Source organism: Zunongwangia pacifica (assembly GCF_023499215.1).
In the GTDB taxonomy this organism is placed as follows: Bacteria; Bacteroidota; Bacteroidia; order Flavobacteriales; family Flavobacteriaceae; genus Zunongwangia; species Zunongwangia pacifica.
Genome location: NZ_JAKHSK010000036.1, coordinates 1 through 50642, shown reverse-complemented (window position 1 = coordinate 50642; position 50642 = coordinate 1). Strand labels below are relative to the sequence as shown.

General features: G+C 34.3%; 40 protein-coding genes and 1 tRNA gene. 23 read left to right on the top strand and 18 right to left on the bottom strand.

Annotation, left to right across the window (positions count from 1 at the left end; translation table 11 throughout):
• Positions 1-280: 280 nt before the first annotated feature.
• From L1967_RS18515 to L1967_RS18480, 8 genes are all read left to right on the top strand, one after another.
• Positions 281-1117: an RHS repeat-associated core domain-containing protein gene (locus L1967_RS18515; RefSeq protein WP_249602992.1), complete on the top strand. Its 837-nt coding sequence runs from the start codon at positions 281-283 to the stop codon at positions 1115-1117.
• Entirely contained in the window at positions 1110-1502 is a 393-nt protein-coding gene (locus tag L1967_RS18510) for a hypothetical protein (RefSeq protein ID WP_249602991.1), read from the top strand. Before L1967_RS18515 ends, L1967_RS18510 begins: the two co-directional genes overlap by 8 nt.
• A 262-nt stretch (positions 1503-1764) precedes the next feature.
• Entirely contained in the window at positions 1765-2634 is an 870-nt protein-coding gene (locus L1967_RS18505) for an RHS repeat protein (RefSeq protein ID WP_249602990.1), read from the top strand.
• Positions 2635-2638: 4 nt separating this feature from the next.
• Positions 2639-3190 carry a hypothetical protein gene (locus L1967_RS18500; RefSeq protein WP_249602989.1) on the top strand — a complete coding sequence of 184 codons (552 nt, stop codon included), beginning with the start codon at positions 2639-2641 and terminating at the stop codon, positions 3188-3190.
• Positions 3191-3766: 576 nt separating this feature from the next.
• On the top strand, positions 3767-4198 hold the full coding sequence (locus L1967_RS18495; RefSeq protein WP_249602988.1) for a hypothetical protein: 432 nt from the start codon (positions 3767-3769) through the stop codon (positions 4196-4198).
• A 1297-nt stretch (positions 4199-5495) separates the two neighbouring features.
• On the top strand, positions 5496-5633 hold the full coding sequence (locus tag L1967_RS18490) for a hypothetical protein (protein ID WP_249602987.1): 138 nt from the start codon (positions 5496-5498) through the stop codon (positions 5631-5633).
• A gap of 68 nt (positions 5634-5701) precedes the next feature.
• On the top strand, positions 5702-6424 hold the full coding sequence (locus L1967_RS18485; protein WP_249602986.1) for a phytanoyl-CoA dioxygenase family protein: 723 nt from the start codon (positions 5702-5704) through the stop codon (positions 6422-6424).
• Between the two features lie 147 nt (positions 6425-6571).
• On the top strand, positions 6572-7120 hold the full coding sequence (locus L1967_RS18480; RefSeq protein ID WP_249602985.1) for a hypothetical protein: 549 nt from the start codon (positions 6572-6574) through the stop codon (positions 7118-7120).
• 189 nt (positions 7121-7309) lie between these two features.
• Here the strand turns inward: L1967_RS18480 and L1967_RS18475 are convergent, their stop codons facing one another.
• Positions 7310-8110, bottom strand: a complete 801-nt coding sequence (locus tag L1967_RS18475; protein ID WP_420856426.1) for a type 1 glutamine amidotransferase domain-containing protein — start codon at positions 8108-8110, stop codon at positions 7310-7312.
• Positions 8111-8184: 74 nt separating this feature from the next.
• The gene (locus L1967_RS18470) at positions 8185-8697 is read right to left on the bottom strand and encodes a Crp/Fnr family transcriptional regulator (RefSeq protein WP_476756505.1); all 513 of its coding nucleotides are present in this window, start codon (positions 8695-8697) and stop codon (positions 8185-8187) included.
• 2054 nt (positions 8698-10751) lie between these two features.
• Here L1967_RS18470 and L1967_RS18465 point away from each other — a divergent pair.
• Positions 10752-13829, top strand: a complete 3078-nt coding sequence (locus L1967_RS18465; RefSeq protein ID WP_249602982.1) for a hypothetical protein — start codon at positions 10752-10754, stop codon at positions 13827-13829.
• Positions 13830-13930: 101 nt separating this feature from the next.
• Positions 13931-18451 carry a DUF6443 domain-containing protein gene (locus L1967_RS18460; protein WP_249602981.1) on the top strand — a complete coding sequence of 1507 codons (4521 nt, stop codon included), beginning with the start codon at positions 13931-13933 and terminating at the stop codon, positions 18449-18451.
• A 213-nt stretch (positions 18452-18664) separates the two neighbouring features.
• Here the strand turns inward: L1967_RS18460 and L1967_RS18455 are convergent, their stop codons facing one another.
• Positions 18665-19036 carry a helix-turn-helix domain-containing protein gene (locus L1967_RS18455; RefSeq protein ID WP_249602980.1) on the bottom strand — a complete coding sequence of 124 codons (372 nt, stop codon included), beginning with the start codon at positions 19034-19036 and terminating at the stop codon, positions 18665-18667.
• 493 nt (positions 19037-19529) lie between these two features.
• Here L1967_RS18455 and L1967_RS18450 point away from each other — a divergent pair, with 493 nt between their 5' ends.
• The 3 genes from L1967_RS18450 (at position 19530) to L1967_RS18440 (ending at position 24593) form a co-directional block, all read left to right on the top strand.
• Positions 19530-19826 (top strand): hypothetical protein, encoded by a 297-nt coding sequence (locus tag L1967_RS18450; RefSeq protein WP_249602979.1) that lies wholly within the window; start codon positions 19530-19532, stop codon positions 19824-19826.
• Between the two features lie 486 nt (positions 19827-20312).
• Complete coding sequence (gene sbnA, locus L1967_RS18445) at positions 20313-23123, top strand: 2,3-diaminopropionate biosynthesis protein SbnA (RefSeq protein ID WP_249602978.1); 2811 nt, start codon at positions 20313-20315, stop codon at positions 23121-23123.
• Between the two features lie 6 nt (positions 23124-23129).
• Positions 23130-24593, top strand: a complete 1464-nt coding sequence (locus L1967_RS18440; protein ID WP_249602977.1) for a type III PLP-dependent enzyme domain-containing protein — start codon at positions 23130-23132, stop codon at positions 24591-24593.
• A 168-nt stretch (positions 24594-24761) separates the two neighbouring features.
• On the opposite strand, the gene L1967_RS18435 is transcribed toward L1967_RS18440, so the two are convergent.
• The 12 genes from L1967_RS18435 to L1967_RS18380 all read right to left on the bottom strand — a co-directional run bounded on the left by L1967_RS18435 (position 24762) and on the right by L1967_RS18380 (position 37548).
• Positions 24762-25715 (bottom strand): hypothetical protein, encoded by a 954-nt coding sequence (locus L1967_RS18435; RefSeq protein WP_249602976.1) that lies wholly within the window; start codon positions 25713-25715, stop codon positions 24762-24764.
• Positions 25716-25802: 87 nt separating this feature from the next.
• Complete coding sequence (locus L1967_RS18430) at positions 25803-26846, bottom strand: serine hydrolase domain-containing protein (RefSeq protein WP_249602975.1); 1044 nt, start codon at positions 26844-26846, stop codon at positions 25803-25805.
• A 244-nt stretch (positions 26847-27090) separates the two neighbouring features.
• The gene (locus tag L1967_RS18425; protein ID WP_249602974.1) at positions 27091-27996 is read right to left on the bottom strand and encodes an NAD(P)/FAD-dependent oxidoreductase; all 906 of its coding nucleotides are present in this window, start codon (positions 27994-27996) and stop codon (positions 27091-27093) included.
• Positions 27997-28045: 49 nt separating this feature from the next.
• On the bottom strand, positions 28046-28603 hold the full coding sequence (locus tag L1967_RS18420) for a TetR/AcrR family transcriptional regulator (RefSeq protein WP_249602973.1): 558 nt from the start codon (positions 28601-28603) through the stop codon (positions 28046-28048).
• 390 nt (positions 28604-28993) lie between these two features.
• A complete protein-coding gene (locus L1967_RS18415) occupies positions 28994-29377 on the bottom strand; it encodes a DUF805 domain-containing protein (RefSeq protein ID WP_249602972.1) in 384 nt (127 codons plus the stop codon).
• A 20-nt stretch (positions 29378-29397) separates the two neighbouring features.
• The gene (locus tag L1967_RS18410) at positions 29398-29820 is read right to left on the bottom strand and encodes a hypothetical protein (protein WP_249602971.1); all 423 of its coding nucleotides are present in this window, start codon (positions 29818-29820) and stop codon (positions 29398-29400) included.
• 97 nt (positions 29821-29917) lie between these two features.
• Positions 29918-30562, bottom strand: coding sequence for a response regulator transcription factor (locus L1967_RS18405; RefSeq protein ID WP_249602970.1), 645 nt, complete (start codon positions 30560-30562; stop codon positions 29918-29920).
• Positions 30546-32480, bottom strand: coding sequence for a tetratricopeptide repeat-containing sensor histidine kinase (locus L1967_RS18400; protein ID WP_249602969.1), 1935 nt, complete (start codon positions 32478-32480; stop codon positions 30546-30548). The genes L1967_RS18405 and L1967_RS18400 overlap by 17 nt, the downstream gene beginning before the upstream one ends.
• Positions 32481-32955: 475 nt before the next feature.
• Positions 32956-33396, bottom strand: coding sequence for a hypothetical protein (locus L1967_RS18395; protein WP_249602968.1), 441 nt, complete (start codon positions 33394-33396; stop codon positions 32956-32958).
• A 121-nt stretch (positions 33397-33517) separates the two neighbouring features.
• The gene (locus tag L1967_RS18390) at positions 33518-34795 is read right to left on the bottom strand and encodes a Glu/Leu/Phe/Val family dehydrogenase (protein WP_249602967.1); all 1278 of its coding nucleotides are present in this window, start codon (positions 34793-34795) and stop codon (positions 33518-33520) included.
• Positions 34796-35131: 336 nt separating this feature from the next.
• Positions 35132-36448, bottom strand: a complete 1317-nt coding sequence (locus tag L1967_RS18385; protein WP_249602966.1) for a sigma-54-dependent transcriptional regulator — start codon at positions 36446-36448, stop codon at positions 35132-35134.
• 8 nt (positions 36449-36456) lie between these two features.
• Positions 36457-37548 carry a sensor histidine kinase gene (locus L1967_RS18380; RefSeq protein ID WP_249602965.1) on the bottom strand — a complete coding sequence of 364 codons (1092 nt, stop codon included), beginning with the start codon at positions 37546-37548 and terminating at the stop codon, positions 36457-36459.
• Positions 37549-37851: 303 nt separating this feature from the next.
• On the opposite strand from L1967_RS18380, the gene L1967_RS18375 reads away from it, so the two are divergent.
• Entirely contained in the window at positions 37852-38238 is a 387-nt protein-coding gene (locus tag L1967_RS18375; RefSeq protein ID WP_249602964.1) for a hypothetical protein, read from the top strand.
• Between the two features lie 141 nt (positions 38239-38379).
• Here L1967_RS18375 and L1967_RS18370 read toward each other — a convergent pair whose 3' ends face one another.
• Positions 38380-38709, bottom strand: coding sequence for a DMT family transporter (locus L1967_RS18370; protein ID WP_249602963.1), 330 nt, complete (start codon positions 38707-38709; stop codon positions 38380-38382).
• A 146-nt stretch (positions 38710-38855) separates the two neighbouring features.
• On the opposite strand from L1967_RS18370, the gene L1967_RS18365 reads away from it, so the two are divergent.
• The 3 genes from L1967_RS18365 to L1967_RS18355 all read left to right on the top strand — a co-directional run bounded on the left by L1967_RS18365 (position 38856) and on the right by L1967_RS18355 (position 42265).
• Positions 38856-40571 carry a histidine kinase gene (locus L1967_RS18365; RefSeq protein ID WP_249602962.1) on the top strand — a complete coding sequence of 572 codons (1716 nt, stop codon included), beginning with the start codon at positions 38856-38858 and terminating at the stop codon, positions 40569-40571.
• 11 nt (positions 40572-40582) lie between these two features.
• Positions 40583-41350 carry a LytR/AlgR family response regulator transcription factor gene (locus L1967_RS18360; protein ID WP_249602961.1) on the top strand — a complete coding sequence of 256 codons (768 nt, stop codon included), beginning with the start codon at positions 40583-40585 and terminating at the stop codon, positions 41348-41350.
• 114 nt (positions 41351-41464) lie between these two features.
• Positions 41465-42265: a hypothetical protein gene (locus tag L1967_RS18355; RefSeq protein ID WP_249602960.1), complete on the top strand. Its 801-nt coding sequence runs from the start codon at positions 41465-41467 to the stop codon at positions 42263-42265.
• A 379-nt stretch (positions 42266-42644) separates the two neighbouring features.
• On the opposite strand, the gene L1967_RS18350 is transcribed toward L1967_RS18355, so the two are convergent.
• A complete protein-coding gene (locus L1967_RS18350) occupies positions 42645-42839 on the bottom strand; it encodes a hypothetical protein (protein WP_249602959.1) in 195 nt (64 codons plus the stop codon).
• A 78-nt stretch (positions 42840-42917) separates the two neighbouring features.
• Here L1967_RS18350 and L1967_RS18345 point away from each other — a divergent pair, with 78 nt between their 5' ends.
• From L1967_RS18345 to L1967_RS18330, 4 genes are all read left to right on the top strand, one after another.
• Positions 42918-43478: an AraC family transcriptional regulator gene (locus L1967_RS18345; protein WP_249602958.1), complete on the top strand. Its 561-nt coding sequence runs from the start codon at positions 42918-42920 to the stop codon at positions 43476-43478.
• Positions 43479-43556: 78 nt separating this feature from the next.
• On the top strand, positions 43557-43976 hold the full coding sequence (locus L1967_RS18340; RefSeq protein ID WP_249602957.1) for a hypothetical protein: 420 nt from the start codon (positions 43557-43559) through the stop codon (positions 43974-43976).
• Positions 43977-44268: 292 nt separating this feature from the next.
• A complete protein-coding gene (locus L1967_RS18335) occupies positions 44269-45213 on the top strand; it encodes an alpha/beta fold hydrolase (RefSeq protein WP_338063558.1) in 945 nt (314 codons plus the stop codon).
• Positions 45214-45437: 224 nt separating this feature from the next.
• Entirely contained in the window at positions 45438-48278 is a 2841-nt protein-coding gene (locus L1967_RS18330) for a glycoside hydrolase family 2 TIM barrel-domain containing protein (RefSeq protein WP_249602955.1), read from the top strand.
• Positions 48279-48397: 119 nt separating this feature from the next.
• Here the strand turns inward: L1967_RS18330 and L1967_RS18325 are convergent, their stop codons facing one another.
• Complete coding sequence (locus L1967_RS18325; protein ID WP_249602993.1) at positions 48398-49372, bottom strand: type I phosphomannose isomerase catalytic subunit; 975 nt, start codon at positions 49370-49372, stop codon at positions 48398-48400.
• A 218-nt stretch (positions 49373-49590) separates the two neighbouring features.
• On the opposite strand from L1967_RS18325, the gene L1967_RS18320 reads away from it, so the two are divergent.
• Positions 49591-49664 (top strand) — tRNA-Arg (locus L1967_RS18320).
• Between the two features lie 147 nt (positions 49665-49811).
• Entirely contained in the window at positions 49812-50243 is a 432-nt protein-coding gene (tnpA, locus tag L1967_RS18315) for an IS200/IS605 family transposase (protein WP_249602954.1), read from the top strand.
• Positions 50244-50642: the final 399 nt, after the last annotated feature.

Below are 50642 nucleotides of genomic sequence, written 5' to 3'. Positions count from 1 at the left end.
AATTCTATTGTATCTTTGTCAAGTACAGAGTACATAAAGGGTTGGTTTTGATAATTGTATGTTTCGCAACACAAATATCTGCAACCCTTTTTTATTTTTAAAAAAAGTTTAAATCATTTCAGCTTTAAAAAGAGAGCTTTTATAGATTTTTTAGAAGAAAATAATATTAAAGATGATTTATTTTGGTAAACTAGTTTTCTGCTAACGATCGGACTTTATCGAGTGCTGTAATAGCTACGGTAATCAGAAGCTATGTTATAAAAGTTTATCTTTTTTAGAAGTGGAAAGTATAAGCTTAATAATAAATACAGTACTTCAGTACAATGATGGGAACCAATCTGAATACCGGTATAAATATCAGGGGCAGGAAAAGGATGCTGAAACAGGGATGGAAGCCTTTGAACTTCGATTATGGGATGCAAGGATTGGGCGTTGGTTAACTACAGATCCAGCTGGTCAATATAGTTCTCCATATCTTGGTATGGGTAATAATCCTGTAAAGTTAGTAGATCTTGATGGTGGAAAGGCAGACGATTACTTTGACAAAAAAACTGGAGAGTACTTAGGTCGTGGGGGAACAGACGATATACGTTACATATCTAAAGAAGATTGGGACGCCGGTAACTTGGATAATTTTACAACAAATGTGTCTCCTGAAATAGAAGTGAAAGTATTAGAACATTATGCAGGTGTTTTCAATATTAAAGACCAACTTATTAAAGATGTTGACATTGAATTCAAGCCTTCAGGTGGCTGGAGTACAGGTCGGCCAGTAGAAAGAAATGAAAGGCAAGTATTGGTTGCAAAATTTGACAAAGGAGATATTGGAAATCTTGTAAAGAACAGATGGGATGTTTATGCAATTATGCGCCACGAATTGGTTGGCCATGGAAACGATTGGTTATCTGGAATACCGTATGATTACCATGACTCTAAAACTTTTTGGGCTTGGGAAAAAAGAGCAACTCATAAAGAAATTCATTCAAAATTTTGGCCAAAAACTTCCTCAGGATTTAAGCAATGGCTATATGACGAATACGGTAGAGTTCCTTTTGTTTTACCTATTAATCAAAGAATGCAATATTTTGGAAAATATGATGGTGTTAAAATTGACTAGATCAACTTATATTTTATTAATTGCAACTATAGTACTTTTTATTAGTTGTGCAAAGGAAATAAATCACTATAAATTAGAAAAAGTCAAGGTTTTAATGAATAGGGAACTTCCCACACCTGACCAGTTAATTTATTATGTTAATCCTTATATCGGTAAGAGAGATGAAGTAGAATATATCGAAGTAATTGATAATGAGGGTAATGTTCTTGAAAAAAGACGTTCTTTTAAGCCTTATTATGAAGATACTACTGCAATTAAGTTTTCTACAACAAAATTTATAGATAGTTACAATAATTCACTCGTGCTTGAAAATTTATTAAATAAAGGAAAACTAAAGGTTGTTTATAAAGATGGGAATGTCCGTGTATATGAGAATGACGAATAATAGGCATATTTTATAGAATGGAAAAGCTTAAGAATCTTAATAGGCTTCTTTTTTAGAATACTTATCATGCACCTTTGAATCTCGAATAAGTACAATTAGGATGTTTAAGAAAGATATTAGCTAATGTTTAATTGTGGGGATAGATTATAATTTTCACCGTATCGAGGGTAAGTATCATATTGAAAGAAACTAGCCCATTAGACAAGTTTTCAGACATAAATAATAGGCTTAAGTTCATAAAGCTCGTATTTATCAAACTCGGATGCCAATACCGGGTAGAGACAATGATGCTAACCAATCTGAATACCGATATAAGTATCAGGCTCAGGAAAAGGATGCTGAAACAGGGATGGAAGCCTTTGAGCTAAGACTTTGGGATAGTAGGATTGGTAGATGGTTAAGTCCAGATCCAGCTGGTCAATATAGTTCTCCATATCTAGGAATGGGGAATAATCCTATAATCAGAGTTGACCCAGATGGTGGGGAGGACATTCAGTGGGTTGATTCTGATACTGGTGAAATTATATATGATGATGGTATTAGTAACGGTACGGTTTATCTTGTAAATTCAGGTTACAAATTCAATGGTAATTTGGATGAATTAACAGCTAATTCCCAGTTAATTACAAATAATTCTAAAGTTGTTGGGAGTGAAGCATCCGTAGAGAAATATGTTGTTTCACAATTTGGTCATGGTAACTATCTTGATAAGTCTAAATTTCCTGGAGGAATTAAAACATTTAGTAGTAAATCTGGTAGATCATTTATTGGTATTGGTAACGGTTATAAATTAATTAGAACCATGGAAGAAAAATTTGTGCAAAAATTTGACAACAGTAAAATTTCTTTTATTATAAGGTATAATTTTGGTGAGGAAAATGTACTATTGGACAATGTATTTAACTTGAGAAATAACTTAGTCCATGAATATGATCATTATATACTTTATTCTTTACATTTAAGATATGCTGATAGAGTTTGGAGTTCTAAAAACGCGATGCAATTGTATTATGAAGAGAGTGCAATTGAAACTCAGAAAGCACATCATACTTATAAAAATACAACCTCAGGGCACAAAGAAAATGTAGAGTGGTATTGGGGTTATGTTCACAGGAGATATGGCAAAAACTAGTTATATGAAGAAAAGTTTATTTGTTTTAGTCTTATTATTTATTTCATGTCAAAAAAAAAATCATCAAAAAAATAGTTGTGATTTCAGAGTTGAAATTTTATTATCCGAAGAATTTAAGGATGATTATAAAATTGCATTAACATTTAAGGGTGAGATGAATCTTGTATTTGACTCTTCAAACTTTAATTTTGAAGATAAGCTTGATAAAAGAGTTGTTTTTTCAAGTCTTAAAGAGTTGACAGAGGGTTTAAAAGAAGATGCAATTATAATTGAAAATGAAGCTATGGAATTTAGAAAATTTTCTCAAATGCCTATAGGTGTTGATTTTTTCTCAAGCTATCTGTTTCAAGATAATGATAGTATATATAACATAAGAATAGAGGAAAATGGAGAGAAGAAAATTTTGCTCAACAAGATATTTTCAAAGGAACATTTTTACATGAGTAAAAATGCATTGCCAAAAAAATTAAGGTTGCACTATATTTATTTTGTAAATAATAAAGAAAAACATTTAGCATCAAATTGGTTTCAACTACCCAAGAACTCAGATTTCTAGTCCATAGAGAAATATCGTTGGTTTTTCAGAATCGAATATCAATCTTGTTTCAATAATTTTGGTATCAGCATGGTATTCAAACAAAGTTAGAAATGATGAGTCATAATTAACTCTCAAAATGGTTATGTATCAATTGGAACTATAAAGCAAGATTTAAGACCTAATGTTAATTGAATTACCCATGTAAATTAGTTGAGGTAGATATCAAAAATTGGTAAGATTATGTTTTTTAATACAATTAAGCTTTAGATAGTTTAGAAACTGTGGAAACTTTATTATTAGGATAAATTGAAGAATTAAGTTTATATCTAATTAAGCAGAATAAGGATACCCAATGACTTAATAAAAGAATACAAGTATTGGAGGTGCAGTAGAAGCTGGTAAAACTTTTTTTGTAGCTTATAATTTAAAAACACCCCTAACTACGATCCCTTACTCTTCGGAGGAGGTCACTCCCAAACTCCCAATTTTAATTTTTCACTAATAATATAAATGAAAGTCAGGTTTATAATTTTTACACTAGTTCTATTACTTATAATAATAGCTTATTTTTTTATAAAGTTTATTGCTCCAAAAATGACAGAGCAAGACCGAATGGAATCTGAATTATATTTTAATAGTTGTAATTATAACTTTAAAGCCAGAATTTTAGATCATCACCTACTTAATGCCTATACAGCGGGTGTTTTAAAATTAAAATTAATCAAAGGCGAGATTAATACTCATAATGAGTATATTAAAAATATTACAACTGGGACCTTCAATACTAGGGATAGTATTATGTATGCTTTTGCCACTTTTTATCCAGAAATAGTAAGAAAAATGGATGAAGGAATTCATCCTGTTATGGTTGAAATGAACTGTAAATCAAGAGTAGCTAAAATATTTATTAATCAAGAAGATTTTTTTAAAACCACAATTTACTACTATGGAGATGACAGCTTTAAAAAAAGAGCTTTTATAGATTTTTTAGAAGAAAACAATGTGAAAAATGATTTATTTTGGTAAACTAGCTCTCTTCTAGCGATCTACTTTGTCGAGTGCCATAATAGCTATGGTAATCAGAAGCTATGCTATAAAAGTTTGGCTTTTTGTTTTTAGTAGTAGAAAGTATAAGTTTAATAATAAATTTGGGTACTTCAGCACAATGATGCGAACCAATCTAAATACCGATATAAATATCAGGGTAAGGAAAAGGATGCTTAAACAGGGATGGAAGCATCCAAACGATTTGCTGCAAATTTTCATATCTATGGAGAGGATTTTATTTATTCTCAAATGGAAAAGCTAAATCCTGATATGGAGATTACGAAAGGACAGTTAATTTTTTCACTGAAAACTTTGAATCCTTCGATTTTGCTTTACATCTATTTAGGTGTAGAGAACAGATTTTAAGACATGATATTGGTGGGTTGCCAATAATGATTTTGAACATCAAGCTGCGACTTTTCTTTCGGGTCAGAGATATGGTACCTGGCTAGGGATCAACATAGCTAATTTGAATGAAGTTCAAAATTTAAGAATGGATACGGCAAATGGCAACCTCTGGAATGCTTTTCTCGGAAGAGGTGGAACAGCATTTGAATGGAAAGATATATGGAATAATCAATTAGGGCAAGCTCTTAGCCTTCATTATACTTGGTATAAATGGACCAATTAAAATACATACTTCCTTTCGTTATAATTTTTATAACAATAAGCTGTGACCCCTTCTGTTAAGCAGACGAAATTAAAGAAAAAGACAAACAAGCAGTAGCTCAAATTAATCAAGGATATAGTGATTATACTATAGAAATTGATAGGTGTCTGCCAGCAGGATACTTTAATGTAACAGCCCTTAATAGTACCGAATTAGATACTTTGGTAGTAAACAATATTTTTAAGGCTGTTTTGTCTGAAGAAATCACTGCCAAGAAAATGAAATTTTTTGATTCAAATGTGAATTTTCTATTCGTTCAATATCAGGTTTATGATTCAATAAGTAAGAGAAATATAGTTTTTAGGATGAATCCAGAGGATTTATAAAGCAATCTAAATAGAAATTGATTTCAAAATAATTAAGCTAAGGCTGTCCTGTAGCGTTTTATCCTGTGCATCTTTAAGCATTACGTTCAGCATATATAAATCCTATCTTTATAGGCAGGATTTATTTTTTGTAGTAATTCACTGCGGTAGAGTTTTTTTTATCCTTTATTAAAACAGTAGTATCACCAAGCAAATAATCCAAACTTACTTCAAGAGCTTCGGCAATGTTTTAAGCAATGTCTATAGACGGTGTACGCTCATTACTTTCATAACGTCCATTATGGAGCAAGAATCAAATCATATTGTAATTTCTGAAATTACCACTAAAAACCAGGGAAGTTATACTTTGAAAATGCAGTATAATGCCGCAGAAATCTCACCCGATCATATTGAAGTTTATTTCGCAATCGAAAATTGAAAAATTCCGATATTAGTCGATAGTTAATGTAAAAACAAATTTAAACATAATATAGTACAAACTATAAAATGAGATACACCAAGGAAAAAATAGAACTTGAAGAAAATGGATATTCCGTTTTATCAAATCTCTATTCAGAAAACGAAATAAGTAAGATGTTGTCTTGTATAGAAAATGCAGAGCAAGACGAAAGCTCGTTTATGAAAACAAAAGATTTGTTTGCCATTCGACAGTTAATTAAGAATGTTCCTCTATTACCCGATTTGTTGTTTAATGAAAAAATGATTGAATTGATTTCAGAACTTTATCAATCTGAATGTTTCTTAACAAAAGCTATTTACTTTGATAAACCAAGCAAATCGAATTGGTTTGTTACGTATCATCAGGATTTGAGTATTTCAGTGGATAAAAAAGCCGATTTGGAAAAGTATGTAAATTGGACATATAAAAAGGGACAGTTTGGGGTGCAACCACCAATAGCGATTTTGCAAGATACAATAACCATAAGAATCCATTTAGATAAAACTGACAGGAATAATGGAGCCTTAAAGGTTATACCAAAATCTCATTTAAATGGAATAGTTCGGGCAGAATCAAAAGACTGGGAGATCGATAAAGAATTTATATGTGAGGTGGAAAGAGGCGGAGCAATGTTAATGAAGCCTTTAACTCTACACGCTTCTAATCGAAAAACAAATGGAAAGCAGCGAAGGGTTATTCATTTAGAATTTAATAAGCATACTTTAAAAGAACCTTTAGATTGGTTGGAATATTATAGAATAGAAAAATAGTTGGTAAAAGCAGGCAAATTAGCTAACTAAAGATAAATATTTTGCGATGCCGGTTAATTTATAACCTATTTTGTAGTCAATATAATATAGTCTTCCGAGCTAATTGGAATGGTCATATTTCAGAAAAAATTATCGAATATGAGAAGTATGTATAAAAAAATTCTTATTCTTATTTTAACCATTGTTTTAGCTCCTATAATCGGTGGAATCTACGGAATTCTAAATGACCAATTAACTTATTCAATTTCTCCCGAATATTATACAAAATTTAAATTTTATCAATTTGGCCTCGTTGATTCTGGAAATGAAGCGATTTTTCTCAATCCTAGATTTGAAGTATCAATCGTTGGCATCATGGCGACGTGGTGGATGGGCTTATTGATTGGAGGGATTCTAGGATTCGTTGGATTAATTCATAACGGACACAAAAGAAGGTTTAGAATTACAATGAAAGCAATACTAATTACCATTGCTGTGACCTTTTTTATTGGATTAATTGGCCTCTTCTATGGGAAATTTTATTTAAACCATGCGAATGTGGATTGGTGGTTACCCAAGAATCTAATTGAGACTGAAGATTTCATTGCAGTAGGTTCAATGCATAATTTCAGTTATATAGGGGGATTAATAGGACTAATTGTAGGAATAGTATATAGCATCAATCAAAGGATGATTAGTGATAAAAGAAAATTGTAATGAACAAATCGAAGAAGATTGTAATTTTCTGTAAATACTAGGCTTACTTGTGTAATCTTTTGTCATTAAAGATTCATAGTATTAGATGTTATTCATTCAATTTTCTTAATTAAAGATGAAGAAACTATAAAAAAAGCGCGACCCAGATTCTATCCAGGTCGCTTTTTTGATAAATGATATTGAACGGTACTAGTTCAGTTTTTTAACTAAAAGTTCCGCAACCAGTTCAGAAGATGCCGGATTTTGCCCTGTGATTAATAAACCATCTTCAACAGCATAAGGAGCCCAATTTTCTTTTTTAGAATATATGGCCCCATTCTTTTTAAGCATATCTTCCACTAAAAAAGGAACCACATTAGTAAGCTGAACTGCTTCTTCCTCTTCATTAGTGAAGCCGGTAACTTTTTTACCTTCCACTAAAGACTTCTCTTCAGCATTTTTAGTATGTTTAAATACACCTGGAGCGTGACAAACGGCAGCAACTGGTTTGTTATGCTCATAAAAATCTTCAATAAGTGCAATAGAATGTTTATCTTCAGCTAAATCCCATAACGGTCCGTGACCACCAGGGTAAAATATCGCATCAAAATCTTCCTGATTCACATTTTCCAACTTTACGGTATTTGCCAAAACTTTTTGAGTTTCTTTGTCATTTTCAAAACGTTCTGTTGCTGGAGTTTGAGCGTCTTCGGTTTTACTATTAGGATCTATAGGAGGCTGTCCGCCTTTTGGAGAGGCCAAAGTGATCTCAAAACCTTTATCTTTTAAAAGATAATAAGGAGCTGCAAATTCTTCAATCCAAAATCCCGTTTTTTCTCCGGTTTCGCCTAGATCTTCATGACTTGTTAATACAAATAATACCTTTTTCATTTCAATGTTTTTTTGAGGATTTTCACTATTTGTTGATTCCGATTGCACTTCTTTTTTAGCGTTTTGTGCGCAAGAAGAAAATAAAACCACAGTGAAAATCACTGTTAATACTCTTTTCATTTAAGCAATTCACTAATTTACGAATACAAATGTAGCACGAAGGCAGTCCTTAAAAATTGATGTATGGTAAGAAATCACTTTTTGGCATTATCTCTTCTTATTCGGCTTAAACTTTCGGTTGTGATTCCCAAATAAGAGGCAATATGATAATTCTTAACGCTTTGCTCGATATTTGGATAGGTTTTTATAAATGATAAGTACCTTTCTTTTGCCGATTGGGACAAGCCAGATAAAATTCTTTTCTGAAAACTGGCAAAAGCCCTTTCCATTTTTTTTCTGAAAAAAGTTTCTAGTTGTGGTATTTTCAAAAATAACTCCTCCATCCCCTTTTTAGATATTTTATAGAGGCTGGCATCCTGAATACATTCAATATTCATGATCGCCTGGCTCTTACTAAAAAATGCGGTATAATCACTTATCCACCAATCATTGATCGCAAATTGCAAAGTATGTTCTTTACCCGATTGGTCTATAAAATACGTGCGCAGGCACCCCTGGGTTACGTAATATTGGTGAAGCACTGTTTCATTAGCTTCTAATAAATTTTCGCCTTTTTTTAATGCTATTTTTTCGAGGTGACGGGCAATTAAAAGAACTTCTTCAGAAGAAAGCGATATTCCTTTAAAAATTTCAGTGACTATATGATTTTCGATAGGGTAAAAGTTTAAAATAGTGAAGAATCTGGTGTATTTATAATTTAAAACTGAAATATGAAAAATGTTTGTAAATATAAGGATAAGTAATTTTTTAAATATACTCTTATTAGCTAATTTGTGTTGGAAGGATTAGAATAAAAGAATATTTTTCTAGTTCTATAACTAAGATTTTTGCTGAACAGGAAAGCTTTAATTCTAATAAAGAGTACCTAGATTAATCTGAGCATGCTATGACTACATTAAAAGTAATAGTAGATATAAAACTGCAAATAAAACTTACGATAGCAGGCTAAAAATTCCACTATGAGAATATCGATACTTTTACTCGATAATCAAGATTTAATGCTCGGATACTTGTCTCTTTTTAAATGTTTTAAAAATTAAATGCTTCTTAGGTTTGCCCCTAAGATAGTTACTGACTTTTAGTTTTATAATTTCTAAAAAATTGTGCTAAACAATCTATAATTTATGCAATTACCAAAGATGAATTAATCAAATTCATTGTACAGGCAAAAGAGAAAGATAATGTCACTTTGTAGCCTTAACCAATTTAGAGCTTATGCCACTTATGGATAAGCATTATATCCATCATACGTTTAAGTGTTTAAGGCGTATACATACTTGTCTTACCTTGAATAGAGAAGACCGGATCAAGAAAAAGAGAATTGGGCGCCTTTATTTCAGAGTGATAGGACTCCGGACTATTATTTCCGGAAAGCATACTTCACAGCGTCACAAAGAACATGAGATCTATCATCACCTACCGAGAAACCTTACTGTAAATCGACCCAATCAGATCTGGGCAATCGAAATTACCTACAATTCCTATGCGGAAAGGTCTTATGATCTGGTAGCAGTTATTGATCTCTGCTATGTGTTAAATTGTTCGTTATTAAATTCGTAAGTCCATTGGTTTAAATAAGTGGTTAAGGAAGCCATTCGCCTTAATGTTAAATCTAAAATCATCAGTACTGATTAGGGCAGTCAATTCACCTCAGAGATCTTTATACACAGTGTACTCTCAAAGGATATTAAATTAATTAAGTATGGAGGGTAAAGAAAGAGCTCAGATAATGTTTTATAAACGTCTATGGAGAATTGCAAAATATGAGAGTATTTATCTAAATCCCTAGTAATTAGGAGTAACCTTATACCGGCAACTTAGTAACTATTTTGATTTTTACAACAAAAGAATTAGACATTAAGGAATAGAAAATGAAAGACCCATTAACAGATATTTAAAACAAGAAAGAAAAGCTGCGTAGTAAATGAAAATTAGAACTTAGTTTAGGAGCTAAGTTTTACTTACAGAAGGGAGTACTTCAGAGTTTGAAATTATGAATGTTTGTAGAGATTAGGGATGAACATTAACTAGATTTTTGCTTCCTTATATTTCTTTTTATTGATAAGTGGCATGAAGTTAGGCAGGTCATTCTTAATCAAATTCAAATAGTAATTCATATAATTTAAAGGTTTTTGTTTTTTCTTTCTCTATAATAATATTAAAAAAAACCTAAAACCTTACTAAAAGTAAGGTTTTAGGTTTTTTTTTAACTCCTCGCTCTGCTAGATTTGATACAATGAAAAAAAATTGGAAATATGATGATTGAGGGTAGGACAAAATGGGGCATTAGTTCTGATCATTGAAAAATGTTTTTTGCTTTATAAGGTAGAAAGTCCTATTTATTTCTAGAATGAGAAAATATTTAATTCAAAAAGTTCTGAATGATTATTAAAAAGGTAGTGATTTGGAACATAAAAGTAATTTTTTTAAACAATCCGATTTAAAGTCTTCATAGCTATTACGTCTATTTAATTTGAAATTAAAGAAGTAAATAATTTTTTAGAATAATTATATGCTACATGGACTTTAATTTGAAGATAGAAATTATAATACAATACAATTTTCTGGAATACAGTAGAGTAATTATTTCTAATAGAAACATAATAAATAGTTTAACCATGAATTTAAATTTAAAAATAGAATGCCTTCTATATTAACTAAAATTAGACTTACAATAATATTATTATTAATTATTTTCGAGTCGCAAGCACAAGATGATATTTTCTTGAGTAGCAATGATCATTTGCTAGCAAATGAAATTATAGCACCATCTGTTCATAGTCCAGAGGTCTCGTCATTCATTCAATCCTCAATTCTTCCTGTAAATACATTTGTAGGGAAAGTAGATGTTTCGATCCCTATATACAAAATTAGTTTGGGAAGTCTAAATGTACCGATAAGCTTAAATTACGTTATGGGCGGTGTTAAAGTTGCGGAAATGGCGCCAAATTACGGCTTAAGTTGGAGTTTGAAGGGATCGGGTGCATTGGTTAGATCTGTAAAAGATTTATCTGATTATGCGGCAGCGTATAAACGTACTCAGTCCTCAAATTACCTGACGCCTGGTGGATGGCTTTATAATATAAATCCTAATTCAGAATTTGGTTCAGCTACGCTAAATCCTTCCAATGACGCACTCCCTGATATTTTCAAGATTGATGCTCCTGGTATCAGTACCGAATTTTATTTAACGCCGAACGGAACACCTGTTGAACTTCATGCGCAGCGGAACAAAATTATTGTGAATTTAGGAACAAACCCTAAAATATATTACACTGAAAATGGTACAGAAAAGGTTACAACTTCAATGTGGGGGATTACAAGTTTAACAATCACCAATCTTTCAGGAATACAATATACCTTCGATTTACCTGAATATACTTATTCGGACTTATCTGTAGCTAAACTTGAGGATGTTATTAATGGATTTCAAATTAATTCTTTTAGATTAAGTGAGATAAAAGATCTGAAAACTGGACAGAAAATAAGTTATACCTACGATGAATATTTTAGCTCGTATTACGACCAGATACCAGAAATAATAAAATCGTATGGGGGAGGAGCTTATTCAAAAGGTTCGAACGGAAATTATAATACGATCTACAGAGGTAATAAATTAATTTCAACACATCGATTGACTAAAATAGAGTTTAATGGAGGAGAAGTTGATTTTATATATAAAACTGTTAGGTTGGATAATCCAGGAGAGAAACAACTTAATGAGATCCAGATTAAGGATAATTTTGGAGATTTGGTGAAAAAATATGAATTAAAGTACGGTTATTTTGAATCATCAATTAATAGTAGTAGTGTTGCTTCTAAACGACTGAAGCTAAAAGAGATATCAGAGGTGGATGAAAATGGTGTGAGCAAGCCTGGATATGCGTTTTTATATAATGAAGATTATACGATGCCTCCAAGAGATAGTTATGCGTATGACTTTCTTGGTTATAATAACGGTAGTTATTCCTCTTCTATTTCAAATCCGGTACCAAAATTATATTACAAAGATTACTTAATAGCCCCCTTCAATTCAACTTCTTCAATATCCTTGCAAGGAAACTTCTCTTTGTTATCGAATTTAAATTATGCTAAAACTTACTCTTTAAAAGAAATTGTTCTGCCTACGGGAGGTTCAAGGAAATTTGAGTACGAATTAAATCAATTTAATCATAACGGTCAAATTATTAATGGCGGAGGTTTAAGAATCAAGTCACAAACTTTGGAAAGTGCCGAAAGCCCAAATCAAACTTGGGACTATAGTTATCCCATAGGGAAAATTGGAAATATGCCACAATATGCTGCTTATTATGTAAGAACCAACTCTTTTTCTACGCCTTCAAATTTAACATCTTTATCTAATCAATTAGGTATTGACATATTTTCTACGCCTAGAACTGAAATTCAATATAATCAAGGGAGTTTTGTTTATTATTCGCATGCTACAGAAACAAATATCGGAGGTAATAATGGTAAACGTGAAGTAAGTTATTACGTAAATGATGATGAAGATCCATTAAAAACTTATTCTTCAAATCATATTTCGGTAAGTACATTATGGGATAACCTTACACAAAGTAGGATTCGTATTGATAATGATTTTTTGCGGGGGATGATAAAAACAGATGTATCTTATAATTCGTCAAATAAAATTATTAGACATCAGAGATTTATTTATGAAGAAGATATTATCGATTATTTGCCTATGGAATATTATAATGTGGTACATAATAGTTGTTCATCTAATTCTTATAGTAGTGAAGGTTTAGCAAAATTTAATTGGTGTGGTGGCTATAAAGAGACTGCTGATTATCCTATTTCCAGGTTTTTACTTAAAACTCATCGAGTGACCGAATATGATATTGATGGAGAACTATCTTCTGTTCAAGATGAAACTGATGGAATCTTTACCGAGAAAAATTTATATTATGATTCTTATTATCCATTAATTACTAGTGAAGTAATATCAAATTTTGATTTGGATTATAATTCGCAAAATTTAAGTGAATCAAATACCATTTCATGGTACTCTCAGAAGAATATAAAATATCCAGTAAAATTTGATGGAGCGAGAATAGTGGTTAATGATTTTCCATATGCTCAACAGCTTTTTGACCAAAATAGAGTTTCTACGCCTATGGAAATTAAAATAACTGGGAGAAGCTACACAAAAGAAACATTTGAATATGCTGATTTTGGTAATGGATTAATAGATCTAAAAAAAGTTGATCTTGAACTTCGTGATAATGAAACAGTACCAACAGTAGAAATAATATCGCGAAATGTTAAAGGTTTACCTACAGAAATATTAAAACCTAATGGTGCTTATACAAGTATAGTTTATGGATACAGTGATGAACAAGTAATAGCAATGGTAGAAGGGGCTAGATTGAATACAATAAACTCATGGTTAAATCAATCTTATGGGCAAACTCTATCTTATTTAAGTCAATTGGCGGATAATGATGGTGATAAAAATGCAGAGGAGGCTTTATCTAATTGGTTGCAGAAATTAAGATTGGCTGTAAATTCTAATGCGGAATCCTCAGTTCAGGTTCGGACGTACACGTATGATCCTTTGAAAGGAGTAACCCGAATTATAGATCCTAATGGGAATATATCATACTACAAGCGTGATGCTTTAAATAGACTCCAAGAAATGAAAAATGATGATGGTCATATTCTTGAATTCTACAATTATAACTATAAAAATCAATAATTATGACTTCTAATATTTCTAGCCAAACTTATTATAGGTCGATATTACTTTTAATATTCTTATCGATGTTCTGCAACTTTTCAATTAAAGCAGACCCCATAATGAAATCTTCTAATAGTTCTAATTCAGCGATTTTCGAAGCTGCTCGTTTTATTTTTCTTGGGAATTCTATAAATGATGTAAATAACAAATGTAATTCGGGAGTTTCTCAGCAAGGAGTAATATATAATATAGAAACATCGTTTGGGTTGCGTACCAATTATGTTTATGAATTATACCGAAATAATATAACAGAATATTATTTGGTTACCGAAATATTGCAACCTAGTCAGGGATATCAGGAATTATCACCTCAAAATATTTCTGTATACGATTATAAGGATGATATCTGTCAAAATGGTTTTAATGAAAATAGTATCCAAGGAGGTCGATATAGGGTTAAGTCTTTTAATGAAGATGATTATCAAGGTTTGTCGAATCTTTGCTCGGATCAAGGAATGTTCAACGGAGGAAGTACTGTTAATATCAATCAAGATGGATTAATGGAGAATTATTTTTATCCTTTTGATATGGATGGAAATACCGTATGGTATTTAATTATTGAGGATTTAGGTAGTATTGATCCTCAAGAACAAATATTAACTCCAGGACAAATTGGTGATCCAACCTACGCCCAAACCTTTTGCGAAGATTTGGGACCACCCATCGTATCGGAACCAACCGAAGATCAAAGTTTTGAAACTGACTTTGGTACTTGGGAAGTTATATCCGGTTGGTCACGAAATTCTGGAACAACTCCTACAAGTAAGACAGGTCCTGACTCCGCAATTGACGGAAACTACTATATATACATCGAATCTTCAAGTATGTATGGCGATAAATATTTGGTTTCACAAGAATTTACTCCTGATATTTCAACAGCGCTATTTAGTTTTTATTACAGTATGTTCGGTCAGGGAATGGGTGATTTGTATGTGGACGTTAGTACAAATGGAGGTAGTTCCTGGCAAAATATTTGGTCAAAAATTGGAGATCAGGGACCAAATTGGTTTAATGCTAAAATAGATTTGTCTAGCTATATAGGAACCCTCATAAAACTTAGGTTTAATGGGCATGCGCCTCAAAGCCCTCAAAGTGATATAGCAATTGATAATATTCGTTTTTTACCTGAGGTCATTGGTGGCGAAATGTATTCTTCGAACCAAAATTATATTCAGAAAATAAGATTATTAGAGCCAATTTCAAATTTTGAGAATATTTCAAATGAAACTCAAAAAATTGAAACTGTAGATTATTATGACGAATTAGGAAGAATAAAACAAAGTGTAGCGGTGCGTGGTGGTGGAAATCAAGAAGATATTGTCACTCCATATGAATATGATGCTTTAGGCAGATCACCTAAGGTGTTTTTACCTTATGCATCAACAGATTTAGATAAAGCTAAATTTAGAAGTTCAGCTATGTCAAGCCAAAGTTCTTTTTACAATACAAGTAAATATGAAAATACACTCAACCCATACTCTGAGGTAATTTATGAAAATGCTCCTAGGGGATTAATAATAGAAGAAGGTGCTCCTGGAAATGATTGGAGTTTAGACAATCAAGATTCTCATTCTATCAAAAAAAAATATAATCTTGTTCAATTCTCAGATCACGTACGTTATTACTCCGTTGATTATAACTCCGCGGTAAATCCATTTAAACCTACTTTAGTCGATAATGGAGAATTTATGGCACAAGGGAATGATCGTAGACCTCAGTTATTTAAGCTAACCACTAGAGATGAGAATTATACTAGTTCAGATCAGAATGAACACGATGCTGATATTTATGTAGATTTTCAAAATAGAACGCTACTAAAAAGAAATCATGTTTTAGGTCAAGGAGTAGAAAATATTGATACCTATTATGTTTATGATGATTTCGGAAATCTTGTTTTCGTATTACCCCCAGAAGCTAATCCCTCAGTAAAACCTAACCAAACTATACTAGATAAGTTTTGTTATCAATATAAATATGATTCGAGAAATCGTCTTATTGAAAAGAAACTTCCTGGTAAGAAGCCGGAATATATTGTATATAATGATCTTGGTCAACCTATAATGAGCCAAGATGGAGAATTAAGAAAGCAGGGTAAATGGTTGTTTACTAAATATGATCAATTAGGTCGTGTAATATATACCGGTATTATAATTAATTCAGCCACTCGTTCGACACACCAAAATAACGCTGATAACGATTCAGATTTATTTGAAACACGCTTATCAAATAGCCAATCTTCATCTACAATCGGTGGGGCAGAAATTTATTACACGAACGCATGTTATCCATCCACCAATATATCTGAGGTTTTAACGATTAGTTATTATGATCAATATTTACCTATAGGAGCGGAAGGTTATGTTTCTGTTCCAGGGACAAATAGTAGAGGAGAAAACATTACTTCGAATATAAAAGGTTTAATGGCTGTAACTCGTGTTAAAGTGCTAAATACAAGCCCAGTTAAATGGGTTAATACTACAATGGCTTATGATAAATATGGAAGCATAGTTTGGACGAAGAGTATTAATGAATATTTGCTAACTAATGACTTAGTAGAGACAAAATTAGATTTTACTGGTAAGCCTATTGAAAATTTTAACAAACATATAAAGTCTGATAGTGGAAGTCCTGAAATAACATTGACAGATAATATGGTTTACGATCATCAGGGAAGATTAAAGAAACAGACTCAAAAAATCAATTCTAATGTTTTGGAGTTGATTGTGGATAATACCTTTGATGAACTTGGTCAATTAGTGTCTAATCAGGTAGGAGGAGATCCCGATCAGGGTGGCTTACAAACTATCGATTACAAATATAACATCAGGGGATGGTTAAAAAGTGTGAATAACATCGATAATTTGGGATCTGATTTATTTGCATTTTCTATAAATTACAATCAACCTCAAATGGGACTTTCAGATCCTCTTTACAATGGAAACATTAGCGAGGTATTATGGCGCTCAGCAAATACGCAGAGTGCTTATTCTAATAGGAAACGTGGTTATGCATACTCTTACGACGAACTGAATAGAATTGAAGATGCTAAATTTAGAAGAGCCAATAGTACAGGAACTTCTTTTACTGAGCAGACATCTCACTACAATGTATCGGGTATTACATATGATAAAAATGGTAATATATTAACCTTACAGCGTAAAGGTAATACTACTGGCTCAAGCTTTAGTACTATGGATAATTTGGTTTATACTTATAATGGGAATCAATTACTAAAGGTAGATGATAATTCAAATATTGATGCTGGATTCGCAGATGGTTCAGGTACTGCGAATGATTATGATTATGATGATAATGGTAATTTACGATATGATTTTAACAAAAAAGGAGTTCAAAATATTGACTATAATTTTTTAAATTTACCAGAGAGTATTTATGTGCAGGGTAATGGCCATGATGGTTTTTTAACTTACACCTATGATGCCAATGGGAATAAGCTTGAAAAATATGATGAAGAATCGAATGTCCGAACTCAATATGATGGTGCATTTATTTATAAAAAAGCTGGATCAAATGCTCCAATTATAGAGATGATAAAACAAGATCAAGGCTATATTAATTATGAAAACGATCAATTCAGTTATTTTTATAACTATACTGATCACTTAGGCAACGTTAGATTGAGTTACTGTGACTTGAACAAAAACGGAACCATCGAGGCTAGCTCTGAAATCATCAGTGAGAAAAACTACTATCCTTTCGGGTTACAGCACAAGGGGTATAATAATGTGGTCTCTGGGAACTCGAATTCTGCTGCGAACAAGTTTTCTTTTATCGGTAAAGAAGAACAAGATGAATTAAGTCTTGATTGGCTTGATTTTGGTTGGAGAAATTATGACGCTGCTCTTGGAAGATTTTTAGCCGTAGACGCTCATGAGGAAAACTATTACTCACACACGCCATATAATTATGCTGGGTCTAGCCCTCTCATTATTTTTGACCTTGACGGTTTAGATTGGTATATAGATCAGGACGGGAATTATCATTTTGATCCTGATTTGACTGAGGATAATGCTGAGATCTTTTTTAATTCAAAAGGGTTTGAAAATGCCAAATACGCATTTGCTTCAAGTACAATCAACTCAGGCAAAGGTTTGAACGAGGAAACAGGTGAGTTTGAAGAATTATTATCCTCATTTACTTTAAATGCTGATGGAACTGTTGTGGACAATCTTTCAAAAAGTGAGTTAGAAGTAGGAGAAATGGCTACAACAGCTAAGGGGACTCAGATAACTGCATTTGATGAAGACTCTTATACGAGCTATGATCAATGGGTAGAACTATCTGGAGAGGATGATCCTTCAGGTGTAAAACAAGGTTTGCATGCTTTAGGTATTGGAGCAACAATAGAAAAAACTACAACCTCTAAGGTTACCAAAAACCCTTGGTTTTTAGTAGGTACTTTTGGTGTTGCAGTTGCTCAAAAGCAAAGTAGTAATCTTGCAGCATGGGAAAAATCTCTCACGCCTAGGGAGAGAAAGGCATTAGAGAAAAGAAGAAAAGAGATCGAAAAATTACAGCAAAGTCTTTATAGTGGTTATGGAGGAGAAGGTAGAGAATAAAAACAGACTTTACTTGTTTTTTAAAACATGTATTGTTGCACTTTTAGTTGGTATAGGTTTGAGAGTTCTCGTGGCAATTATTCTAGAGGAAACAAAAGTTACTTCCTTACGAGATATTTTTGACTCAACTTTACTAATCCCTTATATATTATTCATCCTATTTCTAGTCTATGGAACTTTCATCAAGAAGCAGGATGCTTAAAGCACTACGGCCTAGCTTCGATATTTATAAACCACTCTTCGGAGTGGTTTTTTATGCATAGCTTTTTTAGCCTTGTAGTCGCGCAGTAGAGTATCGATAACGTTAAAGATCCGTGTCTGTTCATCCTCAGGCATGTTGGAAATGGCCTCGACACGATCTAATATCTGTTTGTCGGTAGGAATAAAAGAGTTGTTGCCCACGAGATAATCGAGGGAAACATCAAGAGCTTGTGCAATCTTGTTGGCGATCTCAACAGAAGGCGTGATCTCGTTACGCTCATATCTTCCTATCACGGCGCCACATGTTCCAACGATACTTCCCAGTTCCTCACGTGACAGAACTTTATCCTTGCGCAGTCTTGTTATGACGATTCCTATATCCATAATCTATAAGTGCCGGAATAGGAAAGACACATTGCAGAACTCATCCCGGAACACGACATCGTAGATATGACGGTGTTAAGTGAGAATGCTTTTTACTACTTCAACCGCACAGAATTACAGCATAAACTTATCCTTATCGAAGATATGGACGGAGCAGAAAACGCACTCTATACATTATGAGAATTACAAAGCAAAAGAAGTATTACAAAACGAGTAAATCATAAAGTTATAAAGAAAAATACAAAAACCATAAAACTAACAGTTGAAGGCCCTGTCTGCGTTACATTATGCACCACACAGGAAAGTATCTACGAAGATAACAGCAATAGAAGCTTCCTTTTATATGTCAATGGATCAGCAGAACAAGACCAAACAATAATGGATTACAACGCCTGATTAGTGCAGGTACACTAAACGAGGAAAAAGAACAAAAAGCCAAAGGAAGTCCTAAAAACTTGCAACGCTATCTGAAGCCAATAAGTGTTATAAATCTTTGGATATTTTAATAAACCTTACAATAAATGAAAAGGATAAAATGGAAAGGTTTATAAATAGAGATGTTTTAACAGAAATAGAAACTAATAAATTAATCGAGAGGTGGTTTAGTATTTTTAATTCAGATAAAAAATATACTGTAAATTCTTACGGATTTATAAAAAATAAAATCAACTTGAATCATCAGTATTTTGATATAATTGAGCTATATATACAATATGATGAAATTTCAAAACGGGAATTTTTAAAATTATCTTTCAAGTCCAATTTAGTTATAGATGTAGAAAAAGAATAAATCTTGATTAACACCTAATTCATCTATTTTTGTAGTGAAAACTATTCATTACGGAGAGAATGAGAATGTTGCTAAAAATTAAATTACGTTTAAAATCTCGAAAAAATTTTACTCAGTCTACAAAATTTTATTGAAAAGAAGTAAGATCATTATTTGGTTCAATGATATTTTTAAAAACTCCACATTGGTAAAAAACTTATCTAAAAGCTAATAAGAAGAATTTTATTTACTTTAAAATAGCTGCAATACAACCCAATATATTTAAAACTAGCTAAAGTATTTTCATCATTTCTAAATTATTACATTCTTTATAACATATACTAAGAAAATGTTCTTTTTTAAGAGTGAAATTTTTTTAATCAGTCTTAAAGAAGGTACTAAAAAGTTATAATTAAACTAAATATGTTATTATTTAATTAATAGGGATTTTCTTATGAATAAATGTATCTACATTTAATCCTTTAACCAACCTAATCCAGATTGAAGATGAATGTGAGCTTAAGAGATAGACTTCAGGTTTCTAATACCGTATTAGAAACTATAGGAGGCACTCCATTAGTAAGATTAAATCATATTTCTGCTAATTCTAAAACTGAAGTTTTTGCCAAACTCGAAAGTTTTAATCCCAGTGGCAGTGTTAAAGACCGAACATCGTACAATATTCTTCAAAAAGCAATGGAAGCTGGAGAACTAAAAAAAGGAGATACGGTTATCGAATCCAGCTCCGGAAATATGGCTATTGGTCTTGCCCAGGCTTGTTTGGTCATGGGGCTAAAACTAATTGTTGTCGTAGATCCTAAAATAAATAATCTTACTTCGCAATTATTGGAAACCTACGGAGCAACATTGCAAATGGTTGAAAAACCTTTTAAAGAAGGCGGATTTTTAGGTGCTCGCCTGGCAAAAGTGAAAGAATTACTTGAGGTTACAGAAAATAGTTTTTGGAGCAACCAATATGGGAATTTAAATAATCCCAAAACACACTATCAAACTACAAAAGAAATTTATGAAGCTTTAGATGGAAGATTAGATTATCTATTTGTAGCTACTAGTACTTGTGGAACTTTAATGGGATGTGCCAATTATATAAAAGTCAATCATCCCAATACCAAAATTATAGCGGTAGATGCTTTTGGTAGCGTTCTTTTTGGAGGTAAATCTGGAACTCGAAATATTCCCGGGCATGGAGCCGGAGTGGATTCGCAATTTTTAGATGAAGGTTATATCCATGATTTTATTAAAGTAAACGATTTGGATTGTGCTGTAGGTTGTTGGGAATTACTTAAAAAGGAAAGTATTCTTGTTGGTGGATCCTCAGGAGCCATTATAAGTGCTTTCCATAAATACGAAAATCAAATTGAGGAAGGTTCCCGTTGTGCTTTTTTGTTGAGTGATGGTGGAAGCAGATATTTAGACACCATTTATAATCAGGAATGGTTACTAAAAAATATCCCGGGCGTTTATCATGCCTTAACACCTATTGGAGGATGGAAAATAAAACCTTTTTCAGAATATAATGTAGCTATTGTAGGACTTGGGCCTAAAGGTTTATATGGACTGGAACGTTTATTAGCTGAGTTGAAAAGTGAGAATATTCAGGAAATAGTGAATATTCATCTTTATAATAAAAACCAGTATTTTGGTGCAGGTGATGTGTATCGAACAGATCAGCCAGATTATTTAAAAATGAATTTCACGAATCAGAAAATTGATATTCGTCCTCAAACACAACCAGAAGCTATAGGTCATTTAAAGAGTTACGTTAAATGGCTTAGTGCGTCTACCGGAATAGAGGAAAGTAAGCTAAAAGATCAATTTTCATCGCGTACAATGGTAGGAAAGTATTTTATTTCTTGCTTTAAAAGTTTAATTTCTTCAGTCCCGGAAAATATTAATATACATCTCCATAACGAAGAGGTTGTAAATATTACTGAAAATGAGGGATTGCTACATCTAACAACAGCCGGAGCAAATCAGTCAGATGAGGTTAAGGTTCATCATTTGCTATTAACCACAGGTCATGCCGGAAATCGTACAGAGGTTTTAGATAATAAAGAAACAGATTCTTCGATTGTCGATTTTGTATATCCTGTTACAAAAAAATTAGCAGCTATAAATGCTAATGTTAGTGTCGCCATAAAGGGAATGGGATTAACATTTATAGATACCGCTTTAGCACTAACCGAAGGTAGAGGAGGGCGTTTTGTAGGTAATGGGCAATCGATGAAATACATTCCTTCAGGAAAAGAACCTGCGTACATTTATCCATATTCCAGGTCTGGTGCGTTGATGATTCCAAGAGTAGGAGAGATGCCTAATGTACCTGAATTACGCTTTTTTACTTCAGAAAATTTAAAAGATCTTAGAGAAGATACTTCTAATAAGTTTGATTTCGTGGATGATCTATTGCCATTAATCAGACAAGAATTTATTTTTCGATACTATAGCTTAGCATTTAAAAATTGTGGTGAAAATTTGAATCGATCATTAGAGTTTTCTGAAATGCTGAATGAAATTGAAAGATTTCACATTAAATATTCCTCTGAAAAACGATTTTCTTTTGAAGAATTGGAATCTCCTTTTATAAATAAAGAAGCTTACAATACGGTTAGCGTACAAAATTTTTTGGCAGAAACAATAGCAAAGGTTTCTTTAAAGGAAAAAAGTCCTTTATTGGCCGCCATCAGCGCCTGGCACGACATTAGTCCTATATTTAATGGACTTTATAGTTTTGGAGGATTAACAGCCCGTTCACACCAAATATTCGATAACCAATATGCATCATTTTTCAATAGGATTAGTTATGGACCACCTCTGGAAAATATGTATAAAATATTAGCATTACTTAAAGCCGGGATTTTAGATTTTACATTTGGTCAATCTCCTGAAGTAAGACAACTTAACCATCAAAAATTTGAAATAGCTAAAAGTTTCTCCGGTAATTCAAACAAAAGGATCATTCCAGATTATCATATCGATGCCCGTATTCCTAAAATAAAAATACCTTCACAGTCTTCCTTACTTTATAAAAATCTTTTAGAAGAAGGTGAGATGCGATTATTTCAGAATACAGATTATACCGGAAATTACCAAACAGGAGGGATGGATCTCTCCAGGGAGGGACATCCAATTGATAAAGATGGAAATATCAGAAAAAACATCACCATTTATGGCACACCCACCGAAGGTGTTACTTTCGATAATGACACCCTATCAAGAAACCGAAACGATTTTTCATCGATCTGGGCAAAGCAGGTAATAAATAATTTAAAAAACTCGATCTCAAAATCTAAGTAATATTAAATGAATAATAACGACTATATTAAAGGAAATAAGGAAAAAGGACTAACGCCAATTACATCCCAATGGATGCACGATATTATGAGCCATCCAAAAGTAGTGCATAAACTTTTTACCCAATATGGCTCTCCGCTAAACATTCTCCATCCTGCTTCCTTCACTAAAAATTGTACAAAATTCAAAGAAGTTTTTCAGAGCAATAATGTAAAATCAGGGATATTTTATGCAAGAAAAGCGAATAAAGCCAAAGCTTTTGTAAAACAGGCTTTTAAAGAAAATATTGGCGTAGATACCGCAAGCGAGCGTGAACTTTTACAATCACTTCAGCTTGGTGGGGCCGGTGAACATTTAGTATTAACTTCAGCTATTAAAACTGAAAAGCAAATTGAGATTGCGCTTCAAAATAAAGTGCCTATTGTATTAGATAATGATGATGAATGTATTCTGGTAAATAATTTAGCTGAAAAAAATAATTGTAAAGCACGTGTAGCCTTTCGTCTTAGCGGTTTTTATGTCGAGGGAAACAAACTATACAGCCGTTTTGGTTTCGATATTGATGAAATTGAAGAATACCTTATTAATCATGTTGGGGATGGCAAAACGTATAGCAATTTTAAGGTAGAAGGATTGCATTTTCATTTAGACGGCTATTCTACCCAGCAAAGAAGTGAAGCATTATTGCAATGTATCAAACTAATACAAAAGCTTAAAAATCGCCATTTCTCATTTCGATTTATTGATATGGGAGGAGGGATTTTAATCAATTACCTAAAACATAAAAAAGAATGGCTTGATTTTGATGCAAGGTTAAAACAAAGTCTAAAAGGTGAAATTGCACCTGTTACGTTTAATAATAACGGACTTGGTTATAGGATCGAGGGCGGAATCATAAAAGGGGAACGAAAAACCTATCCTTATTTTAACGAAATTAATTCAGAGAGATTTCTAGAGGGGATTTTAAAATATTCAGATGAAAATGGGAGTTCTGTAGCCACTTTACTTCAAAAGGAAAATATAGAAATACGTATAGAACCTGGTAGATCACTGGTAAATCAGTCGGGAATTACCATGGCAAAAGTGGTACATCGAAAAAAAGATGCGAAAGGGCAGTGGTTAATTGGTTTAGAAATGAATATGAGCCAGATGATGAGCTCTAGTGCCGATTTTATGCTCGATCCATACGTGATGTATGCGAATTTAAATGAAGATCAAACTGAGGATAAATCTGTAGAGGTTTATTTTACCGGAGCTTATTGTTTAGAAAGAGACTTGTTATTAAAGCGTAAAGTAGCATTACCGCAACTTCCGGAAATTAACGACATTGTTGTCTTTGTAAATACCGCCGGCTATATGATGCATTTCTTCGAAACACAGGCGCATCTTTTTGAACTCGCCCCCAATTTGGTTTATACCGAAACATCAAAACCGGTAGAATTATCTAATTTTAAGTTAGATGCCGATGATTAATAACAGATGGAACTTAAAAAACTCCCGGAGGCTGAGTGAACTCTTCGCAGAAGATTTATATCGAAGCCTCTATTTTGTTAGTATTTCGACGCAAATTTTGCTAGAAATAATTGAAGTCAAATAGCTTAGCACAAACCTGCTTTTGTTTTATCGAATAAAGATCTAACCCTATTTAATGCCAAATCTATTATTTACCAGATCGATCACAATGGTATTATCTATAAAAAGATCGCTGCCAATAACGCCTTTTACGTTTTCGGCTTTTAGCGCTTCGCTCACTTTTTCAGCATCGGTAAAAAAGGCTTTTTTGTAATTGATAGGTAGGTTTACATCGGCGATGCGAATTTTGGTGCTAATATCATTTCCGATAAAGCTAATTTCTTCTCCCCAGGATTTAAGTTTCTTTATTTCGATATTATTTTCTTCAGTAATATTTTTAAATAATTCGGCATCTATAGTAGCTAAAGGGAACATACTCGCCTGAGTACTGTAAACAAAGGAATGTTTATTTCCGGCAGCAATGAGGTCTAAGTAAAGCTGATTATTTTTAAAACTGAGTGGCGTAAAACTAAAAGTGTCTTCCTCCCAATCTTCCAGTTTATTGGTAATCACCAGTTGTTGCGATTTAAAATCGATTAATAAGATTTTGTTTTTAATCTCGTTAGCACCCAAAGTTCCTATGATATCAAAATCTTTTAAATTTTCAGATTTGCCATAGTTTTCACATACCAGCAAACTATCTTCCTTAGCCGATTGATGATTACTGAAATGTATTCTGTTGTAAAAAACGTCGTAGCCATCGCGATGCTGAATGTTATTTTGTAATTCTGGGTATGCTGAAGTAATTGCCGTAAGCGTATCACCGTAAATCACATTATGATTAATCCCAAGATCCAATTGCATTTTAAAAGTCTTATCGATTCCTTCTAATTTTACCGGAATAAGGATCGCGCCGTGATTGATGGTAATGCCCCCTTGTTTTAATTTTTGCCACTGAAAATTAATCGTATCAGACGCTACTTCGTATTTATTTTCGACAATTTTCGTATCATTTTTACAGGCGAAAACCAACGAAATAAATATGCTGTACACAAAAAATTTAAATGGCAAGTGTTTAATCATAACTTTAGAGGTTTGATTGATGAGGTTGTTTAATCACGAAATATAAAGCTTTTATAGAAACTAACATTCTTTAAAAAAGCATGAAAATTAAGAATCCATCCTTTTTCGCAAGATTTTAATGATTCGGTTATAGATGATTTCGTGCAGGCTCCAGTTATAGCCTTCAAAATCTACTGTATTGGTAAACTGAATAACCACCGCATTTATATCTTTGTGATATTTGGCAATCGTTTGATATCCTGGGATTAAACCGGTATGGTCGTAACGATAAATTGAAGAATAAATTTCCTGCTCTTTTTCGTCTTTAAAAACAGAACCATCATTCAGCGCTCTGATGAATTTACCTAAATCTTCTGCCGTTGCCAGCATTACGCCAATATCATCGGTCTTTAAATCCCCTTCATATCCCACATAATAACCACTCATTACATCATCTAAGTCTACATCGTGAATAGAGCCGTAAGTGTTTTTTAAGTGTAGCCTATTTAATATCTCGTCTTGAATATATTCAAAAGTTTGATATCCCAAAACACGTGCTATAATCCTGTCCAGTAACAGATAGTTGGTATTAGAATATTCGTAATCGGTGCCGGGTTCAAAATTAGCAGGTAGGTCCAAAACCAGAGCAAGATTTTCACCTGCGGTTTCTTTTGGAGCGGCCCAATACATATACGTATCGGTATAATTTGGGATTCCGCTGCGATGCTGCACCAACATTCGTAGCGTAATTTCTTCAGCATTTTCAATTCTTCCTTTTAATTCAGGTAAGTAATTTGCCAGACTTTTATCTAAAGATAGTTTCTTATCCCTTACTAATTTAGCAATAGCCACTGCATGATACAATTTGCTTACGCTAGCGATCTTGAAGAGGGAATGGGGATCTGCCGGGGTTTTATGTTCCCTGTTTTTATAACCCGCTGCATAAAACCCGGGTTCCTTTCCTTTTTGATCCACATAAACAATAATACCATCAAAGCCTAAATCTGTTGCGCTGTTTACCTGTTCCTGCACCGTATCTGGTAGCGGCATTAGCCAGGCTTTTAATATGATCCACGGAACAAAGAAAAGAGACGTAATTGTACCAACGGCCAAAACTATACGAATAATCGTTTTTGATTTTTTAGAGCTCATAGTTTACTTCCTCGTTGTGGATTTTATGATATCTGCTATTGATAGGAATCAATAGCAGATATCATAAAATCATAAAAAAAGGTTTGTGATTCATACCACGACCACCTGCCATGAGGTCGATTATAAACCTATAGTTTTGGGGCGGTTAAGACTTAAAATTTATGAATTATGCGAAGCTAATTTAATTAAAAAAGTTTTTGCTCGATAATCGAGATTAAATACTTCAGTCATTATCTGAATTTTATTAAAAACGTTCTTTCGTTAATGCCGCATTGGTCATTGCTCCGGCAAGATTACCACCGGCTACGGCAGCAGCTACCGAGCGCATCATTGTAGCATTATCTCCGCAGGCATAAACCCCTTCAACCGTAGTTTGTTGAAATTCATTCACTTTAATATGACCTTGTTCCGTTAGTTCGCAGCCTAATGAAAACGGAATGTCTGAATGCTGTTTAAAAGGAAAACCTGCATAGAGCGCATCAAATGCTTCCCGATCTCCATTGGTAAATACAAGGCTTTTTAATTGACCTTCCTGATGTTCAAGTGCCGATATTTCTGATTCCATAATAGGGATATTATGGGCTTCGAGTTTAGCAAATTGCTCAGGTTTAAAGTCTGCTTTACCCATAGTCAGGATAGTTATATCGTCGGTAAGGTTATTCACCAGTGAGGCTAAATGAAAAGCGCGCTCACCATTGGCCAGGATTCCCGTTTTCTTATTTCTAAATTCAAACCCGTGGCAGTAGGGGCAATGAATTAAAGATGTTCCCCAGCACGCTTTAAATCCTTCAATGTCTGGGACTAAATCTTTTATTCCCGTAGCAAAAATGAGCTTTTTGGTCACTAATTTTTCTCCTGATTGCGTATAAACGGAGAATCCACTTTCGGTTTTTTCGGCATTTATGGCCAGGTCGTTCATAAATGCTACAGTTTTATACTGAAGCACCTGATCTTTGGCTTTTGCCGAAATCTCAGCAGGAGGAACTCCATCTTGCGTAATAAAATTATGGGAATGTGGCGTTTGCCGATTACAGGCTAAGCCACTATCAATAATTAATACTTTTCGTAAGGATCTTCCCAATGCCATTGCTGCGGACAAGCCGGCGTAACTTCCACCAATGATAATTACTTCAAAATTTTTGTTTTTCATTTTTTAAGTTTTAATGTCTCAATTTTGAGACATATATAGATAAATTTTTTTATGGACTTATGGCCTTAAAATACGAACTCCAGGCAAGCTCTTTTATATTTTCGATATTCTGCTGAGTAATCGCTCTAGCATTAACGGTACTTTCAATGATACCGGAGTGCAATACCTGAATCCATTCCGGAGACATTTTAGGGTTTAATTGACCGGTTTCCTGTAATTCGACAACGATTTTTTGAAAGGTAGCGTAGATGTAATCATAATCCGCGCAATTTTTATTTTGTTGGTTATGGGTATGGTCTGCGCTTCGGTGCATTTTATAGAATGTTGCATACTTTGCACCACAATCAATTCCCGCATAAAGCATTCTTTCTAATTGTAGCATAGGCTCATCGCTGCTCTGGATAGCTGCAATCATTGCCTTTTTACAGCTTGTTTCTATCACCTGTCTGCAAATTTCTACCAGTTCATTACGATCTTTAAAATAGCGATGTAACGTTCTACGGGTCACCGCTGCATTATCGGCTACTTTTTGCAAAGGAGCAGATAAGTCTTCATTGAAAACCTGAATAGCAGATTCTATAATTCGTTTCCTGGTAGCCGTCATCATAGGCAAAGATATGAAGTATTTCTCAAATGTGAGACATTTTGTTTTAAACGAGCTGAAAGAATTTTATAAAGTGAATACTTTTCGGATGAAAATCATTATTTTTTAGACTGCATTATAAACTAAAAGGCCAAGGATGATCCAGATTATGCCCCATATACTCAGGGGCATAAAAAATAGATCATGTTTCTTATTGCTTTTTTTATAAAGTATTAATCCAAAAAAGACCGTAAGGATTCCAGAGATGACTAACCCGAATGCCAGCATTGGTTTGGTTGCATTTCCATCAATGCTAAATACATAGATTACTAATAGTAGTACAATAATGGGGAATAGTAAACCTAACAGACCCAAACCTCTTGAAATGATCATAATGCTTACTTTAGCTAACTTTTAAATATTTTCCAATGCCAGCTCTTCCTTTGGATTTGACCCGTATTGATTGTTTTGAGGATCACTATCTGTTATTAATAACATAAGCATCCATATTGCACCTACCAAAGGGATAAAGCTTACTAATAACATCCATCCACTTTTACCAATATCATGCATACGTCTTACGGATACTGCAAGAGAAGGCAATAAAGAAGCCAATGTATATAAAACATAAATACTAATAAAGATCGAGCTTTCTAACAAATTGCTCAGACCAAAACTTATGAGCATACAAATTATAGAGAATAAGGCGTTAAACAGGCCAAACATAAAATACTCTTTTCTTCTTGCTCTGCCATTAAAATCTGAATATTGACGGAACGCTTTTAAATACCATTTCATAACTTATTTTTTTATTTTGATTATACTGTAAATAGGAAGGAAGCTGTAATGATCCATATTCCTGAAATCACTCCCAGAATTCCAAGTTTGCCCTGTAGAGGCACTAGTTTTTCTCTTATTTTTCGGCTTTTTTGCTCATAATCCGGTGCATTTTTAGAAAGCATTTTGCTTATTACCGGAAAGCCTAAAAGAAAGCCAAGCGTGGCTTCAACAATGCTTCCAACAAATAGTGTAACCCACCAGATGGGAGCACTACCCAATAGATTTAGACTAAGCAGACTGGAAATAATCCCCCAAATTCCAAAGATTGAAAAAATAAGCCCTATCCATCCCTGATAAGGCTGTACCTTATCCAGCAATTCTTTTGCATTTGGTTTTTTAGAAAGGATTAGGGACGGAACAGCAATAATGCTGAGTAGAATTAACGAAATTCCATAAATCATAACACAATTATTTAAGGTTAACAGGAGCAAATATCTATCCTTACCTGCATCCTTATTAGCCTGAAAGCAGTGAAATTTTTATCCCTGAAAACAGGGGTTAAATCATGTTATGTTCTATGGCATAGCGGGTTAGACCTGCTAAATTTCGCACTTCTAGTTTGTTAATTAAGTTTTTACGGTAACTTTCAATAGTATGTTTACTTAAAAATAGCATATCTGCAATTTCCTGAGTAGTATGTTCTTTGGCGATTAATTGCAGTACTTCTTTTTCTCTTTGAGTTAATCTTACTTCAGAAGTCTTTCTAATATTAGTAATTGTTTTTACCAGGATCGACTGAATATGTGTAGAAAAATAATTTTCTCCTGAAAGTATACATTTAATAGCTTTCAATAACTCTTTTTGCTCGGCATTTTTAGAAAGATAACCATTAACCGCATCTTCGGTTAAGGTTTTAATTTTCGTTCCATCTTCAAGCATGCTAATTACCAGTGTTTTAATTCCGGGGAAATCCTTTTTGATATTTTTATTAAGCGCAACACCATCCATTCCGGGCATATTAAGATCGGTAATAAGCAAATCGATTTGCTCATTTTGGTTGATTTTTAGATACTTTAAAACTTCTTCGCCGGTCGATGTGGTATGTACAATATGTAAATCTTCTTCCTGCTCTAAAATGCTTCTTAAGCCGTCCACAAACATTTTATGGTCATCGGCGATAATGATGTTATAAACTGTTTTCATTACTTGCTATTTCTTGATGTTTAGGAATATGAATGCTTATTACGGTTCCTTTGCCGGGGCTACTATCGATAGATAAATTCCCCTGAAGTTCTTCTATCCTGCTTTTCAAATTTTTTAACCCTATACCTTCTGAGTTATTTGGTGCAAAACCTATCCCGTCATCTTCGTACATTAAAAAGAGGCTTTTATCTTCAGGACTGTCATTTAACTGAATCATTACCTGATTCGCTTTGGCGTGTTTAACCGCATTGGTAGTTAATTCTTTGATCATATTAAACAATACCACCTGTAGTTTTTTAGGCAATTTATTAATAGCCTCTTCAGGATAGGCATTAAAATAATAGGTCTGCTTTTCGGGATCGTTAAATTGTTCCATATAGTTTTGAACGATGGGAACAAACGACTGTTCTTTAAATTCCTCTGGCAATAAACTATGGGAAATTTCCCTCACCTGGCTATACGTACTGTCTAATTGTTTTTTTACACTAACGGCTGTTACTGTCGTTAAGTCTAGCTTATTCATTTGTAATTTGATTGCTGCGAGATTCCCGCCAATACTATCGTGGAGTTCCCGTGCAATACGTTTACGCTCTTTGGTTTGTATTTTCAAGGAAGTTCTGGCCAGCTTTAATTCCTGTTCCTGTTGCAAACTTTCCATTTCTTTGCGATTTAGATCTTCCTGTTGCCGGTTTATTTCACTTTGCGCCTGTAGTTTTTGGTAGTATACTATCAATAACAAAATAATAGGGACCAAAATGATTAAAAATCCAATTAAAACCGCATTTTTAATGGTACGCTGCTTATCAATTTCTATTTGATCTTTTAATTTAGCCTCCTGGAGCTTGATGATTTCTCGCTCCTTTTCTAAACTTTTATACTTCTCTTCTAATTCTCTAACCTGACGTTCGTTTTGTTGTGATGCTATTGTTTGGTTTACAGCTTCATATTGGGTCATTAAATTAAAGGCATTTTTATAATCTTCTTTAGTAACATAAAGATCAACAAGAGCACGATTTACTTTCTTTTGTAATTCTAGCCGATTCCACGAAACGGTATTTATGTAGGCAGTGCTTAGTGCAATTTCAGCAGCTTTATAATTTTTTTCTTTTAAGTAAATATAACCTTCGTTTAAAACAGCCTGGATATAATAACCATAATAGCCTTTAGACAGACAATCGTTTTTTATTTGCTGAAATTTATTTAAGGCTTGTGAAGCGCTGATGTTTGGAGACTGAAGTTTAGTTAGATTTAATTTTATACGACATGATAATTTATCCAGGTTTTTTGTAACCGGTAACTGTAAAACTTTGGTATAAGTAGCTTTCGCCAGTTCCCATTCATTATTTCTGTACTGAAGATCTCCCAAAGTTGTAAGCACCAATGCGTCTAAATTTTCATTGGTTTCTTTATGTTGTAAAAGCTGATTAATAATATCTTCCGCTTTTTGTAATTCTTCTTTTTGTAAATAGATTTCAGCTAAGCCTAACTTTAAATAATTGGCATATAACTTATCTTTAGTCCCGTTTAAACGCTCCAGACCCTGTATGTAAGTTGCTATAGCTTCATCCAGCAATCCCATCTTTCGCTTGGCCACTGCTTCGTAATAAATTCCGTAGTAATAAAAATTTTTATAGGCTGGGTGAGTAGCAGGTAATTCAGCAATGGTTTTTTGAAGACGCTCACCGTAGAACAATAAAGAGTCAGCCAAATCTGTTTTATCAAAAATCTGTGCAATAGTATCCAGATAGGCCAGGCGTTCTTTTACGCTTTTTGCGTTCTCTAAATTTTTATAAAGATAGGTTTCTACCTGATTGGGAATACTATTGAATGCTTTAAAATTAGAATATTTATCCTGTGCCTGCGCCTGGATAAACAGTAAGAAAAAAAATAAAAAATATAAAAGTCTTTGGAAGGACATAAAGCGAATCCTTTTTAGAGCCTTCAAAAATACGATTTATAGAAAACCCAATAGTGTTATTTGTTATAAAAAATCCTTAAAAAGCCCGATATTCAGGGAGTTTTTCGAGAAAATTCAATAGTCTCTTGCCAATAATAGTTTAATGGGACAGGAATAATATGAACGGACAATTTACAACGGAAGTATTTGATGTATATCCACTTAAAAACCTCTCAATATAGTTGATAACGTAGATGTCTAAAATTAAAGCCGAAATTATATAATTTTAAGAACTATTTTTATGATTTCAGAAATTTTTAAAAGTTTCAGAAGAAAAAAGCCGAACACCTTGCATTGAAAAAGTATAGTCTAAAAACTACAATTTTAGCAGGTGTCCGGCATCGGAAAAAACATCCAAACAAACAGTTCGGCATAGCTATAAAAAAGTTTCTCTAGTTTTCCTAAAGAAGACTTTTAGCGCCTTAAGCGATATTTTTTAATCGATTTTTATTCCTGAATAAGCAACTGTTTTAGCAATAATCTGATGCTTTAGCCTTTTAACCTTTATAAAATGATCCTGAAGTCTTTTTTTAAAAAGGGAATGAGCGTCCATGTAAATTTGTTCACATTCCATATCATCACACTCCCTTATTTTTGAAACCCTGTTTTTATAATATAAACAGGTGCGAAGGTGAAATTTGTTTTGTTCTATGTGCTGACAGATATAGGAGATTAGTGAATTTATTGCCTTTTTTTCACATCCAACTTTTCCAGAATTTTGATCCTGTAAATATGATTTATAAAGTAAAAGTTCAAAATCAATGATTTCAAGTTTTTGAAACCAATCATGAGCATTCCCTTCAATTACCGATATTGTATTATTACCAATATTTGGTTGTTCATATTTCATGCGAAAAGTTTGAGTCCCGTTTTTCATTAATTCACTTTTTCAGTATCATTATTTTTTGCTCGATAATCGAGATTAAATATTATCGGGCTCACCTCTATATAAAAAATAATTTTCTAATAAATGGCTTATGGGCTTGCCCTTAGTTAGTTTATGGAAAAATACCCCTTTGCTGGTAGGCAGTTTCAATTCGGGATATGGCCAGCATATAAGCAGCGGTTCTCCAATCGATATTTTTTTCTTCCACTTTGCGCTGTATTCGTTTAAAATTTTCAGAAAGTTTTTTCTCGAGTTTGCCCATACTTTCCTCTAAATCCCATAATTCGCCATTACGATTTTGCAGCCATTCAAAATAGCTGGAGATCACTCCGCCCGAATTACAGAAAATATCTGGAATGATAGTTACCTTATTTCTTAATAGAATATTTTCCCCTTCTTTATCTGTAGGACCATTGGCACCTTCTAATATTAGTGGCGCTTTTATTTTTTCAGCTACACTGGCCGTAATTTGATTCCCCAGTGCCGCAGGAATAATGATATCGCAATCTAAGCCAAAGAAATCTTCGGGTGGTATAGAAACTGCTTCCGGATAATCTGCAATTGAACCCTTTCTGGGGTTAGAATGTACCGCCAATCCTTCAACATCGATCCCTTCTTTTTTGTACAATGTTGCATGAGCATCCTGAACGGCCAATAAACGAGCGCCTTCTTTTACCATAAAATGGGAAGCCCAATAACCAACATTCCCGAACCCCTGAACGATAAAGGATTTTCCCTGTAAACTCTCTCCCTTGCTTTCCAGAAAAAGTTTAGCAGAAAGATATACGCCAAAACCGGTAGCACGATCTCTACCTTCAAGTCCGCCTACGCCCAAAGGTTTTCCGGTAACGATATGCCGGTTATGAGAACGTTCTGAAGTTGGGATGGTAGACATATACGTATCGGCAATCCAAGCCATTGTCTGGGCATTGGTATTAATATCTGGCGCGGGTATATCATGTTCAGGGCCTATATTTTCTCCCAAAGCATAGGTGAATCTGCGGGTAATTCGCTCTAATTCTCCAATAGAATACTTTCTGGGATCTATTTCTATTCCTCCTTTAGCACCACCAAAGGGTAAACCAGCAAGAGAGGTTTTCCAGGTCATCCACATAGCCAAAGCTTTGGCGGCATCAATATCTACCGTATCGTGATAGCGCAAACCTCCTTTGTAAGGCCCTAAAGCATTGTTGTGCTGTACCCGGTACCCGGTAAACACCTTCACACTGCCATCGTCCATTTTAACGGGAAAGTGAACGATAATTTCACTGTTCGAGATCGACAGGATTTTTCTAATATTATCATTTAGGTTCATACAGTCGGCCGTTTTATTAAACTGGCTCATCACCGTAGCATGCATCGATTGTTTTTTTGTTTTTTCCTTTTTCATGAGTATTATTTAAAATGTTCACAAAACAACTTTCGGTGGTTTTTCCACGTACAGGTTTTTTGATGATCACAATTAAAACAAAGTCCTTTAAGCATATCCTGGGGTAGTAGGCTGCCTAAAGAACTTTTTGAAATTGACTTTTTATTGATATGATTCGTTTTCATAATAATGAGGTTCGACTATATCTTAAAAGTCAAAGTGTGTACCCAAAAAAGGATAATTTTGTATTTTTTTATTTATAATATTGATTTTGAGGTTTTTGCATTTTTAAAAATGTTTGCTTTTGTAAAATTTAAATGGGCATTATCTCCCGGCTGGGGAATAATGTACCGCTTGCTATTTTAATTTATTGCGAAGTGTTTTGCGATCGATCTTTAAAATTTCAGCGGCCTGTGTTTTATTTTGATCGGTATATGCCAGGACTTTCAGAATATATTCTTTTTCCATTTCCGCTAAAGATTTAAATGCAGTATCACTAGTAGTAATACTGTATTTAAAATGCTCTGGAAGTTGCTTTATGCTGATTTCATCATCACTTAAAATTAGGGCACGCTGAATAATATTCTCCAGCTCTCTTACATTTCCTGGCCAGTCGTAATTTTGTAATAACTCTAATGCCTTATCACTAAGTTTTGCCCGCTTACCATATTCTGACCCATATTTTCTTAAAAAATTATTCGCAAGAAACGGAATATCGCTTTTATGTGATCGTAGGGGAGGAGTACTTATATTGACCACATTTAATCGATAATAAAGATCTTCCCGAAACTTACCATTTTGTACCATTTTAAAAAGATCACTGTTGGTGGCCGCGATGATGCGAATGTCAATTTTTTTGGTTTCCTGTTCTCCAATCCGCTGTATTTCTTTTTCCTGAAGGACTCTTAGCAGCCTGGTTTGTACCTTCATGGGAGCATTCCCTATTTCATCTAAAAATATAGTACCCTTATCTGCCGCCTGAAAAAAGCCTTGTCGGTTTTCCAAGGCTCCGGTGAAAGCCCCTTTGGTGTAGCCAAATAATTCGGCTTCCAGTAAATCTTCAGGAATCCCACCGCAATTAACGGCGATAAAAGGCTGCGGGGCAAATCTCCCTTTATAGTGAATGGCCCTTGCAATGAGTTCTTTTCCTGTTCCACTTTCGCCCTGGATTAAAACCGTTGCTTTGTTATCTTTAACCCTTTCAATAAGATCAATAAGATTTTGCATGGGTTCAGAATTGCCAATGATTCCGGCGTAAGAGATACTGGCATTACCAGAGGAATGCGGAGTAGTTTCCTGTAGATTTTGTGGTAAAGCTTTGGCTACGGCATTTTTTAATTCCTCTTTAGTGAAGGGCTTTATTAAATAATCTACCGCGCCAGATTTCATGGCTTCCAAAGCGCCATCTATCGAAGGAAATCCTGTGATAACCAGTGTTGGGAGCGTAGGGTAATGATCTGATACATATTTAATTAATTCTATCCCGTCTACTTTTGGCATTTGCAAATCTGTAACCAGTAAATCAATGCGGCTGTATTTTAAAATATTTATAGCTTCCAGAACATTGGAGGCTTTATAAGCATGAAAGTTTTGATCATGGAGTTGCCGCTGAAGCAGTTCTAACATATCAAAATCATCGTCTACTATTAAGATATTTGCTTTTTTATAGGTCATGTTCAAAGTTATAGTGGTAATAAAATCTGAAAGTTACTTCCGGTAGGCGTATTATCTGTAATTTTTATTTCTCCCCGATGTGCCTTTACAATGCCATGCACCACACTTAATCCTAATCCTGAGCCTTCACCAAGTGGTTTTGTACTATAAAAAGGATGAAACACTTTCTTACGAAGGGCTTTTGGAATTCCTGGCCCCTGATCTTTAATTTCCATAAGCATGTGATTTTTAGATTGTGTTACGCTAATTTCAATACTACTTTTGGGAGGGGAAACATAGATTGCATTAATCACCAGATTAAAAATGATCTGGGTAAATTGTACAATATCTACGGGAATGACTAAGTCGTTATGATCAATTGTAAAAGCACAGGTTATATTTGCTTTTTTAAGGTTGGGTCCTAAAAGAGATAACGCCTGCTCGATAATAGGTTTTATTTGCTGCGGTTGTTTTTGGTGAGGCATCTCACAGGCAAAAAACATTAACTTTTTTACAATTTCTCTAGAGTATATACTGGCTTTAATTATTTTTTCCAGATCATTTCTGGTCTGTTCGTCTGTATTATTTTCCTGAATAAGTTCAGCAAATCCAAGAATGTTTCCCAAAGGTGTATTTAGCTCGTGCGCGATGCCAGCAGTTATTTCACCAAGTATGGCTAATCGGTCGTTATGTTCCGCTTTTCGGCGTAATAATTCTTCTCGCTTTTTGATACTTTCCCGCTCAAAAAAATCACTAATTTCTATCGCTATTTGGTTAAGTAATTGCTGTTCTTCTTCTAAGAAATCTGTTTTATCATAGTGTTCAGCATCATAATATACTCTAATATCGCCTACATTTCCCTGATGGTCTGAAAGTTTACTTTCCTGAAAAATATGGTTTTTGGGAATGTTCCCTATTTTGATTTCAACATGGGTATAGCATAATTGTACAATGGCGTCCTTTGGGTGTCTCCAGGCGTTTTTGGTGATTTCACAGATCTCTTTTAAAGTCTCCTGAATATCATCTGAATGCTTTCGTAGAGCGCTTGAAATGCTGTACAGGCACGTTAATTCTTTTACTCTTTCCTTTAAACGATCTTCTAATGTAAACTCTTTATTCATTTTTAAAATTCTCTATAGAATAACCTGCCATAATTAGGCTATAATCAGAATGATTTTATTTAAAATTTTCAATTGAACGCTAAGTTATTCATAATCAGTTATATTCTTATGTAAGCGCTATATTTTTACTGGGGTGATTTTACCCGATGGTGCATTTTTACTCAAAAATAGCATTTTTTCGTAAAATATATTATTTATTAAATATCTGGTAATCAGTTTTTTAAAAATTTATACTGAATTATTTATGGATATCGGTATAGGCTTTGTCTTTGTGATGGCATGTTTAACTTTTGGAAATAGCAATTGAATATCAATTTTTTTAAACAGGTGTATTCGTATCGAGAGCTCTGTATTAAAAAGGATTTAAGGGAAGTGGCCATGTGGGAACTTTTTCTTGAAGATATAAATGAAGAACTAGGGGACCTTCTAAAACTTGAAAAACGGATGATTAATGATCTAAGATTAGCCAATACCTTACAGGGAATGCGTAGGGAGGTTATTTTATGTACAGCAGGTTTATGCAGGTTTGAGCAGGAACTTAAAAAAGAGTTAGAATACGGAAAAAATGAATATGGAGATCAACATATTAATTTATATGAAAAGCATCGTATGCGGTATCTCAGGATTTTTGAAAAATACCTTTTATTAAAAAAAAGTATTCATAAACGATTGCCAGAGCGAAAAAAATAAGTTTTAAAAATGTATATTTTGTCACGAACTAAGTTTCTTTTAATTGTTGCGTTAGTTGCCATTTTAAGTATTCTTTTACTTTCCTGGTTGGTTCCGGCCCCAATTTTTCAGAACACCTAAATTAAGGGGAGAGTTTTGGTGCTATGAATGGGATACTAACTTTAACCCAATGATGGAGCCTATAAGGGTGGTGATAAAAAATAATCTCCAAAAACTAGGCGGTTCTTTAAAAATAAAGATCCCTAATAATACAGTTCCTACGGCCCCAATACCCGTCCATACGGCATAAGCTGTTCCAATGGGCAGTACTCTGGTTACTTTTATGAGTAAGCTCATGCTACAAACAAGGCATACTAAAAATCCCCCAAACCAAAGTTTTGATGTTAGACCTTCAGTTTGATTGGCTTTACCAAGACATAAGGCAAAGAGCATTTCGAATAAGCCGGCAATTATTAAGAGAAACCAATTCATTGTTTTAAATATTTCAGCAAAAATAGAAAGAATAATAACTCTTCTGCCGTCGAAAATGATAAAGAAAAAGCAGCAAGATTTTATAGGTTTTCTAAAGTCTTGGCCTAAAATTTTAATAATTTTGTAGGCCGCCTAAAAAATTCAGCATGCCAATTTCTTTAAGGACCATATTAGTGCTTTTAAGCCTTTTTTTTTCGCTTAATTTTTTCTGTCAGACTCAAAATTCGGTAGAATTTGGGACGATAGATTCTTTAATTTCTACCAAAAAATATCGGCAGGCTAAAAGAAAAATAACACGTTTTATCGGGCAGCAAATTCCTGATAGTTTAAATGCAAAGGCCCATTTATATCTTGGTAAAATAGAATTGTTGACAGGAAATCTTGATGTCGCTCTTTCTGAATATTTTAAAGCTAAGGAACACTTAGACTACCTTGATATCCAAGATAAGATTAATTTATTTTCAGGCGTAGGAGTTATATATTCTAAATCTAAAAATTTTGAGGATGCGATTCTAAATTTTCGGGAGGCTTTGCAATATGCTAAGAAAGATATAGATCGTTTAAAGATTCTTGTTAATCTTGGCGGGGTATCTATGGAAGCCGGAAAAGGACAAGTAGATCAAATTTATGAAGAAGCATTAGAGATAGCAGCAGGGCTAAAAGAACCACGCGTAGAAGCAATAATTTATACTAATCTTAGTAATTACTATATCAACCAAAAATCCTGGAAAAGCGCTATAGAGAGTGCTCAAAGAAGTTTACGAATTAGAGATTCATTAAAAATGCCGGTTTCAGTAATCACATTAAATAATCTTGGTTATGGATTAGTAAATAACGGTGATATTAACGAAGGGATTAAAAATTATAATAAGGCACTAGAGTATGCTAATTTACAGGAAAAGGTCCGGCTTTTATACAATCTACGAAGCGCAAATATGGCAGCAGGAGAGTATCAAAAAGCATTAGAATATTATGATCGATATGATAGTGTTAAGAATATTGTTGCCAGCAAAAATTACGAACAAAAAATCGCAGATATTAGGGCGGCTTACGAAACTGCCGAGAAGGAGAAAAAAATAGCCTTATTAGAAGCTGAAAATAAGATTCGAAAAAGAGAATTAGTGTGGATTGTGATGGTAAGTAGTTTTCTTTTGATATTGCTTGGAATTGGAGTTTATTTTAGGATGAAACATTTAAAAGTGCGGCAAAAACTTGAGCAATCACGGTTGCGAAGCAAGTTTTTACGATTACAACTTAATCCACATTTTTTATTTAACGCTTTACAACAAGTCCAATTTTATATCTATCGTAATGAACGTGAAACTTCTATGCAATATCTGGATCATTTTGGAAAGCTTATACGATCAGTTTTAGAATATTCAGATTCAGATTTTATTAAACTGAGTGATGAAATAGCCATGCTGGAGAATTATCTAAGCTTACAGGAAAATGCAATTGCAGCCGATTTTTCATTTAAAATAGACTGTGATCCTTCTATTTCGCCAGAAGAAATAAGTATTCCGGTAATGCTCTTACAACCTTTTGTGGAAAATGCGGTGATCCATGGCGCCAAATCAAGACCAGAAAATGCCCGAGTTGAAGTTATATTTAAAAGAACTAAAGCTAAGGATAAAATAGCTGTTGAAATTATCGATAATGGCACCGGTATTCAAAACGAAAGAGGAACGCTTCAGCATAATAAATTGCATAAATCTATGGGGCAGGATATTTTGAGCGAACGAATGAAGGAGCTAAAAACTATTAATCAAATTCCTATAGATTTAAATATTGACAATGCATCAGATCACAAGAAATTTCCCGGTACTCGCGTTAGTCTTGTTATTCCTTATGTACATTTATAAATTTATGACTGATGGATTTAAAAAGTAAACCAACAAATTTACGGGTTTTGATCGTTGAAGATGATGTTGCATCCTCACAAATGTTTAGTGATATTCTTAAAATCCACTTCGGGTTTGAAATATGCAGTGTGAAAAGCTTAGAAGAAGCTTCTGAAAAATTGACTGTTTTTTCTCCGGAATTATTGATTTTGGATATCAATCTACCCGATGGTAATTCTATAGATTTTCTGCATGATTTATATCAAAAAGGATATCCTGAATTTAAAGTGATTTTTACAACGGCTTATGCGAATTATGCTGTAGAAGCTTTTCGATTGAGTGCGTTAGATTTTTTGCTGAAACCAATAGCCCCCCAAAACCTAATAAATTCTGTTGAAAAAGTCTTAAAAAATATCTCGGCTGAAAATTATAGCAAACAATTAGAAACCTTATTTCTTAACGAGCGGCAGCAACAGGATAAAAAGATAGTTTTAAAAACTCAGGATGATATTCATATCGTTGCTTTAAAAGATATCATTCAGGCTCAGGCAGATAATAATTATACCTTATTTTATCTCAATAACTTCAATAAAGTTTTGGTCTCTAAGTCCTTAAAGAAATTTGAAAATGACCTTGTAAAATACGGATTTTTAAGAATCCATCAATCCCATCTCATTAACAGCGATCATATTCTTTCTTATAACCGAAAAAAGCAATGTGTTGTGTTGCACGGAGACATAGAAGTGCCGGTTTCGCAAAACAGGAAGCAATTGTTACTTAATTTTTTTGATGAATTCTAGACAAGAATGGTTAAATTCTCAATGAGAACAGGTATATTCTAATCCTCTTTAAATAGCAAATATCAGGTGGTTTTTCAGGAGTATATTTGGCATAAAATATTGAACCAATATCTCATGAAAACGAAAGCTTATTTTTTCCTAATTACTTTTTTTGTGATTTCTAATGTGCTTCAGGCACAAATATTTGATAAGATAAAGAATAAAATTGAAGATAAAGCAAACGAGGTTATAGATGAGGGGCTAAATCCTGGGAAGAAAGATACAACAAAGAAGTCGAGATCGGGCAGGATTCAGTTAGAAAATACCATCAGTTTTTATCCTGGAGATTCTATTGTTTATGCCTCTAATTTTTCGAGACGTCAGTTAGGATCAATGCCTGGAGATTGGAAAACAACAGGATCTGGATCTGTAGTACCCGTAAGCCAAATAGGAGGGAACTGGTTAAAAATGTCTGAGCGTACTACGTATAAATTAAACCATTCTATTTATTATCCAGATGATTTTACCATAGAGTTCGATCTTTTGGTGGCAGCCGATAAAGTTGATGATCTTTCTTCACTTTATTTTGGTTTTACTAAAGATAATAGTCTTACAAGATGGATTTCTTCAGATAATATTTGGTATGCCGAATTACAGTATATGAATAATAATGATATTGTAGTGAGTAGTCGTTCAGCAGATATTTATCAGGCCTCAGATTTCGATTTAGAAACTTATGCAAATCAGGTAATGCATGTTGCCATTGAGGTTCATAAGGATAATGTAAAGGTATTTTTAGATGATGAGAAAATAGCGGATACTAAATTATTTAATGGAGAGAAAGCCAAGCATTTCTTTATTAGTAGTCCTCTTCGCCAGCAACACAAAGCGGCGACATTATTCAGTAATTTTAATATTAGTGTTTATAAGGATTAAATTTTGTATCTATCGAATGCCTCGTGGTCTCGCCCCGAGGTAGTTTACTTAATGAAATTTTGTTTAAAATTACAATACCTAAAACATTTTTAAATTATCTGCGTTTTAAAATCGAAAATAATACTTTGGTTTAAAATACGCGGCAAACCTTTAGAAAGAAATAGCACTAATTATTCTTTCTAAAATATGATGCTGCCCTTTATAAGAAATATATAGAGCTTGGCTTCGGTAATTGTACAGAGTATATTGATCTTTATCACTGTCGTGATCGCTGTACTCTTCAGGAAGAAAGCAACAAAACCTTCCGCTCTGCTTATTTCTGCTGCTTACCGCGATACACAGTATAACCGATCTTACTATAGATACCCCGTTGTTTGGGTCAGAACGCATTCATTTGTTCTTTGGTACCCTCGTCTTTTTGTACGCCCCGCTTCTGTATTTTCACTTTTGCGGACTGTTTCAGGTTGAGGTTAAAAAGTCCTGGAGGCATCTGCTCGTATTTGGGATATTCCTTGGCTATTACATCTGTTTTGGGTTTTCCCACACCCTGTTCTTTGCTGCTTTCAGTATCCATTATTTGATTTATGCACTATGGATTACCCGATTGCTCAAGTCCAGACAACATGAAAAGCCTGTAAAAAAAATATGGATCTTGTTTATCACCTATTCGTTTGGAATGGTCTGGTTTTTTGCGATTGCTGCTAACGCTTTTTCGCAATTCAATCATGAACTGATGGCCGACTGGACCGAACTGATCGCCTTTATCCTGGCCATTATCCTGTTTTGCGGGTTGATTTATTTTACCATGTCCCAACCCGGTTTGTTTATGCAGGTGCGGGTGGGGGTGTCCAATCAGATTAAGTCTAACGAGCCCGAAGATGAACGCGGCAATACGCAAATGCTGGAGCTTACCCAATTATTCCGGGAGGAAAAATTATTTTCCAATCCTGAAATAAACCGGGAAATGCTGGCCGAAAAATTGAGTATGGACGTGCAACAACTGTCTAAAGAAGTCAACCGGTATTTTAAAATGAACCTTCCGGAGCTGATTAACCACTACCGAATTGACGAAGCCAAACTACTTTTAGAAAACAGCGCACTCCAGATCAAAGAGATCTACTATCAAACCGGATTTCAATCGCGCTCCGCTTTTAATACGGCTTTTAAAAAACAAACCCAAAAGACCCCTTCAGAATACAGAAAGGACCTTTAAAGTGTTCTGATTTAGAAATCAGAACATCCATATGGGTTGATTTCCATTCATTTGCCGCTCAATCAAAATGCGACACGTATGAACTGGAATTTTAAAAACTATGGGTGCATGCTTATTGGCTTAATAGGTTTTGCATCGAGCCTTGGGGGGCAGACCCTGCAACCCCGGGACTATCAGCATCACATCATTGAGGCAGGAGGGGGCTTTGATCACAGCCTCATCGCCCTGCACTTGGGCTATGCCTATTATCAATCCAGGTATCGGTCTGCGGTGTTTACCCGGTTTACACAGAGCAGTGCCCTTTTGGGCAGCGGAAATTTCAGTTCAAGGCTGGGCGTTATGCACTGGCTGCCGCTGCACGAGCGTTGGACGGTTCAGGCTAAGCTGGCCTTAATCTACGCTCAAAGCGCTAATCCCGCCGGAAAGTATAACGCCCTGGGCTATCGGCTGGATCTTAGCCCCCCGGTTTCTTACGAAAAGAGGCGGTTTTGGCCTTGATTTTTCGGTTAATCCCTTTTTCCTGACCCACATTGAACATTCTGATTACTGGAAAGAGTACCTCTATGAGTATGCTCAGGATGGCTGGTACCGCAATACGGTAAGAACCTTTCGTATGGGAGCCTCTGTAAGCAGGTACATCAATCGGGCAAAATCCCTTGAAGCTGCTTTACAAGGCGGATATCAAACCAACGGCAGGTATGACAGGCTTGTACCGGGCCTTTATTTCAACCTTTATTTAAACTATAGACTACTATGAGAACACAAAACCTATGTATACTCCTCTTCTTCAATAATTTTATGCTACAGCTGCGAAACCCAGGATCCCGGTGAACCGGGAAATCTGGTTCCAGCGACGGTAGTAGAAGATCCTTCACTCACCAGCATCAGCCTATCAGGTACCCGCCTGTATTATGCGAGTTATGGCAACCCTGCAGGGACTAAAATCTTTGTTTTGGAAGGCGGGCCCGGTGACGATTTCCGTTATTTACTTGATTTCAATCAAAGTAATAAGGGCTGGAGCCTGTTACAGGATTATCAGGTGATCTATCATGATTACCGGGGCTGTGGCCTTTCACAACGACATCCTAAAGACGAATTGACCATGGCAAACTCCCTTAAGGACCTGGAGGAATTGGTGGATCATTTTGCGCCGGACGAACAGGTGATTTTTATTGGTCATTCACACGGCGGTGTGGTCGCAACGCAATACATCAACTCCCATACGGAGCGGGTTAAGGGAGCGGTCTTGCTGAAGCCGGGGGGCTTCTCAGCAACGATCAATACACATTTGCCAGAGGCCAATGCCGTTAATTTACTGGGAAAAGACATCAACCAGGCTTTATGGATAAAGCAATTGATAGGGCTGGATGATCACGAGAAGGCCGATTATTATTATGGAATTGCCCGGGTAACTCTGGATCGTGAAAACCGGGGAGAGCGCTGCCCATCTAAAAACTTTAGGGGTGGGGCAGCCGCAGCCCTTGCTATAGCAATCGATGAGGTGAATGACGGTAATTATGACTTTACCACACATTTAGACCGTTTTACTGAACAGGTGTTGTTTATAAGCAGTGAGGAGAGTGATCTGGGTTATACGTTTCAGGAAAAATACCGGGTGGGCCAATATCCCTACCAAAGCCATATTCACATGGAAGGCACCGGCCATAACGGACTCATCAATTGCAAGACCTCTGAAACATTGGGGTATATAAAAGCGTATTTAGAGGGCTTGTAAAACAAAATTCAGAAGTAAGTTCTAATTTCTAGAGCGTAGCAATAAGCTTATTGTACCAGGGAAAACATAACGCATAGAGTGTTAATTTCACCTTATAGTACAGGATGCATTTAAATTTCTTTATCAGTAAACTTGAAGTTGTATTAAGAATTATAGCGTATTGATAAAAAAATGAATTTTAATGATCAATAGGTGGCTTCAAAACTAAAAGTATGATATATTGTATGAATAAATTGGTGGTAGGTACTTTTGCTTTACTCTTTTTATATGGATGCTCTTATATCAATTTAAGCAACAATTCATATCAGGATCTTTCGGGTAATTGGAATTATAAATTAGATACTTCAGCTATCGGCGAGGATGAGGCATGGTATACTAAAAAGTTCTCTGATAGTATAAAATTACCAGGAGCGCTACGTGATTATGGTATTGGTGAGGAACCTGATGTAAATACTAAATGGACAGGCAGCATTTACGATAGTTCCTGGTATTTTAATCCGGCAATGAGAAAGTACCGGGAAAAGGGGAATATTAAATTTCCATTTTGGTTAACACCCGATAAACATTATGTAGGAACTGTATGGTATCAAAAGGAAATTGAAATCCCTAAGGATTGGGTTGAAAAGGACCTGAAACTCTATCTGGAACGTCCACATTGGCAAACTACTGTTTGGTTGGATTCATTAAAAATAGGGTCTGACAATAGTTTATCTGTTCCACATCAATTTATAATTCCTGCTAAAGCTATTTCAAAAGCTAAACATTGGTTAACGATAAAGGTGGATAATGCGATTAGGACGATAGATCCCGGTATAAATTCCCATAGTATTACAGATCATACCCAGGGAAATTGGAATGGAATGGTTGGGGCGATTACACTGATGCCAGTAGCAAAAATCTTTATTAAAAAGCTTAAGATCGTACCTAATCTTAAAGATAATTTAGTTGACGTTCATATAAAATTGAATGAACCACTTGCTCATGCTACTATTGCTTTTAATATCAATGGGGCAAACCATGAGCATAAATTGGAGGAAATCAATAAAAACTGGACGGGCGGCGATGAAGCGAAGTACAGTATTGCTATGGGCGATAATTATAAGAAATGGAGTGAATTTCAGCCAAATTTTTATGAGCTATCAGTTTCGCTAGAAAACAACGATAGCATCTTAGATAAGAAGACAGCGGTTTTTGGAATGCGAGCATTTACTGTAGATAAAAACCGATTTCAAATTAATGGAACCACCGTATTTTTAAGAGGAACAACAGAATGTGCGGTTTTTCCGTTAACGGGCTATCCACCAACCTCTGAAGAGGAATGGAGTGAAATTTATCGCATAGCAAAATCCTTCGGGCTAAACCATATACGTTTTCACTCGTATTGCCCGCCAGAAGCAGCCTTTATAGCAGCAGATAAAGTGGGTTTTTATTTGCAGATAGAAGGACCAAGCTGGGCGAAGTATTCAACAAGCCTGGGTGATGGCACACCTATAGATGACTATTTGATGAAGGAAACGAAGCGTATTATTGATACCTACGGAAATCATCCTTCTTTTGTAATGATGTCTTACGGGAATGAGCCTTCTGGCAACTATGTACCTTATTTAGAAAACTGGGTTGAACATTTTAGAGAATATGATTCGCAGCGTTTATTTACCGGGGCATCTACGGGACGTAGCTGGGCAATTATCCAAAATAGTGATTTTATCGTACGTTCCCCGCCACGAGGATTGGAATGGAAAGATAAACAACCCAATTCAACTTTTGACTATCGAGATAAAACTGAGGGTCAGGAGAAACCTTATGTTACTTTTGAAATGGGCCAGTGGTGTGTATTTCCTAATTTTGATGAAATTGAAAAATATACAGGTTCTTTAAAAGCAAGAAATTTCGAGCTATTTCAGGAAGATCTCGCCGATCATCATATGGAATCATTAGCCAATCAATTTTTAATGGCTTCCGGGAAATTACAGGCCTCCTGTTATAAGCAGGAAATAGAAGCTACTTTAAGAACACCAAATTTAGCAGGTTTTCAATTATTAGGCCTAACGGATTTCCCGGGACAGGGCACGGCACTGGTAGGCGTATTAGATGCCTTTTGGGATGAAAAACCTTATATTTCTGCAGATGAGTTTAGCGCTTTTAATGCTTCTGTAGTCCCATTAATACGTTTAGAGAAATTCACCTTTATAGATACAGCGCATGTTAGTATTCCTGTAGAAGTTGCCAATTTTAGTGGTAATGTTTTAAATGGAGAACTAAACTGGAAGATACGTTCAGAAGAAAATATTTTAAAGCAGGGGACATTTAAGAGGAAAAGCATCCCAATAGGGACAAATAATTCAATAGGTACAATAGAAACCACGTTAGATTTTGTAAAAAAAGCTCAAAAGCTGACGATAGAGGTAAGTGTTGGAAAGTTTAAAAATCAATGGAATATTTGGGTGTATCCAGACAAACAAATAGCAACTGAAGAATCAGATATTATAATTGCGACTGAAGTTAATGATAAGGTACGTAAAGCGTTAAATGATGGGCAGTCTGTTTTGCTATTGGCTTCCGGTCATGTTGAAAACGGAAAAGATGTTGTACAATACCTTGTTCCGGCCTTTTGGAATACCTCATGGTTTAGGATGCGCCCACCACATACTACCGGTATTTATATTAGGGACACTCATCCTGTATTTAAAGATTTCCCGACAGATTATTATAGCGATTTACAATGGTGGGAAATCGCCAATAAGCAACAAGTAATGAATTTGGAAAATTTTGATCCTTCTTTTACTCCAATAATTCAGCCCATCGATACCTGGTTTTTAAATCGACGTTTATCCATGCTTTTTGAAGCAAAAGTGGCTAAAGGTAAATTAATGGTGTGCAGTATAGACTTAGAAAATGATATGAATGAACGAATTGTAGCCCGCCAACTTAAATTAAGTATTTTAAATTATATGAATTCTGAAGACTTTAATCCTGAGGCAAAAGTGAAATGGGAAATTATTTCAGAACTATTCGAGAAAAAGGAAAGAGAAGGGTGGAAGTCTTATGTAAAGAATACACCATAATACTAAAATTGGGAAGCATTTTTAGCTATTTTGAATGTCCAATATATCGAGTACTAAATTCATCCTGATTTTCAATAAAAAAAGCCGGCTTAACCGGCTTTTTTAGTCAATATATTGTCTTATCTACTTACAGAAACTTCTAATAATTCGCAATCATCTGAGCTTATCTGTACTTCTTTATTTTCCGCAGGAATTAATAAAGTCTGTCCCTGTTCGATTTCTTCAGCATTGCCATTCACACTTATCGTCGCTTTCCCACTAACGGCCATATAAATAATAAAACTATCTACAGCGGAATAGTCTTTGGTGATGCTACCTTTTACCGGTAAATAATTGGTAGTGAAATATTCACAATCTGCAATATTTGAAGATTGGTTAGGAGTTTTATCATACTCCATTTTAAAATCATCTTTCTTTTCAAAGTCGATAGCATCTATCGCTAAAGCGGTATGTAACTCTCTGGAATTTCCCTGGTCATCTACACGGTCCCAATCGTAAATTCTATAGGTAATATCTGAAGTTTGTTGAATTTCGGCTAATAATACACCTGCTCCAATGGCATGCACTTTACCGGTATTAATAAAAAAGCTATCACCTTTTTTAACAGGTTCGAAATTAAGAACTTCGGTAATTTTACCTTCTTCAAGATGTTTAATATAATCTTCTTTGGTAATGGTTTCTTTAAAACCAACATTGATATCGGCATTTTTATCGGCTTGCATGATAAACCACATTTCAGTTTTCCCAAAACTGTTATGACGTTCTTTAGCAAGATCGTCATGTGGATGCAATTGTACAGAAAGTGCGGTTTTGGCATCGATATATTTTATAAGCAAGGGAAATTCTGCTCCAAAATCTGCATAGATCTTCTCGCCTAAAAATTTTCCTTTATATTCTTCTAAAAGTTCATTTAAGGTTTTGCCTTTAAGAGCTCCATTTTCTACCACAGAGATATCTCCTTTAACCCCAGAAATTTCCCAGCTTTCGCCTAAGTTTTTGGAATTGGATTCTTTGTTTAATATGGTCGCTAATTTCTCACCTCCCCAAATTTTTTCTTTTAGGATAGGTATAAATTTGATTGGATAATTAAGCATTCTTATTTGTGTTAGGATTAAATCGTGCATAAAAATAAGTAAAAACTTTAAGACAATGGTAATCGTATACCCAATGCCTTTTAGAAACATTAAACTTTTTAAAGTACTAAACTGTTGCTTATCAATATTTAAAAAAATGAAATGAAATAAAAACTCATTTTTCTTAAAAAAAGCCTTGTTTTAAAATAAAAAGAGATTATATTTGCAACCGCAAAAATGGTCGCGTAGCTCAGCTGGATAGAGCATCTGCCTTCTAAGCAGACGGTCACAGGTTCGAATCCTGTCGCGATCACTTTTCAAGTATATAATTGACACCAAAACCCTGCAAATCGTATGATTTTCAGGGTTTTATGTTTTTATTGGTCTCAACAATGGGATTTAAACCCTTAAATTTTATTGCAGCACTTTAGTAGTGCGAAAAAATCTATATTTTCGTATTATGAGTTATCAAAGAAAAGGCTCTCATACGGTTAGTTATTTAACGGGTCATATTGTTTGGGTTACAAAATATCGTTACAAGGTACTCCGAGGAGATGTTCAAACTCGTTGTCGTGAACTTTTAATCCAAATATGTGAAGTTGAAGGTATAGAAATACTAAAAGGAGTAGTTAGTTCGGATCACGTTCATATGCATATCGAATATGCTCCAAAATTGAATGTAAGTAGCATATTGAAAAAACTTAAAGGTCGTACATCAAGGAAACTTCAACAAGAATTTCCAAAATTGAAGGAGCGTTATTGGGGACAACATTTTTGGGCAAGTGGTTATGGAGTCTGGGGTACTGGTAATATTACCGATAAAATGGTCAATGAATACTTGGAACATCACCGGCGTGATTCGAGTGATAATTCCAATTTTATATTGGAATAGTAAAGGGGACTTTTAGTCCCCAGTATTAATGAACCTCTGCACTTTTAGTGCAGAGTGGTTTAGTTTTACTGAGTATTTTAATAGCAGCCGTTAGGCTAGGGGAGACTTGGGAGACACTACAGGTTGTTTACGGGCAAACTAGTTCACGAAAATTACTGGAATTTATATGAATGTAGCTGTAAATACTTTTAAAACATTAAAAAATTGCTCCCTAACAGGCTATAAAAATAAAACGTTATTTTTCTGTCTTTGCCATTCGTTGGTGATATATACTTAAAGAAATGATTTAAACTTTTTTTAAAAATAAAAAAGGGTTGCAGATATTTGTGTTGCGAAACATACAATTATCAAAACCAACCCTTTATGTACTCTGTACTTGACAAAGATACAATAGAATTG

Coding starts and splice junctions, on each gene's coding strand:
- L1967_RS18465 (WP_249602982.1), top strand. CDS start 10,752: ATGCCTTCTATATTAACTAAAATTAGACTTACAATAATATTATTATTA.
- L1967_RS18340 (WP_249602957.1), top strand. CDS start 43,557: ATGAACTGGAATTTTAAAAACTATGGGTGCATGCTTATTGGCTTAATA.
- L1967_RS18370 (WP_249602963.1), bottom strand. CDS start 38,709: ATGAATTGGTTTCTCTTAATAATTGCCGGCTTATTCGAAATGCTCTTT.
- L1967_RS18435 (WP_249602976.1), bottom strand. CDS start 25,715: ATGATTAAACACTTGCCATTTAAATTTTTTGTGTACAGCATATTTATT.
- tnpA (WP_249602954.1), top strand. CDS start 49,812: ATGAGTTATCAAAGAAAAGGCTCTCATACGGTTAGTTATTTAACGGGT.
- L1967_RS18440 (WP_249602977.1), top strand. CDS start 23,130: ATGAATAATAACGACTATATTAAAGGAAATAAGGAAAAAGGACTAACG.
- L1967_RS18365 (WP_249602962.1), top strand. CDS start 38,856: ATGCCAATTTCTTTAAGGACCATATTAGTGCTTTTAAGCCTTTTTTTT.
- L1967_RS18360 (WP_249602961.1), top strand. CDS start 40,583: ATGGATTTAAAAAGTAAACCAACAAATTTACGGGTTTTGATCGTTGAA.
- L1967_RS18390 (WP_249602967.1), bottom strand. CDS start 34,795: ATGAAAAAGGAAAAAACAAAAAAACAATCGATGCATGCTACGGTGATG.
- L1967_RS18325 (WP_249602993.1), bottom strand. CDS start 49,372: ATGCTTAATTATCCAATCAAATTTATACCTATCCTAAAAGAAAAAATT.
- L1967_RS18395 (WP_249602968.1), bottom strand. CDS start 33,396: ATGAAAAACGGGACTCAAACTTTTCGCATGAAATATGAACAACCAAAT.
- L1967_RS18415 (WP_249602972.1), bottom strand. CDS start 29,377: ATGAAATGGTATTTAAAAGCGTTCCGTCAATATTCAGATTTTAATGGC.
- L1967_RS18495 (WP_249602988.1), top strand. CDS start 3,767: ATGACAGAGCAAGACCGAATGGAATCTGAATTATATTTTAATAGTTGT.
- L1967_RS18485 (WP_249602986.1), top strand. CDS start 5,702: ATGAGATACACCAAGGAAAAAATAGAACTTGAAGAAAATGGATATTCC.
- L1967_RS18405 (WP_249602970.1), bottom strand. CDS start 30,562: ATGAAAACAGTTTATAACATCATTATCGCCGATGACCATAAAATGTTT.
- L1967_RS18490 (WP_249602987.1), top strand. CDS start 5,496: ATGGAGCAAGAATCAAATCATATTGTAATTTCTGAAATTACCACTAAA.
- L1967_RS18330 (WP_249602955.1), top strand. CDS start 45,438: ATGAATAAATTGGTGGTAGGTACTTTTGCTTTACTCTTTTTATATGGA.
- L1967_RS18505 (WP_249602990.1), top strand. CDS start 1,765: ATGCCAATACCGGGTAGAGACAATGATGCTAACCAATCTGAATACCGA.
- L1967_RS18355 (WP_249602960.1), top strand. CDS start 41,465: ATGAAAACGAAAGCTTATTTTTTCCTAATTACTTTTTTTGTGATTTCT.
- L1967_RS18430 (WP_249602975.1), bottom strand. CDS start 26,846: ATGAGCTCTAAAAAATCAAAAACGATTATTCGTATAGTTTTGGCCGTT.
- L1967_RS18480 (WP_249602985.1), top strand. CDS start 6,572: ATGTATAAAAAAATTCTTATTCTTATTTTAACCATTGTTTTAGCTCCT.
- L1967_RS18420 (WP_249602973.1), bottom strand. CDS start 28,603: ATGATGACGGCTACCAGGAAACGAATTATAGAATCTGCTATTCAGGTT.
- L1967_RS18455 (WP_249602980.1), bottom strand. CDS start 19,036: ATGGATATAGGAATCGTCATAACAAGACTGCGCAAGGATAAAGTTCTG.
- L1967_RS18380 (WP_249602965.1), bottom strand. CDS start 37,548: ATGAATAAAGAGTTTACATTAGAAGATCGTTTAAAGGAAAGAGTAAAA.
- L1967_RS18410 (WP_249602971.1), bottom strand. CDS start 29,820: ATGATTTATGGAATTTCGTTAATTCTACTCAGCATTATTGCTGTTCCG.
- sbnA (WP_249602978.1), top strand. CDS start 20,313: ATGAATGTGAGCTTAAGAGATAGACTTCAGGTTTCTAATACCGTATTA.
- L1967_RS18500 (WP_249602989.1), top strand. CDS start 2,639: ATGAAGAAAAGTTTATTTGTTTTAGTCTTATTATTTATTTCATGTCAA.
- L1967_RS18460 (WP_249602981.1), top strand. CDS start 13,931: ATGAAATCTTCTAATAGTTCTAATTCAGCGATTTTCGAAGCTGCTCGT.
- L1967_RS18425 (WP_249602974.1), bottom strand. CDS start 27,996: ATGAAAAACAAAAATTTTGAAGTAATTATCATTGGTGGAAGTTACGCC.
- L1967_RS18385 (WP_249602966.1), bottom strand. CDS start 36,448: ATGACCTATAAAAAAGCAAATATCTTAATAGTAGACGATGATTTTGAT.
- L1967_RS18350 (WP_249602959.1), bottom strand. CDS start 42,839: ATGGATACTGAAAGCAGCAAAGAACAGGGTGTGGGAAAACCCAAAACA.
- L1967_RS18400 (WP_249602969.1), bottom strand. CDS start 32,480: ATGTCCTTCCAAAGACTTTTATATTTTTTATTTTTTTTCTTACTGTTT.
- L1967_RS18475 (WP_420856426.1), bottom strand. CDS start 8,110: ATGAAAAGAGTATTAACAGTGATTTTCACTGTGGTTTTATTTTCTTCT.